This is a genomic window from Streptomyces sp. NPDC056600, from assembly GCF_042792855.1.
Classification (GTDB): domain Bacteria; phylum Actinomycetota; class Actinomycetes; order Streptomycetales; family Streptomycetaceae; genus Streptomyces.
On sequence record NZ_JBHTVQ010000051.1, the window covers coordinates 1 to 51,418 of the forward strand.

Below are 51,418 nucleotides of genomic sequence, written 5' to 3' on the forward strand. Positions count from 1 at the left end.
CGGTTTCACTGCTGGAGCAGTGAAACCGGGGCTCACCCCGCCCAACCGCCAACGGTCAGCCCGTCACCTGGAGGGCGATCAGGACGATCAGGCCCGCTGCAACCGGGGCGATCAGCTCGTACGCCCAGCGCACGGTGACCTCTCCCTGGGCGGTGGAGACCTTCACCTGGCGCTCCCAGCGCTCGCGGAGGTCGCCCACGATCTGGTCGGTCCCCCGCCGCGGCGGCTCGTCGACGACCCCGCCGGGGCCCGCCGCGCCCGGGGACCCGAGCCCGGCCGGCGCGGCGCCCCGTCCACGGTCGCGGCCTCCCGGCCGCTCCGCCGTCTGCGCCTTGCGGAGCGCCTTGCGCCGGTCCCGCAGGGACACCGGCAGCGCCCAGAGCTCGAACTTCCGCCCGTCCTCGGTGAACACCTCGTGCGAGAGCCCGGACCGGAACCCGGCGATCTGCCCCCACGGCAGCGTGATCATCCGCAGCGGGTTGCGCACCGCCAGCCGCTCCTCGTTGGCCAGCACCGCGGGGCGGAAGGTGAAGGCGACGACCACCGGCACCACCAGCAGCAGTACGCCCACCGCCGTCCAGACGGCCCGCGTGGAGCCGTGCAGGAAGGCGTCGACGGACAGTCCGCCGACGACGAGCAGCGTCAGCACTCCGCCGGCCAGGGCCATCGGGGACCGGTAGACCGTGTCAGGACTGGTGGGGGCCGTGGGGCTCGTGTTCATGCTTTCGATTGTGCCTGACCACGACCGCTCTCCTCCGCCCCGCGACCGATCCGGAACCGGATGGAGACCTTGAGGACTGGGCAGCAGCTACACGCGTAGATATGCTCGCCTGGTGACCATGTCGACAACACCCTCCCCGACCCACGCACTGACCGACGTCGCCGCGTCCGACGCGTCGCTGCGCCGCTTCCTGCACGGGCTCCCCGGCGTGGACCCGGTCGGCCTGGAGGCCCGGGCCGCGGCCCTGGGCACCCGGTCCATCAAGACGACGGCCAAGGCGTACGCCCTCGACCTGGCGATCTCCATGGTCGACCTGACCACGCTGGAGGGCGCCGACACCCCCGGCAAGGTCCGCGCGCTCGGCGCCAAGGCCGTCCTGCCCGACCCGACCGACCGCACGGCGCCCTCCACCGCCGCGGTCTGCGTCTACCCGGACCTGGTCGAGGTCGCCAAGGCGGCCGTCGCCGGGTCCTCGGTGAAGGTCGCCTCCGTCGCCACTGCCTTCCCCGCGGGCCGCGCGCCCCTGGAGGTCAAGCTGGCCGACGTCCGGGCCGCCGTGGCCGCGGGCGCCGACGAGGTCGACATGGTCATCGACCGCGGCGCCTTCCTGTCCGGGCACTACCTCAAGGTGTACGAGGAGATCACCGCCGTGAAGGAGGCCTGCGGCGGTGCCGCCCGCCTCAAGGTGATCTTCGAGACCGGCGAGCTGTCCACGTACGACAACATCCGCCGCGCCAGCTGGCTCGCGATGCTCGCGGGGGCCGACTTCATCAAGACCTCCACCGGCAAGGTGGCGGTCAACGCGACCCCCTCGAACACCCTGCTGATGCTGCAGGCCGTGCGCGAGTTCCGGGACCGCACCGGGATCCAGATCGGCGTGAAGCCGGCCGGCGGCATCCGCACCGCCAAGGACGCGGTGAAGTTCCTGGTCATCGTCAACGAGACGGCGGGCCCGGACTGGCTGGACAACCACTGGTTCCGCTTCGGCGCCTCCTCCCTCCTCAACGACCTGCTGATGCAGCGGCAGAAGCTGGCCACCGGCCGCTACTCCGGCCCCGACTACGTGACGGTGGACTGATCCCCATGACTTTCGAGTACGCACCGGCGCCCGAGTCCCGCTCGGTGGTGGACATCGCCCCGTCCTACGGGCTGTTCGTCGACGGCGAGTTCACCGAGGCCGCGGACGGCCGCGTCTTCAAGACGGTGTCCCCCTCCACCGAGGAGGTCCTCTCCGAGGTGGCCCGGGCCGGCGAGGCCGACGTGGACCGCGCGGTCGCCGCCGCCCGCCGCGCCTTCGAGGGCTGGTCCGCGCTGCCCGGCAGCGAGCGCGCCAAGTACCTGTTCCGCATCGCGCGGATCGTCCAGGAGCGCTCCCGCGAGCTGGCCGTCCTGGAGACCCTGGACAACGGCAAGCCGATCAAGGAGACCCGCGACGCCGACCTCCCGCTGGTCGCCGCGCACTTCTTCTACTACGCGGGCTGGGCCGACAAGCTGGAGCACGCCGGCTACGGTCCGGCGCCCAAGCCGCTGGGCGTGGCCGCGCAGGTCATCCCGTGGAACTTCCCGCTGCTGATGCTGGCGTGGAAGATCGCCCCCGCGCTCGCCACCGGCAACACGGTGGTCCTCAAGCCGGCCGAGACGACCCCGCTGTCCGCCCTGTTCTTCGCGGACATCTGCCGCCAGGCCGGGCTCCCCAAGGGTGTCGTGAACATCCTCCCCGGCTACGGCGACACCGGTGCCGCGCTGGTCGCCCACCCGGACGTGAACAAGGTGGCCTTCACCGGCTCCACCGCCGTCGGCAAGGCCATCGCCCGCACGGTGGCCGGCACCCGCAAGAAGCTCACCCTGGAGCTCGGCGGCAAGGGCGCCAACATCGTCTTCGACGACGCGCCCGTCGACCAGGCCGTCGAGGGCATCGTCAACGGCATCTTCTTCAACCAGGGCCAGGTCTGCTGCGCCGGCAGCCGCCTGCTGGTCCAGGAGTCGGTGCACGACGAGGTGCTCGACGCCCTCAAGCAGCGCATCTCCACCCTGCGTCTGGGCGACCCGCTGGACAAGAACACCGACATCGGCGCGATCAACTCCGCCGAGCAGCTGGCCCGGATCTCCTCCCTCGCCGACCAGGGCGAGGCGGAGGGCGCCGAGCGCTGGACCGCCCCGTGCGAGATCCCGTCCGCGGGCTACTGGTTCGCGCCGACCGTCTTCAGCGGCGTGACCCAGGCGCACACCGTCGCCCGCGACGAGATCTTCGGCCCGGTCCTGTCGGTGCTCACCTTCCGCACCCCGGACGAGGCGGTCGCCAAGGCCAACAACACCGCCTACGGCCTCTCCGCGGGCATCTGGACCGACAAGGGCTCCCGCATCCTCGCCGTGGCGAACAAGCTGCGCGCGGGCGTCGTCTGGTCCAACACGTTCAACAAGTTCGACCCCACCTCGCCGTTCGGCGGCTACAAGGAGTCGGGTTACGGCCGCGAGGGCGGTCGCCACGGGCTGGAGGCCTACCTCGATGTCTGAGCGTCTGATGTCACAGCGTCTGAGCGTTTTCAAGACCTACAAGCTGTACGTGGGAGGCAAGTTCCCGCGTTCCGAGAGCGGCCGGGTGTACGAGGTGACGGGCTCCAAGGACGAGAACTGGCTCGCGAACGCCCCGCTGTCGTCCCGCAAGGACGCCCGTGACGCGGTGGTCGCGGCGCGCAAGGCGTTCGGCGGCTGGGCGGGCGCCACGGCGTACAACCGCGGGCAGGTCCTCTACCGCGTCGCGGAGATGCTGGAGGGCCGCCGCAGCCAGTTCACCCGTGAGGTGGCCGAGGCGGAGGGCCTGTCCAAGGCCAAGGCGGCCGCGCTGGTCGACCTGTCCGTCGACCGCCTCGTCTGGTACGCGGGCTGGACCGACAAGATCGCCCAGATCGCCGGCGGCGCCAACCCGGTCGCGGGCCCCTTCTTCAACCTCTCCACCCCGGAGCCCACCGGCGTGGTCGCGGTGCTGGCCCCGCAGGAGTCCTCGCTCCTGGGCCTGGTCTCCGTGGTCGCGCCCGTGATCGCCACCGGCAACACGGCGGTCGTGGTGGCGAGCGAGCGGTCCCCGCTGCCCGCCCTCTCCTTCGGCGAGGTGCTGGCCACCTCCGACGTCCCCGGCGGCGTGGTCAACGTCCTCTCCGGCCGCACGGCGGAGATCGCCCCGACGCTGGCCTCCCACATGGACGTCAACGCCCTCGACCTGACCGGCGCGAACGCGGAGCTCGCGACCGAGCTGGAGGTCGCGGCCGCGGACAACCTCAAGCGGGTGCTGCGTCCGCGCACCGGCGAGGACTTCACGGCGACCCCGGGCACCGACCGCCTGACGGCCTTCCTGGAGACCAAGACCGTCTGGCACACGACCGGTTCGCTGGGCGCCTCCGGATCGTCCTACTGACCGGTCCCGGAAAGGCACCACCACCGGGCCACCGACCGCGGCGAGCCCCCCGCAGGAGGGGAGGGGGCACAGCCGCAGACCGGCTGCGGGTAACTCCCCCACATCCCGCATCCGGCACAGCCCCTCCCGCCCCGGCCGTCCCCGGTCCTTGACCGACCGGGCCGCTCAGGCCGCCGGGGCGGGAGCGAGGCCTCCGAGCATCCCGGTGACCTGACCCACCGCGGGCAGCGCGTTGATCGTCTCCGCCTGCGTGAGCGGGGAGGTCAGCGTCTTCGTCGTGACCGGCTGGAAGTCCGCGACCTGGGTGCCCACCCCGTTGTCCGTCGGGTCCACCCCGGTCCCGGCCAGCGGGTTCGGCTTCAGCGCCCCGACCGGACCGACCGTGTACCCGACGGTGTTCTTCAGCGTCTCCATCCCGGTCTTCAGGTCGATCACGCTGAGCGCCACCTTGGGCTCCACCTGATCGGCGCTCGGCACCGCCGGCACCGGCGCCGCGGAGGCCGCCACCGCCCCTCCACCCAGCGCCAGCCCGGCCCCCGCCAGGACCACCGCCGCGCGTGCGGCGCTCGCGCGTCCGGTGTGCTTCGACTGCTTCGCCTGCTTCGGCGCGGCGTGACGTCCCATGGTGCGCTGGCCCTGTTCTCTTCGGTGACCGGGGAATCACGAAGCGTAGTGGAGCGTGCGCGGCGGGCCAAAGTGGCTTGCCCGCTGTTCCCGTCCTGTTCGAAGCCAACCCCGCACCACATCCCGCCGCGCGCGGGGGTTCACATCACACCTGTTCGCCGGGCCACGGGGCCGCGCGTACGGCCCCGGCCGGGCGGTCCTCCGGGCGCCCGTCACAGCAGGGCGAGTTGGTGACTGACGGCGGCGGAGACCCGCTGTTCGTCGTCCGTGGCGAGGAGGTCGAGCAGGGCGCCGCGCAGGACGGCCAGGGCCAGGGTGCGGCGGGCGGCGCCGGCCTCGCCGTCGCGTTCGGACGGCGGCTGGAAGCCGGCCAGGACCTGGAGCCAGTCCTCCACCGTCGCGCGGGCGAAACCGGCCCAGGCCCCGTCGGGCTGGACCAGGGAGCGGGTGTATGCCTCGGCCCACAGGCGCAGCAGCGGCCGGTGCTCCTTGTCGGCGAGCCACGTCCAGACCCGTGCGACGGCCGGGCCGAGTCCTTCGGGCCGGTCGGTCCGCCGGGCCCGGTCCAGCAGCGCCAGTTCGTCGGCGCGGGCACGGGCGAGCAGCGCGCGCAGCAGGCCGTCCTTGCTCTCGAAGAGGAAGAGCAGGACCCGCGGGCTGGAGCCGACGGCCTCGGCCAGCGGGCGCAACGACAGGTCGGCCAGACCGTGGTCGAGGGCGTACCGGTAGGCCGCTTCCAGCAGCTCGTTCTGCCGGGCGGAGGGGGTTGGCGCTTCCTGGGACATGCGACTAGCCTAACTGAAACGATCGTTTCAGTGACGCCCTCATGGGCCGGGAGAGCACGTGCCACAGCAAGTCCAGCAGCAGGTCCGCATTCGTCGCGCCGACCGTCCCGGCGACCTGGGATGGGTGGTGATGGCCCACGGCGAGACGTACGACCGGCAGTTCGGATGGAACACCGACTTCGAGGCGCTGGTCGCCCGGATCGTGGCCGACTACGCGGCCGGGCACGACCCGGCGCGTGAGGCGGGGTGGATCGCCGAGGTCGACGGGCGGCGCGTGGGATGCGTCTTCCTCGTCGCCGGCGACCGGCCCCAGGAGGCCAGGCTGCGCATCCTGCTCGTCACCCCGGAGGGCAGGGGCCTTCGCCTCGGGACCCGCCTGGTCGAGGAGTGCCTCGCCTTCGCCCGTGCGGCGGGCTACGAGCAGGTAACGCTGTGGACCAACGACGTGCTCACGGCGGCACGCCGGATCTACCGGGGCTTCGGCTTCACGCTCGCCGACGAGGAACGCCACCACAGTTACGGCCACGATCTGGTCGGCCAGAACTGGACACTCGACCTCACCGCGGACCCGTCCGCCTGACGGTCGCGGACGGCGCCCGGCGGCGCCTGCGGGGCATGTCCGACGGGGCGTCCAATGGGACGTCCGCGCCGAAGTCACGCCGCCGACTCGTTCGAGGGGCGTTCGATGCCGCAGACTGGTGTCTCGTGACCACCCAGTACTCCTCGTCGACACGTGTTGTTCTGCTCTGCGGCCCCTCGGGGTCCGGGAAGTCGTTGCTCGCTGCCGCCACCGGGCTGCCGGTGCTGCGGCTGGACGACTTCTACAAGGAGGCGGACGACCCCTCGCTGCCGCTGCTGGCCGGGAGCGAGGACATCGACTGGGACCACCCGCTGTCCTGGGACGCGGACACCGCGGTGGCCGCGATCGAGTCGCTGTGCCGGACGGGGCGGACCGAGGTGCCGGTGTACGACATCTCGCTGAGCGCCCGCACCGGGCGGACGGAGCTGGACATCGCCGGCGCGCCCGTGTTCGTGGCCGAGGGGATCTTCGCCGCAGAGATCGTCTCCCGCTGCCGTGAGCTGGGGCTGCTGGGCGACGCCCTGTGCCTGACCCGGGGGTCGGTGACCACGTTCCGGCGGCGCTTCCTGCGGGACCTGCGCGAGGGCCGCAAGTCGGTGCCGTTCCTGCTGCGGCGGGGCTGGCGGCTGATGCGGTCGGAGCGGACCATCGTGGCGCGGCAGACCTCGCTCGGGGCATACCCCTGCGACCGGCCGGAGGCCGAGACGAGGGTCGCGGCCGTGGTGGGCGCGGCGACGGCGCGGTCCGGCGGGAGCCGGGCGACCACGGGCTGACCGGGCCTCGCCCGACCCCGCGTGACACGAGCCCGGCCGCGGCGAACAGCGGGGCCGCACCGCGTCGGGCGGCTCGGCCGAGCCGGGCGACCCGGACCACCCGCACGGGGCCGGGCGGCACCACTGCCTGCCGTGACACGAACACCTCGCACGGGGCTCGGCGGCACTCCCGCCCGCGGCAACACGGACTGTCCCCGCGCCACCGCCGCCGGCGGGCCCTCCGCGCCCCCCGCGGCACCGGTCGGCACCGGTCGGCACCGGTCGGCACGGAAGCGACGCTGCGGCGAAGCGCGAGGGTGATCGCGGGGCCGCGGGGCCGCGGGGCCGCGGGGTCGCAACCCGCACCGCGCGCGACCCGCACCACCCCCGCGCGAACGGCACCACACGAAACGCCCCCCGCACGCAAGAGGGCGGGACCGGAAAGCCCCCGCTTCCGGTCCCGCCCTTCCCCCGTGCCCCCCGCTTTCCCCCGTGGGGCCCCCGTTTCCCCCGTGGGGTCCCCATGGCTCCCCCGGTCCGGCCGGCTCCCCCCGGAACCGCCCGGACCCGTTCCCCCCGTGTTTCCCCTGTTCCCCCGTGCCCCCCCAAGGGCTCCGATCCCCCGTGAGCCCTCGCTACCTTCAGGCGACCAGTTCGCCGAAGGCTTCCTCCTCGTCACGGCCGAGTCCGAGGACCTGGTCCTCCCGCAGCCGCCGCAGCGACCGCCAGATGCTGGACTTGACCGTGCCGACGCTGATGTCGAGGATGTCCGCGATCTCCGGATCGGTGCGGCCCTCGTAGTACCGCAGGACCAGCATGGTCCGCTGCGGCTCGGGGAGCCGGGAGAGCGCCTGCCACAGGACGGTGCGCAGCTCGGTGCCGCGCATGGAGTCCAGGTCGCCGGCCGTCTCCGGCAGCTCCTCGGTCGGGTATTCGTTGAGTTTGCGGCGGCGCCAGGCGCTGATGTGCAGGTTGGTCATGGTGCGCCGCAGGTAGCCGCCCACCGCCGCCTTGTCGCTGATCCGGTCCCACGCCCGGTAGGTGGAGAACAGCGCGCTCTGGAGCAGGTCCTCCGCCTCGAAGCGGTCGCCGGTCAGGTGGTAGGCCGTGGCGTACAGCGAGGCCCGCCGTTCCCGCACGTAGGCGGTGAACTCGGCCTCCGACAGGCCGCCCTCGGTGGCGCGCGGGCCGCCCTGGTCCCCCCGCACCGGGTCGGCGGCCGTGCGCTGCGCCGGCACGGAAGGCGTCACGGCAGGCGTCACGGCGGGCGTGACGGGCGCGGACGCGGGTCCCGGCGCCGGCTGGGCCGGAACGCCGTACCGGCTGCCGGTTCCCCGCACGCAGCCCCGCGCCCCCACGACGCCGGACCGCTCCCCCCGGATCACCACGTCGTGCAGACGCGTGGTCACTGCACCAGTGCCATTGCTGAGCAGAGTGCTCATCCCGCGCCTCCCCGTCATGTTCCTGTCCGTGAGGAAGATGTTGCCGGGGACACTTCATGACGGTGTCCGCCGACTGTCACAGACCTGTCACAGGCCCCCCGCACGAAGATCGCGTTCCCGGGCGTCCCGGCCGTGAGCTGGGGCGAACAGGTGTTCCGGTAACCGGAATTCCCTCCGTGAGGACCATGGGCCAGAATGAGCCCGTGCCTTCCCTGTTGCTGATCGAGGACGACGACGCCATCCGTACGGCCCTGGAGCTCTCCCTGACCCGCCAGGGGCACCGCGTGGCGACCGCTGCGAGCGGTGAGGACGGTCTTCAGCTGCTGCGCGAGCAGCGGCCGGATCTGATCGTGCTCGACGTCATGCTGCCCGGAATCGACGGTTTCGAGGTCTGCCGGCGGATCCGGCGGACCGACCAGCTGCCGATCATCCTGCTGACCGCGCGCAGCGACGACATCGACGTGGTGGTCGGGCTGGAGTCCGGCGCCGACGACTACGTGGTCAAGCCCGTGCAGGGCCGGGTGCTGGACGCCCGGATCCGCGCGGTGCTGCGCCGCGGGGAGCGGGAGTCGAGCGACTCGGCGGCGTTCGGCTCGCTGGTCATCGACCGTTCCGCGATGACGGTGACCAAGAACGGGGAGGAGTTGCAGCTCACCCCGACCGAGCTGCGGCTGCTCCTGGAGCTCAGCCGCCGCCCCGGGCAGGCGCTGTCGCGTCAGCAGCTGCTGCGGCTGGTGTGGGAGCACGACTACCTGGGCGACTCGCGCCTGGTGGACGCCTGCGTGCAGCGGCTGCGCGCCAAGGTGGAGGACGTGCCGTCCTCCCCGACGCTGATCCGCACGGTGCGGGGCGTCGGTTACCGCCTGGACCAGCCGCAGTGACCGAGCGCCATCCCCCGGGCACCCCTGCCGCGGCGCAGCCGTCCGCCGATGCCGGGCAGGGCGGCGGCGGAGGCCGGGAGGCGAAGGCCCCGAGAGCCCGCTCCCTGCGCTTCACCAGCCTGCGGCTGCGCCTGGTGCTGGTCTTCGGCCTGGTCGCGCTGACCGCGGCGGTGACGGCGTCCGGCATCGCGTACTGGCTGAACCGCGAGGCGGTGCTGACCCGCGCCCAGGACGCGGTGCTGCGCGACTTCGCGCAGGAGATGCAGCGCCACGCGGCGGCCCTCCCGGCCGAGCCGACCCGCGAGGAACTGCGGCACGCGGCCGAGGAGATGTCCCGCAGCAGCCAGCACTTCAGCGTGTTGCTGATATCCACCACGCCCGACGGGGAGAGGGTCACCGCCCCGTCGAACGTGTGGGAGCAGTTCACCCTGGAGGACGTGCCGCGTTCGCTGAGCGACGCGGTGGGCCGCAAGCAGAAGCTGACGTCCGTCAACTCCTCCCCGTACCACCTGTACTGGCAGCGGACGGTGGACGAGAACGACACCCCGTGCCTGGTGGCCGGGGCGAAGATCGCCGACGGCCCGACCGGTTACATGCTGAAGTCGCTGGAGCCGGAGGCCAAGGACCTCAACTCGCTGGCCTGGTCCCTGGGCATCGCCACCGCGCTGGCCCTGGTCGGCTCCGCGCTGCTGGCGCAGGCGGCCGCCACCACCGTGCTGCGGCCGGTGCACCGGCTGGGCATCGCCGCCCGCCGGCTGGGCGAGGGCAAGCTGGACACCCGCCTGCAGGTCTCCGGCACAGACGAACTGGCCGAGTTGTCACGGACGTTCAACCGCACCGCCGCCGCGCTGGAGCACCGGGTGGCTGAGATGAGCGCCCGGGACGAGGCGTCGCGCCGGTTCGTGGCCGACATGTCGCACGAGCTGCGCACCCCGCTCACCGCGATCACCGCGGTGACGGAGGTGCTGGAGGAGGAGCTCGACGCGGAGACCGGCGGCATCGACCCGATGGTCGAGCCGGCCGTGCGGCTGGTGGTCAGCGAGACCCGGCGGCTCGGCGACCTGGTGGAGAACCTGATGGAGGTCACCCGCTTCGACGCGGGCACCGCCCGTCTGGTCCTCGACGACGTGGACATCGCCGACCAGATCACCGCCTGCGTCGACGCCCGCGCCTGGCTGGACGCGGTCGAGCTGGACGCGGAGCGCGGCGTCACGGCGCGGCTGGACCCGCGGCGGCTGGACGTCATACTCGCCAACCTGATCGGCAACGCCCTCAAGCACGGCGGCTCCCCGGTGCGGGTCTCGGTGCGGGTGAAGGACGCCCCGGCGGAGCCGCTGGCGCCGCCGATGCCGCACGCGCCGCTCGCGGCGCACGCGGCGCACGATCCCGGTGAGCGGGCGGAGCAGGTCGCGGACGCGGACGCCGGCGACGAGGGGGCCGAGGCCCTCTCCGAGGCGGCGGGCAAGGTGCTGGTGATCGAGGTCCGCGACCACGGTCCGGGCATCCCCGAGGAGGTGCTGCCGCACGTCTTCGACCGGTTCTACAAGGCGAGCGCCTCCCGGCCGCGTTCCGAGGGCTCGGGTCTGGGGCTCTCCATCGCGCTGGAGAACGCGCACATCCACGGCGGCGACATATCCGCCGCCAACTCCCCCGACGGCGGAGCGGTGTTCACGCTGCGCCTTCCGCTGGACGCGTCCTCGGCGACCGAGGACGCCGCGGCGGAGCAGCAGCCGGGCGCGAGCAAGAGGCAAAGGAGCGGGCGGTGAGGGCGAGGGGCGCGAGGGCGCTGCTGCTGGGCGTGATACCGGCGGTGGTGCTGGCGGGCTGCGGGATCCGGGCGACGGAGGTGCCGGTGTACTTCACCCCGGCCCCGTCACGGATGCCGTGCCCCAGCCTGACGTCCTCGCCGCAGCCGCGGGACGCGACCCGGGTGCCGGTCCGGGTGTATCTGCTGTGCGACGGCCAGCTGACGCTGGTGCAGCGCACGGTCGAGCTGCCGGCGGACACCGACGAGGCGCGACGGCGTTCCGTGGTGGCGCGGGGTCTGCTCGACGAGCTGGCCCGGCACCCCTCGCCGGGGGAACTGGAGGACGGCTACCGGACGCTGGTGCCGTTCGGCACCGGGGTGAAGGGCGCGCGGCCGGGCGACCCGGCGGACTCCTTCCGGCTGAGCGTGCCGCCGGAGCGGATGCGCAGCGGGGCGATGGCGCAGATCGTCTGCACCTTCGCCGAGTCGACCGCCACCCAGGGCGGCTCGGGCAAGGTCACCCTCGGCGGCCCGGAGGGCGACCTGTCGCGCTACGAGTGCCCGCCGGAGGTACGCAACAACCCGACCGCCACTCCGGTCCCCTCCGCCACCGCCGCCCCGGCGCAGTGACGGCCGCGGGGGCGCGCACGGCCACGAGGGAACCGGGGGTGCGACCGGGGTGCGCGGGTTCCCGGAACCGCGGGGCACGGGGCGGCGTCTAGAGCCACGTGCAGCGTCAACGCTCGGGCGACGGAAACATCGCCACCGGATTTCGCACGGCAGGTGTCCTTCTCCTCGCCGCACACCTCGCCGTCGTCGGGTGGCTGACGCTCAGACCGCTGGACGTCCCCTGGATCACCCCGGCCAACGTCCGGCCGATGGCGGGGATACGTGCGGACCTGGCGCTCGGCTGGTGGCCGGCCGCCCGGCGCATCGTCGAGGACCTGGCGCTGCTGGCGCCGCTGGGGGTGCTGCTGCCCCTGGCCGGCGGCCGGCTGCGGGCGGCCACGCTGCTCTCGCTGGTCCGCACGGTGGCGGCCGGGGTCCTCATCTCGCTGGGCATCGAACTGCTGCAGACCGGTGTTCCCGGTCAGGTGGTCGACGTCGACTCGCTGATCCTGAACACCGTCGGGATCACGGTGACCCACCTGAGCGTGGTGCCGGCCGGCCGGGCGGCGCTGCGGCGACGGCTCGGCCGGCGCGCGCGGCATGCCCCCGAGGGTGTCGACCAGGAGGCGGCTCAGGGTCTGCCCCCGAGGATTCCCAGGGTCCCGATCGCCCCGTAGAGCGACGCGTTGCCCCTTTTGCCGACGTAGCTTTGATGGCGTAGGGGGCGGCCGCGGGGGTCGCCTCCCGGCAGAGACGACCCTCTGACGACGCTCTACGAAGGAGCAGCCATGAGCAGCCTCGTTCGCCCCACCCACGGCCGCATGATCGCCGGAGTCTGCGCCGCGCTGGCCAAGCGCTTCGGCGTCTCCGCGACCACCATGCGGGTGATCTTCCTGGTCTCCTGCCTGCTGCCGGGGCCGCAGTTCCTGGTGTACGTCGCGCTGTGGATCCTGCTGCCGGACGAGAAGCGGGCGGCCCGCCGTTCCGCCGTCGTCTGACGCCGCGGGAGGGCCCGCACGGGCAGGCCGAAGGGGCGCGACCGGGAAGCCGGTCGCGCCCCTTCGGGCATGCGGGGGGGCGGCAGGACTCAGCCGAGGGGCAGGCCGTTGAGGTTGCTGCCGGAGCCCATGTTCATCTCGCCGAGGCCGAGGCCGCCGAGCAGCGGCGTCACCTTGCCGAGCGGGGAGGCCGCCTCCTCGCCCCCGTTGGCGCGGGCGCCGGCGTCACGGTCCTGCGCCGCGCCGGACACCTTGTCGGCGCTGCCCATGGCGGCGTCCATGCCCATGCCGCCGAGCTCGTCGCCGATGCCGCCGAGCTGGTCGCCGGCGCCCTGCAGACCCTGGACCAGAGGGCCCTGGAGGGCGTCCCCGACGCCGTCCGCGGGCATCGCGCCAGTCAGGCCGCTCAGCGCGGGGCCGGCGTCCGGGAGGGCCGGGGCAGCCGTGGCGGCACCCGCGCCGACCGCCGCGAAGGCGGCGCCGAGGGCGGCGACGCCGAGGGTCTTGGCAGCAGACTGCTTCATAGTGAATGCGTCCTTGAAGTGCGATGACGGGGGACTGAGCGGTCCACGACCGTAAACACGGATCGGCGCGGTCCGCAAACACCGAAATGCGCACGTTCCACGGCGCAAGGGCCGGGCGGATTCTCCTCCCGGCCCTTGCGCGTCCGACGTCACCGCAGCTCAGGGGCGGTTCAGCGGAACAGCCACTCCGCCTTCAGCGTGGCGTAGCCCGGCTTGATCACGTCATCGATCATCGCCACCCTTTCATCGAAAGGAATGAATGCTGATTTCATCGCATTGACGGTGAACCACTGCATGTCGTCGAGCGAGTAATCGAAAGTGCCGACAAGGTGCTCGAATTCGCGGCTCATGGTGGTGCCGGACATCAGGCGGTTGTCGGTGTTGACGGTGACCCGGAAGTGCAGCCGCCGCAGCAGGCCGATCGGATGGTTCGCGTAGGAGTCGACCGCACCGGTCTGCAGGTTGGAGGTCGGGCAGAGCTCCAGCGGGATCCGCTTGTCGCGGACGTAGGCGGCGAGCCGGCCGAGTTCCACCGAGCCGTCCTCGGCGACCTCGATGTCGTCGATGATCCGCACGCCGTGGCCGAGCCGGTCGGCGCCGCACCACTGGAGGGCCTGCCAGATCGAGGGCAGCCCGAAGGCCTCGCCGGCGTGGATGGTGAAGTGGTTGTTCTCCCGCTTCAGGAACTCGAAGGCGTCCAGGTGGCGGGTGGGCGGGTATCCGGCCTCGGCGCCCGCGATGTCGAAGCCGACCACGCCGGAGTCCCGGTAGCGGTTGGCGAGTTCGGCGATCTCCAGCGAACGGGCGGCGTGCCGCATGGCGGTGAGCAGGGCGCCGACACGGATGCGGTGGCCGTTCTCCCGCGCGCGCCGCTCCCCTTCCCGGAAACCGGCGTTGACGGCCTCGACGACCTGCTCCAGCGTCAGCCCGCCCTCCAGGTGCTGCTCGGGGGCGTACCGCACCTCGGCGTACACCACGCCGTCGGCGGCGAGGTCCTCGGCGCACTCGGCGGCCACCCGGCGCAGGGCGTTCTCGCTCTGCATCACGCCGACGGTGTGGGCGAAGGTCTCCAGGTACCGCTCCAGGGAACCTGAGTCCGCGGCCTCGCGGAACCAGGAGCCGAGCTTGTCGGTGTCGTTGTACGGCAGCGACTCGTACCCGTTCTCGCGGGCGAGTTCGACGACCGTGCCGGGGCGCAGGCCGCCGTCGAGGTGGTCGTGCAGCACGACCTTCGGGGCCCGGCGGATCTGCTCCGCGGTCGGGGCGTGGATGGTCTGGCTCTTCATCGCTGAACCATAACGCGCAATTCCCTACGCGCGTAGATCCCGCGCGCGAGGGTGGCGTGGGCGCGGTGTTCTGCCAGTGTGGGCGCATGGCACACCAAGGCACCCGCGGCCCGGACCTACCGGACCGCCCTGACGGACCGGATCGGCTCGGCAGGCCGTTCGCCGCGCGGCCCCTGCGGCGGCCGGACGGGCCCCGCGCGGTCGCCGGGGTGGTGCTGCTGCTGCCCCCCGGCAAGGAGGAGTCGGACCGCGCCCCGTCGTCCGCGGCCACGTACGTCGCGATGCGCGCCCTGGGCCGGCGGCTGGCCCGGGCCGGGGAGCGGCACGGCCTCGTGGTGCACCTGGTGCGCTACCGGCTGGGCGGCTGGAACGGCGAGGACGCGGCGCTCGCCGGGGACGCCGGGCTCGCCGCCGACGAGGCGGTGCGGCGGTACGGCGACGTGCCGGTGTGCCTGGTCGGGGTGGACATGGGCGGCCGGGCGGCGCTGCGGGCCGCGGGGCACCCGGCGGTCAGGTCGGTGGTCGCGCTGGCCCCCTGGCTGCCGCCGGACGGCGGGCACGGGGCGGCGGCCGGACCCGAGCCGGTCAAGCAGCTGGCGTCCCGTCAGGTGCTGGTCGTGCACGGCACGGACGACGCCCGGTGCGCGCCGGAGCGGTCGTTCCGGCTGGCCGAGCGGATCAAGAAGACGAACCGGGAGGTGTGCCGGTTCGAGGTGCACACCGACGGGCACGCGCTGCGGGCCTACCGGTGGGAGGTCCACACGCTGGCCGCCGACTTCGCGCTCGGCACGCTCGTGGGGGCGCCGATGCCGCGGGCCGTGCGGGACGCCCTCGCCGCGCCCCCGCCGCTGGGCCTGCGCATGCCCCTCGCCTCCGGCTTCGGCCGGCTGCGCGAGGGCTGACGCCCGGGCCTCCTCCGCAGGTCACGTCAGGGGCGAGGGCCGACGTCCGGGAGGCCCGGCAGGTGACGTCGGGAGGGAGGCCGACGCCCGGGAGGCCCCGCACAGGTCACGTCGGCAGGAGGTGGCCGCGGCGGGAGAGCAGGAACTTCTTGAAGGCGGCGACCGGCGGGGTGTCGGGGTGGCCGTCGAGCCAGGCGACGCCGATCTCGCGCACCGCCCGCGGCGCGGTGACGGCGAGTTCCGCGACCCCGGGCCGCGGGAAGGCCGGCGGCGGCAGCAGCGCCACGCCCAGCCCGGCCGCGACCAGGCCGCGCAGGGTCTCCGCCTCCTCCCCCTCGAAGGCGACCCGCGGCCGGAACCCGGCCTGCGCGCACAGGTCGTCGGTGATCCGCCGCAGCCCGTACCCGGTCTCCAGCGTCACGAAGGTCTCCTCCGCCGCCTCCGACAGCCGGATCCTCCTGCGGGAGGCCAGCCGGTGGTCGGCGGGCACCACCAGCCGCAGCTTCTGCTCGTCGAGGCGACGGGCCACCAGGTCGGGGGCGTCCGGCACCGGCGAGGTCAGGCACAGGTCCAACTCACCGCGCCGCAGGCCCTCCAGCATCGCCTCGCCGTAGTTCTGCACGAGGCTGAAGCGGATGCCCGGGTGGTCGGCGCGGAAGGCGTGGATGAGCCCCGGCACCGTCTCCGCGCCCATGGTGTGCAGGAACCCGAAGGCGACCTTGCCGACCGCCGCGTCGGCGTCCGCGCGGACCTCCTCGGCGGCCCGCTCCAGGTCGGCCAGCGCCCGCTCCACGGAGGCGAGAAAGGTGCGCCCCGCGGGGGTGAGGGCCACCGTGCGGCCACGCCGGGCGAAGAGGTCGACCCCGAGGTCCTCCTCCAGCCGGGCGACGGCCCGCGAGAGCGTCGACTGCGGCACCCTCATCTCCTGCGCGGCCCGCGTGACGTGCTCGTTGCGGGCCACGCCCGCGAAGTACGCGAGACGCGGGACGAGGTTCGTGACGATGTCTTCCACGTCACCGGTCCGTGACAGCCACTCCTGTGACCTCTGCTGATGCACCACGGGAACGATTATGGCCAGTCCGTGCATTGGACGGATGAGCGAGGTGGTTCGTACGGTCGAACCATGCCTGCTGCCAGTACCGAGGCGTCCACCCGCGTGGGCGCCGCGACCTCCGTCCCCGCCCCGCCCGTCACCCCCGCCGCCTCCCCGGACACCCGGGTCGACGTCGGCACCCCCGCCTACCGGCGGATGAGCCTGGCGCTCTTCCTCGCCGGGGTCGCGACCTTCGCCCTCCTCTACTCCACGCAGGCACTCCTCCCCCTGATCTCCGCCGACTACGGCTCCACCGTGAGCGACGTGTCGTGGACGGTGGCCGCCGCGACCGGCGGCCTCGCCCTGTTCGTCATCCCGATGAGCGCGCTCTCCGAGCGGTTCGGGCGCCGCGCCACGATGACCGGAGCGGTCGCCGTGGCGGTCGGCATCGGACTGCTGGTCCCCTTCGCACCCTCCCTCGGGGTGCTGGTGGCGCTGCGCGCGGTGCAGGGCGCGGCCCTGGCCGGGCTGCCCGCCTCGGCGACCGCCTACCTCGCCGAGGAGGTGCGGCCGCGGGCGCTGATCACCGCGGTCGGGCTGTACGTGGCCGGCAACAGCGTCGGCGGCATGAGCGGCCGGGTGCTGAGCGGCTGGGTCGCCCAGGAATGGGGCTGGCGGGTGGCGCTGGCGGTGCTGGGCGTCCTGGCGGTGGGCTGCGCGGTGGCGTTCCGCCTGCTGCTGCCGGAGCCGAAGCACTTCACCCGCGGCTCGCTGCGGCCCGGCGTGGTCGCCCGCACCGTGCGCGACCACCTGGCGAACCCGCTGCTGCGGCGCCTGTACGCGATCGGCGCCCTGTTCATGACGGTGTTCGGCGGCGTGTACACGGTGATCGGCTACCGGCTGACCGAGGAGCCGTTCTCCCTGCCGCAGGGCGTGGTCGGCTCGATCTTCCTGGTCTACCTGGTCGGCACGGTGTCCGCGTCCGTCTCCGGACGGCTGGTCGGGCGGCTCGGCCGCCGGGGCACGCTGTACCTGTCCGGCGCGCTGACGGCGGCGGGCCTGCTGGTCTCGCTCGCCGACCGGCTGCCCCTGATCCTGCTGGGTCTGGTGCTGGTGACCGGCGGGTTCTTCGCCGGGCACTCGGCGGCCTCCTCCGCGGTCAGCGGGACCGCGCAGCACGGGCGGGCCCAGGCGGCGGCGCTGTACCAGTCCGCTTACTACATCGGCTCCAGCGTGGGCTCGACGCTGGGCGCGGTGGCCTTCCACGCGGCGGGCTGGGGCGGCACGGTGGCCGTGGGGCTGCTGGCCGTGGCCGGCGTCTCGGCGATCACCCTGCTGGGCACCCTGGCGGCCCGCCGCCCGGTCCCGGCGGCCTGACCCCGCCGGGCCTCGCCGGGCCTCGCCACACCTCGCCGCCGCTTCCCACCTGCGACTTCTCCCGTCCCGCAGTACGTTGTCAGTGGGCTGCGGTAGCTTCCGGAAGTGCTGGCGTTACAGGCGAAGAAGCCGAGGGGCGGGTTGTCATGACCGACGTATCCACAGCGACCGGAGCGGTGGACTCCGAGGCGATGGAGCGGTACCGCACCGAGCTCACCGGCTACTGCTACCGCATGCTCGGCTCCTCCTTCGAGGCCGAGGACGCGGTGCAGGACACGATGATCCGCGCCTGGCGCAGCCGCGACAAGTTCGAGGGGCGCTCCAGCCTCCGCTCCTGGCTCTACCGGATCGCCACCAACGTCTGCCTGGACCTGCTGTCGGCCGGCAACAAGCGGGCCAGGCCGGTGGACCTGTCCGCCGCCACGCCGCTCGCGCAGGCCGCGCTGTCGCCGCGCCCCGACCACACCTGGCTGGAGCCCGTCCCGGACGCCCGGGTGATCCCGGACGTCTCCGACCCGGCCGAGCGGGCCGTCGCCAAGGAGTCGGTGCGGCTCGCGTTCATGGCGGCGCTGCAGGACCTGCCGCCCAAGCAGCGCGTGGTGCTGATCCTGCGCGAGGTGCTGGCCTGGCGGGCGAGCGAGGTCGCGGAGCTGCTGGACACCACGGTGGCCTCGGTCAACAGCGCCCTCCAGCGCGCCCGGGCCACCCTGTCCGAGCGCGGCGGGGAACGGCCGGGCGAGGTCTCCGATCCGCTGGACGAGGAGCAGCAGAAGCTCCTGGAGCGCTACGTCGCCGCCTTCGAGGGCTACGACATGGCCGCGCTGACGGCGCTGCTCCACGAGGACGCCATCATGACCATGCCGCCGTTCGACCTGTGGCTGCTCGGTCCTTCGGACATGACCGGTTTCATGACCACGGCCGGCGCGGGCTGCGCCGGCTCGAAGCTGTTCCCGGTGGAGGTCAACGGCCTGCCCGGCTTCGCCCACTACAAGCCGGATCCGGAGCGCGGCGGGTACTCCCCGTGGGCGGTGCAGGTGCTGGAGCTGTCAGAGGGGCGGATCGCCGCGATGCACTGCTTCCTCGACACGCAGCGCTTCTTCCCCCTCTTCGGTCTCGCCGGGCGCCTCGACGCCGACGGTCAGCCCGACGAGGCCGAGCAGGGCGAGTAGCCCCGGGTCGGGGCCGCGCAGCAAGATGCGGCCCTGGGCCCGCCGGGCGGTGAGCATCAGCCGCGCCAGCAGGTCGACGGTGCCGAGCGAGGGCCGCCGAACCGCGCGGACGTCGCACACCACCACGGCCGCGCCGCCGGCCAGCCCGTCGCGCGCGGCGTCGCACAGCCGGGCGACGCCGTCCTTTCCGACGGGCTCGCCCGGCACGCGCAGCACGACGCTCTCCGGATCCCTCATGCACGGGTAGACCGCGTGCGGCGGCCGGACTCATCGGCGAGGCGCGGGCCCGCCCGCGCCGGGGGAACCGTTGCTCCGTCTGCGGCGGGGCCGATGGGTCCGCGGCCCGGACGGTGTGAGAGTGGGGCCGAGGGAGTGAGGTGATGTCGTGACGGACGACGTACCCGACCGGGCGGCGGCCTCCGGCCTGGACGAGCAGCTGCTGGAGAGGATGCTCGCCGACGTCCACGCGATCGTCCCGTACCAGCTGCCCGGGCTGGTGGACCGCTGCGCCCGGGCGTTGGGACTGAGCGGCGCGACCATCTACATGGTCGATCTGCAGCAGCGGATCCTGGTGCCGCTCGACGAACAGGACGACCGGATGCCGGTCGACGACAGCACGGCCGGCTGGGCCTACCGCACGGTCTCGGTGCGGCTCGAGGAGGAGCTGGGCGAGCTGGTCGTCTGGGTGCCCCTGGTGGACGGCGCGGAACGCCTGGGCGTGCTGGGCGTGCGGTCGGCGTCGATGGACGCCGTGCGGCTGCGCCGGTGCCGGCTGCTGGCCCACACGCTTTCCATGGTGGTCACCACCAAGCGGACCTACAGCGACTGGTTCGTGGCCCGCACCCGCACCCGTCCCATGCACGCGCACACCGAGATGCTGCGCGCCTTCCTGCCGCCCCGCAGCATCGGCACCACCTCGGTGATCTCCACCGGCGTGCTGGAGCCGGCCTACGACCTGGGCGGCGACGCCTTCGACCACTCGCTGACCCGCAACACCCTGCACGCGGGCATCTTCGACTCCATGGGCCACAACCTGGCCTCCGGGCTGACCACCGCGGTGGCGCTGGCGTGCTGCCGCAACGCGCGCCGCTCCCGCGCCGACCTGTCCGAGATGCTCGACTCCGTCGACCGGGCCCTCGCCCAGTGGCTGCCCGACCAGTTCTGCACCGGCGTCGTGTGCCAGCTGGACGCCGACACCGGGGTGCTGCGCTGGAGCAACTGCGGACACCCCGCGCCGCTGCTGATCCGGGGCCAGCGGGTGCTCGAGAGGGCGCTGGACCGCCCCTCGGAGCCGCCCATGGGCCTGCACGGCCTGCTGGGGCCCGGCGCCGCGCGCGCGGTGCACGAGACGACGCTGGAGCCCGGCGACCGGGTCCTGCTGTACACGGACGGCGTCACCGAGGCCCGCAGGGGCGGCGACGAGTTCGGCCTCGAGCGGTTCGCCGACTTCATCATCCGCTCCGCGGCCGCCGGGGAGCGCCCCGCCGAGATCCTCCGGCTGCTGATCCACGACATCCTGGACCACCACAACGACCGGCTGACCGACGACGCCACCATCCTGCTGATCGAGTGGCAGCCCCGGCCCGCCTCGTCCGGCTGAGGCGCCGGACGGGGCGGATGGCGGCCGGGGGACGGCAGCGGAGCGGCAGGGTCAGCCGATGCGCTCCAGGACCACCGGCGGGGCGGTGAAGTCCGTGCCCGCGGCGGCGACGTCGAAGGCGCCGTCCAGGGACTCCAGGGCGTAGCCGAAGCGCTCCGGGGTGTCGGTGTGCAGCGTCATCAGCGGGGCGCCCGCGGTGACGGTGTCGCCCGGCTTCGCGTGCAGCTCGACGCCGGCCGCGGCCTGGACCGGGTCGTCCTTGCGGGCGCGGCCCGCGCCCAGGCGCCAGGCGGCGACGCCGACGGCGTAGGCGTCCAGGCGGGTCAGCACGCCGGAGGACGGGGCGGTGACGACGTGCTGCTCGCGGGAGGTGGGCAGCGCGGCGTCCGGGTCGCCGCCCTGGGCGCGGATCATGCGGCGCCAGGCGTCCATCGCGGAGCCGTCGGCGAGCGCCTTGGCCGGGTCGGCGTCGGGGAGGCCGGCCGCGGCGAGCATCTCGCGGGCCAGCGCGAGGGTCAGCTCGACGACGTCGGAGGGACCGCCGCCGGCCAGCACCTCGACGGACTCGCGGACCTCGAGCGCGTTGCCGGCGGTGAGGCCGAGCGGGGTGGACATGTCGGTGAGCAGCGCGACCGTGTTGACGCCGTGGTCGCGGCCCAGGCCGACCATGGTGGTGGCCAGCTCGCGGGCGTCGTCCAGGGTCTTCATGAAGGCGCCGGAACCGACCTTGACGTCCAGCACCAGCGCGCCGGTGCCCTCGGCGATCTTCTTGGACATGATCGAGGAGGCGATCAGCGGGATGGCCTCCACGGTGCCGGTGACGTCGCGCAGCGCGTAGAGCTTGCGGTCGGCCGGGGCGAGGCCCTCGCCGGCGGCGCAGATCACGGCGCCGACGTCGTCGAGGACGGCGAGCATCTCCTCGTTCGAGAGCGAGGCGCGCCAGCCGGGGATCGACTCCAGCTTGTCGAGGGTGCCGCCGGTGTGACCGAGGCCGCGGCCGGAGAGCTGCGGGACGGCGGCGCCGCAGGCGGCGACCAGCGGCGCGAGCGGGAGGGTGATCTTGTCGCCGACGCCGCCGGTGGAGTGCTTGTCGGCGGTGGGGCGGGAGAGGGAGGAGAAGTCCATCCGCTCGCCGGAGGCGATCATGGCGGCGGTCCAGCGGGCGATCTCGCGGCGGTTCATGCCGTTGAGCAGGATCGCCATGTTGAGGGCGGCCATCTGGTAGTCGGCGACCTCGCCGCGGGTGTACGCGTCGACGACCCAGTCGATCTGCTCGTCGGTCAGCTCCGCGCGGTCGCGCTTGGCTCGGATGACGGTGATGGCGTCCATGGGACGGCCCCTTCTTCGCTTCGTTGCGGTGATCTTGCCGGCGGGCCGGCCGCTCGTCCCCGGGGGCACGGAAGTAGATCCGCGCCCCCGGGAGAGGAGAGGTCAGGCCCCGGGGCCCTGGTGGAGGTGGCCGGGGCCGAAGGCCTGCGGGAGCATGGCGGACAGCGGCAGGACGCCCTCGGGGGTCTCCAGCAGGAGCTCGGCGCCGCCGAACTCGAAGAGGAGCTGCCGGCACCGTCCGCACGGGACGAGCACGGCGCCCTCGCCGTCGACGCAGGTGAAGTGGGTCAGCCGCCCGCCTCCGGTGCGCTGCAGCTCCGACACCAGCCCGCACTCCGCGCACAGGCCGATGCCGTAGGAGGCGTTCTCCACGTTGCAGCCGGAGACGACCCGGCCGTCGTCCACGCGGGCGGCGACGCCGACCGGGTAGCCCGAGTACGGGGCGTAGGCGCGGGTCATCGCCTCGTGCGCCACCGCCCGCAGGGCGTCCCAGTCGAACGCGCCGCCCGCCGCGGCCGTCGTCCCCGTCATCCGCCCTGGCCCTTGCGGTACGACAGGCCGTCCGCCTTCGGCATCCTCAGGTGCTGCGCCGACAGCGAGAGCACCAGCAGGGTGACGATGTACGGGCTGGCGGTCACCAGCTGGGACGGCACCTCGGAGGTGTTCGCGTACCAGAGGTAGGTCGCCGCGGCGATCACCGCGGTGACCAGGGCCGGCAGGTAGCGCCTGCGCCACGCCAGGTAGAGCGCGCCGGCCAGCAGCAGGAACGCCACCAGGAGCAGCAGGGCGTGCACGTTGCTGGTGCCGCCGCGCAGGTTGAGGCTGTCGGTGTAGCCGAACAGGCCCGCGCCGAGGGCCAGGCCGCCCGGCATCCAGTTGCCGAAGATCATCGCGGCCAGACCGATGTAACCGCGGCCGGCGGTCTGCCCGTCGAGGTAGACGTTGGACGCCACGATCGACAGGAAGGCGCCGCCGAGGCCGGCGAAGCCGCCGGAGATGATCACGGCGATGTACTTGTACTTGTAGACGTTCACGCCCAGCGACTCGGCGGCCACCGGGTTCTCGCCGCAGGAGCGCAGCCGCAGACCGAAGGCGGTGCGCCACAGCACGAACCAGCTCAGCGGGACCAGCGCCACCGCGACCACGGTCAGCGGCGAGAGGTTGGTGATCGCGCCGCCGAGCAGGCCCGCGACGTCGGAGACGACGAACCAGTGCTTCTGGTTGAGCGTGAGGAGCCAGTCGGACAGCCCCGGCACGTCGAAGGTGCCCAGTGACTCGATCGGCGGGGACTGCTTGGAGGAGCCCTGCGGCACGCCCTCGAAGGTGTACTTCGACAGGTACCGGGCCAGCCCCAGCGCCAGGATGTTCAGCGCCACACCGGAGACGATGTGGTTGACGTTGAAGGTGACGGTGGCGATGGCGTGCAGGACGCCGCCGATGCAGCCGCCCAGGATGCCGAAGGCCACGCCGACCCACGGGCCCCACTGGTAGCCGGCCCAGGCGCCGAACCAGGTGCCGAGGATCATCATGCCCTCGAGCCCGATGTTGACCACACCGGCCCGCTCGGCCCACAGGCCGCCGAGTCCGGCCAGGCCGATCGGGACGGCCAGGCGCAGCGCGGTGGACATCTGGCCGGTGGACGTGATGCCGTTCGCGCCGGTGATCATGCGGACGACGGAGACCAGGACGAGCGCCCCGGCGATCAGCAGCAGCACCACGGGCAGCGACATCCGGCGGCGGCCGGGCTTCGCGGCCTGCGCGGGCCGGGACTTGGCGACGGTCGCGGTACTCATCGGGCCGCCACCTCCTTCTCGGTCTTGTCACCCTTGACGGACGTGCCGGCGGCGGACGCCGCGGCAGCGGCGAGCTCCTCGCCGACGCGCTTCTGCTGGCGGCGCAGACCCCAGACGCGGACCACCTCGTAGGAGATGACGACCGCGAACACGATCAGGCCCTGCATGATCGTGGCGATCTCCTTCTCGTAGTCGTAGAAGTCGAGCTCCTGGGACGCCTTGTCGAGGAAGGCCCACAGCAGCGCCGCGAACGCGATGCCGCCGGGGTGGTTGCGGCCCAGCAGGGCGATGCCGATCGCGGTGAAGCCGAGACCGGCCGGGAAGCTGAGGCCGTAGGTGTGCGCGTCGCCGAGCAGCAGCGGCAGGCCGGAGAGGCCGGCCACGCCGCCGGAGATCAGCATGGCGGTGAGTGTCATCCTCTTGGCGTCGACGCCGGAGGCCGCGGCGGCCTCCGGGGACGCGCCCGAGGCCCGCAGGTCGAAGCCGAACCGGGTGCGGTTGAGGACCAGCCAGTACAGGACGCCCAGGAGCACGGCGAGGAAGATCAGGCCGTACAACTCGCCGGTGTCGGCGCCCAGGCCGATGCCCGGGATCCAGCCGGAGGGGTGCATCTCGCCGGTCGTCATGTTGTTGCCGGACTGCACGCCCCAGGTGTCCTTCTGGGTCAGGTACAGGATCAGCGCGGTGGCGATCGAGTTCAGCATGATCGTCGCGACGACCTCGCTGACGCCGCGGGTCACCTTCAGCAGGCCCGCGATGCCGGCCCAGAAGGCGCCGGTGCACACCGCGGTCAGCAGCAGCAGCGGGACCTGGAGGACCGCCGGCAGCGCCACGTGGGCGCCGACCACGGCGGTCGTCATGGCGGCGAGGCGGTACTGGCCGTCGACGCCGATGTTGAACAGGTTCATCCGGAAGCCGAGGGCGACGGCCAGGGCGGCGATGTAGTACAGCGACGCCTGGTTGACGATCAGCACCTGGACGTCGGAGAAGCCGATCTGCTCGGCCATGATGACGTACGGCTCGATGGGGTTGCGGCCGGAGACCAGCAGCACCACCGAGGTCAGCAGGATCGCCGCGACCAGGGCCATGACCGGCCCCGCCACGGCCAGGAGCACCCGCTCCTTGTCGAACTTCTTCATCGTGCCTCGTCCTTGGGGGCGGCGGGGGCGGCGGGAGCGGCGGAGTCCGCGGGCTCCGTGTGTTCCAGGTGGCCCGAGGCCGCGCCGGTCATCGCGGAGCCCAGCTCCTCCGGCGTGACGGAGGCGGGGTCGGCGTCGGCGACCAGACGGCCGTTGTAGATCACGCGCAGGGTGTCGGACAGGCCGATCAGCTCGTCCAGGTCGGCCGAGATCAGCAGCACCGCGAGGCCCTCGCGGCGCGCCTCGCGGATGACGTCCCAGATCGCGGCCTGCGCGCCGACGTCCACACCGCGGGTGGGGTGGGCGGCGATCAGGAAGCGCGGGGCGTGGCTCATCTCGCGGCCGACGATCAGCTTCTGCTGGTTGCCGCCGGAGAGCGAGCCGGCGGTGACGTCGATGCCGGGGGTGCGCACGTCGTACTGCTCGACGATGCGGCGGGTGTCGGCCTGCGCGCCCTTGAGGTTCAGCCGGAAGCCGTTGGCGTTGGGCTTCTCGGTGACGTGGCCCAGGATGCGGTTCTCCCACAGCGGGGAGTCCAGCAGCAGACCGTGGCGGTGGCGGTCCTCGGGGATGTAGCCGATGCCGGACTCGCGGCGGCGGCGGGTGGCCCAGGAGGTGATCTCCTCGCCGTCCAGGGTGATCGTGCCGGAGTCGGCGTGCGCGAGGCCGATCAGGGCCTCGATCAGCTCGGTCTGGCCGTTGCCCTCGACGCCGGCGATGCCCAGGACCTCGCCCGCGTGGATGGTGAAGCCGATGTCGTCCAGGACGGCGCGGCCGCCCTCGGCCTCCAGGCGGAGGCTGTCGACGGTCAGGACCGGGCGGTCCGTCACGGTGGACTCGGCGGTCTCCGGGGTGGGCAGCTCGCTGCCGACCATCATCTCGGCGAGCTTGCGCGGCGTCGTGAGCTTCGGGTCGGCGGTGCCGACCGTGGTGCCGCGGCGGATCACCGTGATGTCGTCGGCGACCGAGAGGACCTCGCCCAGCTTGTGCGAGATGAAGATGACCGACAGGCCCTCGGAGGTGAGCTCGCGCAGGTTGTCGAAGAGCGCGTCGACCTCCTGCGGGACCAGCACGGCGGTCGGCTCGTCGAGGATGAGGATGCGCGCGCCGCGGTAGAGGACCTTGAGGATCTCCACGCGCTGACGGTCCGCGACGCCGAGGTCCTCCACCAGCGCGTCGGGGCGGACGCCCAGGCCGTAGCGCTCGGAGATCTCCACGATGCGGCGGCGGGCCGCGCCGCCGATGCCGTGCAGCTTCTCGCTGCCCAGCACCACGTTCTCGAGCACGGTGAGGTTGTCGGCCAGCATGAAGTGCTGGTGCACCATGCCGATGCCGCGGGCTATGGCGTCGGCGGGCGAGGAGAAGCTCACCTGCTCGCCGCCGACCGTGATGGTCCCCTCGTCCGGCTTCTGCATGCCGTAGAGGATCTTCATCAGCGTCGACTTGCCGGCCCCGTTCTCGCCGACGAGGGCGTGGACGGTGCCCTCCTGGACGCGGAGCCGGATGTCGTGGTTGGCGACGACGCCGGGGAACCGCTTGGTGATGCCCGCCAGCTCGACCGCGGTGGCCCGCTCGGTCTGCGGAGGGCTGCTGGACGCGTCGATGGCGCACACTCCTCTAAGAAAACCTGGGGGAGAAGGGCGTCCGCCGCGAGCTGCGCCCGGCGCCCCTGCCGTTCCGGGTGGCCACGGCCCGGAGCCGGGGGCCGGTGAGCCGCCCGCCTGTCCGTTCCGCGGCCGTAACGCTGCCATTGCAGCGCTCTTTTGGCCATGCCTCCCGATACCCGTACTGCAGAGGAGGCTTACCGCGTTTGGTGTCGCGCGCCAGAGTAACGCGCGTAGATGTTTCGGAGAAACGATCCGGCGGGTGCGATGGAGCACCCTGCCGGCGTCATCCGGACCGGCGACCGGGCCGAGGCCCGGCGCGGGGTGACAGCGCTGCGCCCCTCACCGGGGGCGAGGGGCGCAGCGCACGGCATCCCTGGGGTCAGGAGGTCTTGACGGTGACCTTGCCGTCGATGATGTCCTGCTTGGCCTTGTTCACGGCCTCCACGACCTCGGTCATGGCCTGGTACTTCGGGTTGGTGTCGGAGAAGCCGACGCCCTCGGTCTTAAGGTCACCGCGGATGGTGCCGCTCAGCGGCTTGCCGTCGTGGACGGACTTGGCGAGCTCGTAGACCGCGCCGCCGACGTTCTTGGTGGCGGAGCCGAGGATGTAGTCCTTGTACTCCTTCAGCGCGTCCTGCGCGTACTGGTCGGAGTCGACGCCGATGGCCCACACCTTGTTCTTGGCGGCCTCGGAGATCACGCCCTGACCGGAGAGGCCGGCGGCGTGGTAGACCACGTCGGCGCCCTGCTCGATCTGGCCGTTGGCGGCCTCACGGCCCTTGTCGGGGCTGGAGAAGCCGCCCTCCTGCGGGGTGGAGGTCAGGATCTTCTTGATGACCTTGACCTTCGGGTCGGCGGCCTTGGCGCCCTGCTCGAAGCCCGCGCCGAACTTGTGGATCAGCGGGATGTCCACGCCGCCGATGAAGCCGACGGTGTGGCTCTTGGAGGCCTTGGCGGCGGCGACGCCGGCCAGGTAGGAGGCCTGCTCCTCGCTGAAGACCATGGAGGCGACGTTCTTGGCCTCGACGGACGCGTCGTCGATGATGCCGAAGGTCGTGTCGGGGTACTTGGCCGCGACCTCCTTGATCGCCGGGCCGTAGACGAAGCCCACGCCGATGATCGGGTTGTAGCCCTGCTTGGCCATCGACTCGAGGCGCTGGACCTTGTCCGCGTCACCCTCGCCGTCGGCCGGCTCGAAGGTCTTGCCGCCGATGCCGAAGTCCTTGTCGGCCTTCAGGAAGCCGGAGTGCGCGGCGTCGTTGAAGGACTGGTCGCCCTCGCCGCCGATGTCGTAGGCCAGGCCGATGCCCTTGCCGGAGTACTTGCCCGACTCCTTGTCACCGCCCGTGGAGGCGGACTTGCTGCTCTCGCCGCAACCGGCGGCGGCCAGCGCCACGACAGCGACGGTCACCGCTGCGCGGGTGATCCTGTTCCTACGAGAAATGAGACGCACTGCAAGCACCCCTTCGAACTCACGGCACCGTCTCCGGCCCGCTCCGCCTTGCCGGCCCGCTCCCATGGCGAAACCGCTGCGACAGTAACGCGCGTAGAACCCCAGGGGAACTTCACTTACGCGGCTGTTATCGAACCGTGCCGAGGTCGGCCCAAATCGGTCACCCGAGGGTTACGGGGCAGTAACAGGAATGGCAGGTTCCCGGAGGTAACGGACGAGGGCGGACGGGCGGGGCTCAGCGGCCGGCGTCCAGGAGGGCCGCCGCGGTGAACAGCTCCACGCCGACCGTGATCGCGTACTCGTCGACGTCGAAGTCGCCCTGGTGCAGGTCGCGGACCAGGCGGTCGCCGGGGGTGCGCACGCCCAGGCGGGCCATCGCGCCGGGGACCTCCTCCAGGTACCAGGAGAAGTCCTCGCCGCCCAGGCTCTGCTCGGTGCCCTCCACCGACTCCGCGCCGCGGCGCGAGGTCATGGCGTCCCACAGCAGGTCGGTGACGTCCGGGTCGTTCACCACCGGCGGGACACCCCGCACGTAGGTGATCTCCGACTTGGCGCGGTGCAGGGCGGCGATCTCGTCGACCGCGGCGTGCACCAGGTCGGCCGCCTCGCGCCAGGAGGCCAGGTCCAGGCAGCGCACCGTGCCCGACAGCTCGGCGCGCTGCGGGATGACGTTGGGGGCGTGGCCGGACTCGATGCGGCCCCAGGTGACCGACAGCCCGCTGCGGGCGTCCACCCGGCGGGCGACCACGGCCGGCACGTCCACCGCGATGCGCGCGGCGGCCGTCACCAGGTCGGTGGTCAGGTGCGGGCGGGCGGTGTGGCCGCCGGGGCCGTCCAGGGCGACCTCCAGCCGGTCGCAGGCCGAGGTGATCGCGCCCGTGCGCAGACCGATCCGGCCGGCCTCCACCTTCGGGTCGCAGTGCACCGCGACGATCCGGCCGACGCCCTCCAGCACGCCGTCGGCGATCGCGCCGAGCGCGCCGCCGGGCATGACCTCCTCGGCCGGCTGGAACAGCAGCCGCACCGGGCGCGGCAGACGCCCCTGGCGGTGCAGCTCGGCGAGCACCAGGCCGGCGCCGAGCACGATCGTCGTGTGCACGTCGTGGCCGCAGGCGTGGGCGCGGTCGGGCACGGTGGACCGGTAGGCGCAGTCCGTCTTCATGTCCGGGATGGGCAGCGCGTCGATGTCGGCGCGCAGCGCGAGCATGCCGCGCAGGCCCGCCTCGACGGGGGCGGACGTGCCCTCGTAGGCGGCGGTGGCGCCCTCCACGCCGATGTCGCAGACGAGTCCGGTGCCGCTCGCGAGCACCCGCGGCCGCAGGCCGGCCCGCTCCAGGCGGGCCTTGATCGCCTTGGTGGTGCGGAACTCCTGGTTGCCGAGCTCCGGGTGCATGTGGATGTCACGGCGGAAGGCGATCAGTTCGGCGCGCAGGTCGTCGGGAAGCGTGCCCGGCAGCGCGGCTCCGGGCAGCGCCGCCTCGGCGACGGTCACGGCGGTCTGCGCCACCCGGGCGCCCTCGGCCGCGGCGACGGCGGCGTCACCGGCGGCTGCGACGGCCTCCTCGGCGGTGTCCGCCGGGTCGGCCTCGGACTCTCTGGACTTCAACTGGTTCACCCTCTGCAGGGTAGGGCTGCTGGGCGGCTTCGCGCCCGTCGATCGGCAAAAGATCAGCCCGCCGGGGGACGAAAACAGGGCCGCCCGACGGTTGCGCGACTCCTCCTGTGGGTATGCTCGACCGTTTTTCCGGCGTATCCCGAGAAGCCGCTCCGTCCGGACGTCCCGGCGCGGTGGGCCTTGCTCCACGGTTACCACGCATGGCCGAAATCACGCCGTCGTGGTCCGCCCATCGGGACGCATCCGTCGCCCCGTCAGGCGTGCGGGGCGCGGTTCGGGGGACACGCGGGGGCATGGCCACTGTCACCCCACCGCAGCCCGCCGCCACGGCGGACACCCCGCTGAAGCGGGCGCTCACCACCCCGCTGCTCTACTTCTTCATCCTCGGCGACGTCCTCGGCGCAGGCGTGTACGTGCTGGTCGGCGAGATCGCCGCCGACTCCGGCGGCGCGGTGTGGGCCCCTCTGCTGCTGGCGCTGGGCCTCGCCCTGCTGACCGCGGCCTCCTATGCGGAACTGGCAACCAAGTACCCCCGTGCGGGTGGCGCGTCGCACTACGCCAACCGGGCGTACGGGCCGTTCGTCGGGTTCGTCACCGGGTTCTGCATGCTGGCCGCCGGCATCGTCTCGGTCGGCGCGCTGGCCCGCGGCTTCGCCGGCGACTACCTCGCCGAGTTCGTGCCGCTGCCGGTGGTGCCGGTGGTCATCGGTTTCCTCTTCCTCCTCGCGCTGGTCAACGCGCGTGGCATCAAGGAGTCCACCGCGGGCAACGTGGTCGCCACGGTGATCGAGGTGGGCGGTCTGCTGCTGGTCGTCGGGCTCGGCGCGTGGCTGGTGCTGCGCGGCGACGGCGACCCCTCCCGGCTCACCCGGCTGGGCACCGCCGAGCACGGCGCCTGGGGCGCGCTGCTGAGCGGCGCGGTCCTATCGTACTACTCCTTCGTCGGTTTCGAGACCTCCGCCAACGTCGCCGAGGAGACGGCGAACCCGCGGCGCTCCTTCCCCCGGGCGCTGTTCGGCGCGCTGCTCACCGCGGGCGTGGTGTACGTCGCGGTCGGCGTGGTCGCCTCGGCCGCGGTGCCGACGGAGCGGCTGGCCGGGTCCAGCGGGCCGCTGCTTGAGGTCGTCGAGGCGGCGGGCGGCGTCCCCGGGTGGCTGTTCGGCGCGATCGCGCTGGTCGCGGTGGCGAACGGGGCGCTGCTGACCGGGATCATGTCCTCCCGCCTCGCCTACGGCATGGCCCGTGACGGGCTGCTGCCGTCGGTGCTGGCGCGGGTCCTGCCCGAGCGGCGGACGCCGTGGGCCGCGATCGCCGCGACGACGGCGCTGTCGATCCTGCTCGCCGTCACCGGCAGTGTGGAGTCGCTGGCCTCCACGCTGGTGCTGCTGCTCCTGATCGTCTTCCTGGTCGTCAACACGGCGGTGCTGGTGCTGCGGCGGCGGGACCCCGAGGGTGAGTCGTCCGACGGGCATTTCCGGGCGCCGTCCGTGGTCCCGGTGCTGGGCGTCGCCTCGTGTGTGCTGCTCGCGACGCAGGTGGAGGCGGAGGTGTGGGCGCGGGGCGCGATCGTCCTCGGCGTGGGCCTCGCCCTCGCGGGCGTCGCCACGGTACGCCGCCGCCGCGAGGCCACCGCCTGACCGGACCTGCCCAGAGCGAAGCCCGGCCTCTCCCCCACCGCACGGTCCCTCCGCACGGGGCCCGTCCCGGGGGGCCGGCACGGCCCAGCCGCCCACAGGCGGGGGTCAGGCCGCTGCGGCGGGTGGGGTGATGGTGGTGAGGAAGCGGTGGGCGGTGGGGGTGGTGCGGGGGGTGAGCCAGGTGGGGTCTATGGGGCAGGGGGTCACACGCGCCCCCGTGCCGGCCAGCGTGGACGGCAGGGTGTGCAGCACGGTGGAGGGAAAGCTCAGCACCGTGCGGGCGATCGGCCCGCGCCGGGCGATCAGCTCCAGCGGCAGGTCCGGCCGCACCACCGACAACCCGCTCTCCACCGCGATCCGGTGGAGCTTCTCCGCGCTCTCGCGCCGGTGCGCGAAGTACCGCCGCACCCCGTGCTCCCGCGCGAGCCGCCCCACCGCCGCCATGTACGCCTCGACGTCCACCACCCCCGTCTCGACCAGGGACGTCCCCACCAGGTCGGCCCCCTCGGTGACCGTGGGCGGCCCGAAGGCGGCCCGGGTCCAGGCGAAGTCGTTGACGGTGACCACCGCGTCCGCGGGGACCTCCGCCAGCGGCATGGCGGTGAAGATCTCCACCCGCCGCCGCTCCCGGGGCGTCAGCCGCCGCCGCGCGTAGCGGGAGACGGGCGCGAGCGCGAGGTCGCGCGGCGAGGGTCGCGCCCCGCGCCGGTGCCACCGCACCAGCGGCTCGCGCCGCACCAGCTGCGCGGTGAACTCCAGCGTGGCGGTGCCGTCGTCGACGACCACCAGGTCCCGGGCCGGCGCGATGCCCAGCAGCAGCTGCACGTAGCGGGAGAACGGGTCGCCGACGACGATCCGCTCCGCCCGCCGCAGCGGGCCGGTGAGCCCTCCGACGGTCTTGAAGGGGGCCAGCGCGCCGCCCCGGGCCTCCTCCCAGCGGACGTCGTGGCCCTCGCCGCGGGCCAGCTCGGACATCCGCCGCAGCTGGCCCCGGCTCATCGGGTCGGTGGGCGACAGGACGACCAGCCCGACGCCGCGCTCGCGGGCGTGCGCCGCCCATTCCATGACGTTGAGCAGCTGAACGGGACTCTCGACGAAGGCGAGCGTGCGCGGGCTCTCGGTGCTCACGGTGCTCATGGGCTGACCAGCCGTCCTGTCGGTGGGGGTGGGGGTGGGAGGGCGCCGCGCTCAGACGGCGGGCGCCCGGACCTCGGCCTCGGCGACCACGCCGGCGACGCGGCGCAGCTTCTTCATCGGGCCGAGCTCGGACTCGTAGACCTTCTTGACGCCGTCGCCGAGGGACGCCTCGATGGTGCGGATGTCGCGCACCAGGCGGGCCAGGCCCTGCGGCTCCACGGAGGCGGCCTGGTCGGAGCCCCACATGGCGCGGTCGAGGGTGATGTGGCGCTCGACGAAGACGGCGCCGAGGGCGACCGCGGCGAGCGTGGTCTGCAGGCCGGTCTCGTGGCCGGAGTAGCCGATCGGGACGTTGGGGAACTCCTGCTGGAGCGTGTTGATCACCCGCAGGTTGAGCTCCTCCGCCTTGGCCGGGTAGGTCGAGGTGGCGTGGCAGAGCACGATGTTCTCGGAGCCGAGGACCTCGACGGCGTGCCGGATCTGCTTGGGCGTCGACATGCCGGTGGAGAGGATCACCGCGCGGCCGGTGGCGCGCAGGGCGCGCAGCAGCTCGTCGTCGGTGAGGGAGGCGGAGGCCACCTTGTGGGCGGGGAGGTCGAACTTCTCCAGGAAGGCGACCGCCTCGGTGTCCCACGGGGAGGCGAACCAGTCGATGCCGCGCTCCTTGCAGTGCTCGTCGATGGCGCGGTACTCGTCCTCGCCGAACTCGACGCGGTGGCGGTAGTCGATGTAGGTCATCCGGCCCCAGGGGGTGTCGCGCTCGATGTCCCACTGGTCGCGCGGGGTGCAGATCTCGGGGGTGCGCTTCTGGAACTTCACGGCGTCGCAGCCTGCGTCGGCGGCGGCGTCGATCAGCTGGATGGCGTTGTCGAGGTCGCCGTTGTGGTTGATGCCGATCTCACCGGTGACGTAGACCGGCTGCCCGGTGCCGACCAGCCGCGAACCGAAGGCGCGCAGGCGGGAGTTGATGGCGCCGACGGACGTGAGGGTGGTGGTGCTGTTCATGCGGGGGACTTCCTTACCTGGTGCGTGCGAGGTCGTGGATCGGGTGGTCGGAACGGCCGCGGCCGGCCGGGCCGGCCGGGTCGGCGACGTCGTCGAGGAGCGGCGCCAACGCGCGGGCGCGGGCGAGGTCGTGCGGGTCGTCGATCTCCAGCACCCGGGCGGGGTCCGTGCGGACCAGCTCGGTGCGGCCGAAGAAGCGGTGCAGGTGGGCGCGGAAACCCGCCGCGTCCATGGCGTAGGCGGCGCCGGTCTCCAGGAGGTCCTGGGGACGGTCCTGGCGGCGCGGCCGGTACGCCTTGTCGTGGTTCACGCCGTGCCCGCCGGGTCCGGTGGCCCGCGCGGTGGCGTCGTCGCGCCACAGGAAGCCGTGGAAGGGGGCGACGGTGACCGCGGTGTCGGCGCCGTCCTCGGCCACCGCCGCGGCGACGCCGTCGACGTCCTCGGCGGTGAGGAACGGGCTGGTGCACTGGACGAGGAGGACCACGTCGACGGGTGTGCCGGTGAGCGCCTCGTGGGCGTCCAGGGCGTGCAGGACGGCGGACTCGGAGGTGGCGGTGTCCCCGGCGATGGCCGCGGGGCGCAGCACCGCCTGTGCCCCCGCGGCGCGGGCCGCGTCGGCGATGGCCGGGTCGTCGGTGGAGACGGCCACGGCGGTGACCTGGCGGGCGGCGAGGCAGGCCCGCACCGCGCGGACCACCAGCGGGACGCCGGCGACCGGGGCGAGGTTCTTGCCGGGGACCCCCTTGGAGCCGCCCCGGGCGGGGATCACCGCGAGGACGTGGCGGCCGGGGGCCGGCGGGGTGGTCGGGGTGTTCACAGCTCTCCCAGGCGTCGGATCAGGGGGGCCACTCGCTGCACCCCGTGCCGGTAGGCGCCGCGCGCGGTCTCCCGCACCGCCCGGCGCAGCGGGCCGGGCGCGCGGTCGGCGACGGGTGCGCCGGACAGCGGGGCCCCGTCGGGGGCCAGGTGGTGGCGGGCGAGGATGCCGGGCAGGTAGCCCGGCGCGGTGCGGTGCGTGTAGTACGGGTCGAGCGGCGGCAGCCGGGGCGTCCCGAGCAGCTCGGCGAGGCGTTCGCGGGCGGCGTCGTAGGCGTGCTGGTAGCCGCCGTCGGCCGCCACTCCCTGGCGGGCCAGCCACTCCTCGTCCGGGACCGGCAGGTGCCCGGCGTCCAGTTCGTGGAAGGAGGCGAGGATGCCGGAGCCGGTGAAGTGGTGGTTGCCGAGCGCCTCGCGCACCCCGAGGTCGGTGAGGACCGCGGTGGGGATGCGGCGGTGCAGGGACTCCAGGGCCGCCGTCGAGGACACCGTCACCAGCAGGTCGGTGCGGTCCAGGACCTCACCCATGTGACCGTAGACGAGGCGGAAGTTGGACGGCCGGTCCAGGCGCTGCACCAGCTTCTGGTAGGGCAGTTCCTCGATGTGGGTGGTGTGCTCGCCGGGCCGGGAGCGGAGCTTGAGGAGGACCTCGCGCTCCGGGTGCCGCCGGGCGTGCCCGATGAGCCGCTCCAGCAGGTACACGCGGTCCTTGCGGGTCTCCGGCACGGAGGGCTGGGCCGCGAACACCACGGTGCGGGGCCGGTCCTGGCTCTCCCCCCGGTAGGGCTCGCCGCCGAGGAAGGGCAGCGCCACCTCGGTGACGGCGTCCGAATCGGCGCCCACTCCCTCGTACACGGCGCGGAAACGGTCCGCGTCCTGCGTCGAGTTGGCGAGCACCAGGTCGGCGCCGTGGCGCAGCAGCAGGCCGTCGGCGAGCTTCTCGTAGACGACGCCGACGTAGCCGGTGACGACCACGGGCCGTCGGCTCTCGGCGCGGGCGCCCCACACGTGGCGCAGTCCGTGCAGCATGGCCTGGACGCCGCCGCCCACCAGGGCGAGCACCACCACGTCGTACCGCTCCTCGGAGGCGGCGCGCAGGAACTCGACGGCGCTCACCTCGCGCAGGGAGTCGGCCTCGACGCCGACCTCGGCGAGCTGGCGCGGGGTGGGCGTGGCGCGGCCGCGCAGGAGGCGGCCGTCGAGGCGGACCTCCCGGCCGGCCGGCGCGAGCCGCCGTGCGGTGAGGGCGCCCCACTTCCACCGGGTGTCGGAGTCCGCGAGGACCGCGACCCGCAGCGGAGCGGCTGCTGACGTTTGCGTAGTGCGTGCTGACACACCAGGAACGCTAGAAAGGCATTCCGAGGCCCGGCCCAACCGCACGGCAACAAACGGTGAACAGAAAGCCGCCGCGAAACCAATCGGCCGGTGGGAGCATTTCGGAGAAGGACGGTTCACGTCCTTTCCGGCCCCTGTTCACCCTAAGTCCACCGAGGGATAAGAACGCGGGCCGGACGAGCGCCTAGCGTCGAAGGCGTGGTCAAGCTCTCCGTGATCGTTCCCTTCTTCAACGTGCGGCAGTACGCGCCCGACACCCTGAGGAGCCTCGAGGCAAATACCGGACCCGACGTCGAGATCCTGCTGGTCGACGACTGCTCGACCGACGACACCCCCGACCTGCTGGAACGGGCGGAACGCCGCCTGCCGGGCGCGCGACTGCTGCGGCACGAGCGCAACCGGGGCATCGCCGCCGCGCGCAACACCGGACTGGAGGCGGCGCGCGGCCGGTACGTGACCTTCCTGGACGGCGACGACTGGCTCGTCCCCGGCCACTACGGGCGGCTGGTCGCGGCCATGGACGACCTGGGCTGCGACTTCGTCCGCACCGACCACGTCCGCTCCACGGGGCGCGAACGCGTGGTCCAGCGGGTGCCGCACGGGCGCCGGGGCCGGGTCATGAGCCCTCGGTCGGCGATCCTCCCCGCGGACCGCTCGACGTCCGTGGACCACCCCTTCGTGTGGGCGGACGTCTACCACCGGCGGCTGGAGGACCGCGGCCTGCTCCGGTTCACCGAAGGCCTGCACACCTGCGAGGACCGCCTGTGGACGTGGCGGATGCACCGGGGGGCCGACTCGTTCGCCGTGCTGAACCTGTACGGCGTCTTCTACCGCCGCGGCGTGGCGTCCTCGCTCACCCGAATCGGCGACGAACGCCAATTGGATTTCCTGCGCGCATTCGATCTGGTGCTCGCGGAAACCGCCGAGGACCCGGACGGGGAAGAACTCCTGCCGAAGGTGGTGCGCACCTATTGCGCGATGATGCACCACCATCTCGCCGCCGACGCGGACGGCAGATATCAGCCGGAAGTGGGCCGGAAATTGCGCGCGCTGAGCGCGGCCGCGCTGCGCCGCATGCCGCAGGACGTGCTGGAGCACACCCTGGACTCGATGGACGCCGAACGCGCGACCCGGCTGCGCCGGCTGCGCCGCCGCCCGGCCGTGGGAGCCGCCGCGTGACCACGCAGATCTTCCTCGCCTCGACCCTCTACGGCGCCGCCACCCTGGCCGCCGCCCTGGACGCGGGCTGCTTCGGCCAGGACGCCGGACGCCGCGTCCTGCTGGTCTCCAACAACGCCGCCGTGCCGGAGACCACCCCGGCCCTCGACGAGGCCCCCGGCTTCGCCGCGCTGCGCGGGCGCTTCGACGAGGTCCGCTCCTGGAACGAGGCGATCGCCCCGTTCCACCCGTCCGGCTGGTCGCCCCGCGAGGAGGACACCGTCCTGTGGGAGCGCCACTTCCGTCTCGCCTGGGGCCTGGGCGACGACGACGTGGAGCTGGCCGTGGAGTCGGTCCAGGCCCAGCCGGCGCTGGGGGTGGCACAGATCTTCCACGGCGCCCCGCTGACCGTGTACGCGGACGGCCTGATGAGCTACGGCCCCACCCGGATCAAGCTGGACCCCCTGGTCGGCACCCGCGTCACCCGGGTCCTGCACCTGGACCTGGTGCCGGGCCTGCGGCCGCTGCTGCTCACCGAGTTCGGCGTGCCCGCCGAACTGGTCCCCACGGACGCGTTCGGCAAGGTCCTCGACGAACTGGCCGAGCGGGCGGACGACCTGCCCGCGCTCCCCGAGGGTCCGGCCCTGCTGCTCGGGCAGTACCTGTCGGCGCTGAACATCCTCACCCCCCAGGAGGAGGAGGACCTGCACCTGCGGCTGGTGCGCGGCGCGGTCGCCCTCGGCCACCGGTCCCTGGTCTTCAAGCCGCACCCCACCGCGCCCGCCGCCTGGCACCGCGCCGTGGTGGACGAGGCGGAGCGCCTGGGCGCCGAGCTGACCGTGCTGGACGCGCCGGTCCTCGCCGAGGTGCTGTTCCGGCGGATCCGGCCCGCGCTGGTGGCCGGCTGCTTCTCCACCGCGCTGCTCACCGCCTCCGCCCTGCACGGCATCCCGGTGGCCCGCGCCCGCACCGGCCTGCTGCTGGAGCGGCTGAGCCCGTACGAGAACAGCAACCGGATCCCGGTGACCGTGGTCGACGCCCTGCTGCCCGACCTCGACGACGCCGACGCGGTCCGCGAGCAGCGGGCGTCCATGACCGTCGACGAACTCGGCGAGCTGGTGCGGGCGGTGGGGTTCGCGATGCAGCCGAGGATCCACCCCGCGCTGCGCCCGGAGGCCGAGCGGTTCCTCAGGGGGCACCAGGACGCGCGGTGGCTGCGCTACTTCAAGCGCCGCCGCCTGACCGGCCTCGCCCTGCCGGGCGGGGTCCCGGACCGCCTGACCTTCCTGGCCCGCAGCCGCACCCTCCGCGGCGCCGTCCGCAGGGCCCGGTCCCTGCGGGCGCGCCGGCCGCGGGCGCTCTGAGCGGCACGGCACGTCCAGGACGGCGTGAGGGGCCGCCCCCGGTGGGCGGCCCCTCAGGCGTCGTGCGCCGGACCTCAGCGGTCCAGGAGGGCCTTGATCCGCGCGGCGTTCTCCCGGGTGACCTCCCACAGCTCGGCCTGACGGGCGTGGACGTCCGCGACGGTGGCGTCGTGGTCGTCGAGGATGCCCAGCGCCCGCTCGGTGAGGACCGCGCCGAGGTCACGGTCGTGGACCGACACGCCCCACTCGGGGCGGCCGATGTCCCGCAGGAAGTACGCCATCTTCGGGTGGGAGATCAGGCTGACGATCGGCGTGCCGAGGCCGAACGGGATCATCCCCGCGTGGCCGCGCATCCCGATCACCAGCCGGGTGTCCGCGTAGGTCTCCCGTATCCGGTCGTTGTCGTAGTCGTACATCGGGATCACCGGCAGCGAGATGCCGTGCTCGCGCCGCAGGTCGAAGGCGATCCGTTCGTCCTCCAGCGCGTGCGCCACGCAGCGCACCTCGGCGCGCTCGCCGATCGCGCGCACCGCCTTGGCCGTCTCGGCGAGGAAGTGGTCGTAGTCGTGGCCGAAGCGCAGGCCCGCGCGGTCGTAGGCGGCGTTCAGCAGAACGGTGTCCTGACGGCGCACCGGGTCGGTCCAGCCGGGGACGATGTGCCGGGCGACGGTGGTGGGGCAGGGCTGGAAGCGCACCTTGTCCCGCAGGGCTTCCGGCAGCATCGCGCGGACCTTCTCGATGGAGCCGTGGTTGCGCAGCCCGAAGAAGGCCGACCGCTCCACCAGCAGGCGCAGGCTCTCGGCGAACCGGCGGGCCCGGTAGGACTGTCCGTCGAAGGCGTTGAACCCGACCGCGTACACCACGATCGGCACGTCGATCGCGCGGAGCGCCTCGTCGGAGACGTTCCACTGCCAGCCGCTGGCCCCGTTGGGCATGGTGTCGGGGATGAACAGGCCGCCGCCGCCGATCACCAGGCCGCGGCGGGCGTTGACCCGCTCCAGGGCCGCCTTGTCGAAGAGTCGGTGGGCGTGGACGGGATGCCAGCGCCGGGAGGTGGTGTCGGCGCCGAATGCCTGCCGCACGCTCTCCGGGAGCAGCTTGTCGCCCGCGTTGCCCTGCCGCTCCATGTAGAAGGCGACGTGGGCGAGCTGGTCCTCCGGCGCGCCCTGCTGCTGCCCGGGCAGCGCGGCGCCGGGGCGGGTGCGCTCGGCCCAGATGCGGCTGGGCCGGTGCGTCGGGTCGACGGACAGGCCGGTGTTCGCGTGCCGCCGGGCCTCGTCGTCCCGGCCGTGCACCCAGGCGATCTGGGCAAGCCGGGCGCAGGCGACGGCGGCCCGGCCGGGGTCGGCGGCGGCCAGCAGCAGGTGGGTGCGGGCCTCCTCGTACCGGGAGACGCTCATCAGGGCGTGGCCGAGCACCTCGTGGCCCGCGGAGTCGTCAACGGTGAGCCGGACCCGGCCGAGGACGTCCACGGCCTCCTGGTACTCCCCCGCCGCGATGTGCGCGGACGCCACCCGGCGGGCGGTCTCCGGGTCCCCGGTGCGCTCCACGTGGGCGGTGCCGAGGTGGACGAGCAGGTCGTGGTGGACGCCGGCCCCGGCGGGCAGCGCGGCGAAGGCGGCCCGGAACTCGTCGTCCGTCATCGCGTACTCGTGCCAGCGCTCCTCCGCCCGCGTGTAGCCGGCCTCGCCGCCCTGCCAGGGCTTGTGGCGGCCGGTGAAGTGGAGGATCGCGACGTCGTCGGGGACCTCCAGGTCGCCGGAGAGCCGCCGCTTGACGAAGTTGTAGCGCGCGTCGAGGCGGGTGAACTCCCCGTCCAGGACGGCGTTGAGGACGCCCTGGTCGTGCTTGTCCAGCTCGTACGCGCCGGTGCGGCCGGTCTCGTCGATCCGGGCGCAGAACGCGTCCGACAGGTACTCGCGCTGGATGACCAGGAGCCCTGAGTTCAGCTTGTGCCGGCCGTGGAAGAACTGCGGGACCGCCGCGAGCCCCTCGCGCAGTCGCAGCAGCTCACCCAGGTCGCCGAGGACCACCATGTCGGTGTCCAGGGTGATCACCGTGTCGTAGTCCCGGATGCGGAACACGTCGAGGATGAAGTAGGCCTTGCGGACCAGGTAGTTGTGCTGGTCGCCCTTGGCGTAGGAGTCGTAGTGCTCCGCGTCCACCGGGCGCAGCACGATCCGCGGGTGCAGGGCGCGGATGCGGGCGACGGAGGAGGGCCGCAGGTCGTCGTAGAGGACGACGAAGTCCTCGCACACGCCCGGGTTGGTCAGGGCGAGGCTGCGCAGCAGGGTCAGGAAGCCGGGCAGGTAGTTCTCGTCGACGTAGGCGGCGAAGGCGATCCGCCGCCGGCCGGTGAGCGCGTGCGCGGCGGTGTCGGGCACGGCGCCGGCCCGCGGGGAGGTCTGCCGGGCCTCGGCGGTCAGGTCGGGGAGGGTGGCGGTCATCGCAGGGAGATCCTCGTGTCGGTCACGCGGCGGGCCCGGGCGAGGACCCAATCCTTCTCGCTGGTGTACTCGTGGACGGTGGTGATGGGCAGCTTCATCGCCGCGTCGACGCGGTAGGCGCCGCTCTCGTAGAAGTCGAAGCCGATCAGGTCGATCACCGGGTTGACGTCCAGGAAGTCCAGCAGCCACAGCATGTTGAAGCCGGTGGTGGGGATGGCCGGCCACTCCTCGGGGCCGGCCTTGCCGATGTTGCGCAGCGGCCAGCGCAGCGACTCGTCGCCCAGGTACTCCTGGGCTCCGGGCACCAGGCGGTTGCGCAGCGAGTACTTCCACTCGTGCGAGAGCCCGCCGAAGACCAGCCGGGTGGTCACCGGCTTGTCCCAGTTGAAGCCGTGCTTGTGGATGGTGGCGTGGATGTCGGTCCGGCTGCCGGTGTGGGCCGGGTCGATCCGGTAGGAGTTGAACCGGACCACCAGGTCGTAGTCGTCGATCTCCCGGCCCAGGCCGCTGGAGCCGGCCCGGCCGGAGTTGGCGACCAGGCACACCGAGCGGCCCGCGATCGTGTTGCGGAACTCGCCGAGGCTCAGCCAGGTGACGCCGCCCATGGCGGGGTCGGCGACCGGGCCGCGCCGTCGGGTGCGGTGCTGCTCGGACCACAGGGCGGCCAGCTCGGTGAGCGCGCCGGTCCCCCGCGGGTCGCCGCCGGTGCGGGCGTCCTCGACGCGCAGGTCGACGTAACCGGCCAGCAGCCGCTGCCGGTCGGGAACCGGGGCGCCGGAGCTGGCGTGCGCCAGCAGGGCGGCGACCAGCAGGTCCTCCGCCTCGTCCCGGGCGCCGCGGGCGCGCAGCTCCAGGCCCTCGGCCCACAGTTCGGTGGCGGAACGCCGGGCGGCGAGCGTCTGCGCGCCGGGGCGGGTGCGGCCCAGCAGGTCCAGCAGGTCGCGTTCGCGGTCGGCCGCGGTGCGCAGGCCGGTCACCTTGGCGGCGATGCCGGTGCCGTCGTTGCTGGTGAGCTCCAGGAAGCGGGTGTACGCCGCGACGGCGGCCGGCTCGTCGCCCCTCGCCTCCGTCACGCGGGCGCGCAGCCGCCAGCCGGCCCGGGAGTTCTCGCGCAGCCCCAGCACGGTGTCGGCGATCAGCTCGGCGAGGCGGCGCTCGTCGTCGTAGTCGCAGCGCAGCGCCTTGTCGGCGACGGCGATCAGCGCGTCCAGCACGTCGTTGGTGAGCCGGGTCCCGGCGGAGCCGCCCTTCACCACCCGTTTCAGCACCGCCGCCGCGCCGGAGGCGCCCTGCGGGGCCGCCTGGCCGGCCGGACGCATGCTCCACAGCGCGAGCAGCTTGCGCAGTTCCTCGGCGAGCTCACCGCGCCGACGGTCGACGCTGCCGACCAACTTGCCGCTGTGCACCGCGCAGGCGGCGAGGCAGTCCTCCAGCTGCCCCGCGCCTCTGGTGCCCGGACGTCTCTCCTCGACCGCCGTCATGCCACTCCTGCTTGCTGCCGCTCGCTGTCACCTGTCGGGTTCTGCGAGCACGCTAGGAAGGGAAAACGTCGGACGGGTGAATGCGCGCGGACGTCGGGGCGAATGGTGGGAACCGGGGCCGACGCGGGGGTGACGGCGGGGCCAACTCCCCCTGCGGGGCCCTGGGGGTCCGGGCGCTGTACCGCTGCGCGGCAGGGCGGTCACGTGCCACGGCACGAGGGAACCGCCGCGTGCGGCGGAGGCGCTCACGCGGCGTGGAGCGAGCCCTCACGTGCGACCTCACCGCCTGCGCCCGCCCTCCCCCAAGCTCTCGACTCCGCTCGAGCAGGGGGTGCCCCCATCGCCCCCTGGGCGGCCCAGCCGCCCGCAGCACGGGATGGGGCAGTTGAAGGTCCCGCTCCCCCGGCCGCGAGGCCGCGCGCGGGACGAGCCGAGCCGGGGTGCGGGCCCGTCGGGACCGCCCCCGGAAATCAGAACGCGTCGGAGGGGATGTACGTGCCCCAGACGTCGCGGAGGGCGTTGCAGACCTCGCCGACCGTCGCCCGCGCCCGCAGCGCGTCCTTCATCGGGTAGAGGACGTTGTCCTCGCCCTCCGCCGCCTTCTTCAGCGCGGCGAGGGCGGCGTCCACCGCCCCCTGGTCGCGCTCGGCCCGCAGCCGGGCCAGCCGCTCCGCCTGCTGGGCCTCGATCGCCGGGTCGACCCGCAGCGGCTCGTAGGGCTCCTCCTCGTCGAGCTGGAAGCGGTTGACGCCCACCACGACCCGCTCGCCCGCGTCGGTCTCCTGCGAGATCCGGTAGGCGCTGCGCTCGATCTCGGACTTCTGGAAGCCGCGCTCGATGGCGGAGACCGCGCCGCCCATCTCCTCGACCTTCTCCATCAGCCCGACGGCCAGCTCCTCCAGCTCGTCGGTCATCCGCTCGACGACGTAGGAGCCCGCGAACGGGTCGACGGTCGCCGTCACGTCGGTCTCGTAGGCGAGCACCTGCTGGGTGCGCAGCGCCAGGCGGGCCGACTTGTCGGTGGGCAGCGCGATGGCCTCGTCGAAGGAGTTGGTGTGCAGCGACTGCGTGCCGCCGAGCACCGCCGCCAGGCCCTGCACGGCGACGCGGACCAGGTTGACCTCGGGCTGCTGGGCGGTGAGCTGGACGCCGGCGGTCTGCGTGTGGAAGCGCAGCATCATCGACTTCGGGTTCTTCGCGCCGAACTCGTCCCGCATGATCCGGGCCCAGATGCGGCGGGCCGCGCGGAACTTGGCGACCTCCTCCAGGATGGTCGTGCGGGAGACGAAGAAGAACGACAGGCGGGGCGCGAAGTCGTCGACGTCCATGCCGGCGGCGACCGCGGTGCGGACGTACTCGATGCCGTCGGCCAGGGTGAAGGCGATCTCCTGCGCGGGCGAGGCGCCGGCCTCGGCCATGTGGTAGCCGGAGATCGAAATGGTGTTCCACTTCGGGATCTCGGCCTTGCAGTACTTGAAGATGTCCGCGATCAGCCGCAGCGAGGGCTTGGGCGGGAAGATGTACGTCCCGCGGGCGATGTACTCCTTGAGCACGTCGTTCTGGATCGTGCCGGTGAGCTTGTCCGCGCTCACGCCCTGCTCCTCGGCGACGAGTTGGTAGAGCAGGAGCAGCAGCGAGGCGGGGGCGTTGATCGTCATCGACGTGGACACCTTGTCCAGCGGGATGCCGCCGAAGAGGATCCGCATGTCGTCGATGGAGTCGATCGCCACGCCGACCTTGCCGACCTCGCCGGAGGCGATCGGGGCGTCCGAGTCGTGGCCCATCTGGGTGGGCAGGTCGAAGGCGACCGACAGGCCCATGGTGCCGTTGGCGATCAGCTGCTTGTAGCGCTGGTTGGACTCGACGGCGGTGCCGAAGCCCGCGTACTGCCGCATGGTCCACGGACGGCCCGTGTACATCGAGGGGTACACGCCGCGGGTGAAGGGATACGATCCGGGCTCGCCCAGTTTGGCGGCGGGATCCCAGCCCTCCAGGGCGCCCGGCCCGTAGACCGGCTCGATGGGCAGTCCGGACTCCGACTCGCGCGCCATGGAATGTGCCTCCGCGTCCTTGCTGGGGGGTTGACCACTGGGGTTACTCGCCGGTAAATGCGGCTCCTGCCACGGACTGTAGCGGCGGGCGCGCGGTCGGTGGAGGGGCACACGCTGGGACCTTGCTCACAACACGCCTGGGTGAGCCCTGGTTCGGCCGGCCGCCGCGGCGGGGAGCATGACGACAACGGGACAGCACGGCGCACACACGACGGGGGTCGGCGCGATGACACGCACAGCAGGAACGACGGAACGCGGCACGCGAAGGTGGCCTGTGGCCGCCGCGGCGGTGGCCGCGATGGCGGCCGCCGTGGCGGGCTGCTCCGTGGAGCCGGGCAGCGAACCGGCGTGGACCGGGGCCACCGGTGACGACGGGAACGCCGCGCCCCGGGCCTCCGCCGCCCCGGCGCCCGCCGACGCCGCGTCCGCGGCGCCCGCCACCCGGTCCCCGGCGCCGTCCCGTTCGCCCTCGCCCTCCGCGTCCTCGGGGGAGACCGCCTCGCCCGCTCCCGCCCCGGCGAAGGTGCTGTGGAAGCCGGGCGACGAGGGACGCGACGTCCGGGAGCTCCAGGCCCGGCTGCGGCAGATCGCCTGGCTGTTCCAGGGGCCGACGGGCGTGTACGACAAGGCCACCGAGAAGGCGGTGGAGGGCTTCCAGGACAAGCGCGGGCTGCCCCGCACCGGCCGGATGGACTCCGTCAGCTGGCAGCGCCTGCTGGACATGACCGCCGAACCGGGGCAGTGGGAGCTGTTCCTGATGGGCGGCCAGGAGCCCGGCCTGCCGGACGCGCGCTGCCTGAAGGGCCGGGTACTGTGCGTCGACAAGACGACCCGCACCCTGCGCTGGATGGTGGACGGGAAAACGGTCTCCCACATGGCGGTCCGCTTCGGCTCCGTCGCCACCCCCACCCGGGAGGGCGAGTTCACCGTCTACTGGAAGTCCCGGCACCACGTCTCGACGCTGTACGACTCGCCGATGCCGTACGCGATGTTCTTCAGCGGCGGCCAGGCGGTCCACTACTCGCCCGACTTCGCCGCCCGCGGCTACGCGGGCGCCTCGCACGGCTGCGTCAACGTGCGGGACGAGAAGCTGATCGCACAGCTGTTCGCGGTGGTCCGCGAGGGCGACAAGGTGGTCGTCCACCGTTAGCCGCGGACGCCGGTCACCGGGCGGAGCGGCGAGGTGAGGAGAGTGCGGAGAGAGGAGTGCGCGGGCGGGGCAGGGGGAACGTGCCCCGCCCGCGCGAGGTGCGAGAGCCAGATGTACGGGGGGAAACTCCTGGCTCCCGCGACGGCCGATGACCAGTCGGCCCACTTCCCTCAGCGCCACCCGGTCGGAAAGTGTCACCCCCGCCCCGCACGCCACGACGACGAGGGCCCCGCACGGTGTGTGCGGGGCCCTCGTCGTACGGCTCTGCCGGGTGGCAGCCGGGGTCAGATGCGACGCGTGATCAGCGCGCGCTTGACCTCCTGGATCGCCTTGGTGATCTCGATGCCACGCGGGCAGGCGTCCGTGCAGTTGAAGGTGGTGCGGCAGCGCCACACGCCGTCACGGTCGTTGAGGATCTCCAGGCGCTGCTCGCCCGCCTCGTCACGGCTGTCGAAGATGAAGCGGTGGGCGTTCACGATCGCGGCCGGACCGAAGTACTGGCCGTCGTTCCAGAACACCGGGCAGGACGACGTGCACGCGGCGCACAGGATGCACTTGGTGGTGTCGTCGAACCGCTCGCGGTCCTCGGCGGACTGCAGACGCTCGCGCGTCGGCTCGTTGGTGTCCTTCGTGATCAGGAAGGGCATCACGTCGCGGTAGGCCTGGAAGAACGGCTCCATGTCGACCACGAGGTCCTTGAGCACCGTCAGGCCCTTTATGGCCTCGATGGTGATCGGCTTCTCGGGGCTGATGTCCTTGATCAGCGTCTTGCACGCGAGGCGGTTCTTGCCGTTGATCCGCATCGCGTCGGAGCCGCAGATGCCGTGCGCGCAGGAACGGCGGAAGGTGAGCGTGCCGTCCAGGTCCCACTTGATCTTGTGGAGACCGTCGAGCACGCGCTCCTTCGGGTCCATCTCCAGCGTGAAGTCCTGCCACTCCGCCTCGGCCGAGACCTCGGGGTTGAAGCGGCGGACGCGGAAGGTGACCGTGATGTACGGGGAGTCGGCGAAACCGGGCTCGGCGCCGCCGTCGGTCTTCTCCAGGGTCGGGGTTGCCATCAGTACTTACGCTCCATCGGCTGGTAGCGGGTCGTAACGACCGGCTTGTAGTCGAGACGGATGCTCGTCGAGCCGTCCTCGGCCACCTCGCGGTACGCCATCGTGTGGCGCATGAAGTTGACGTCGTCGCGGTTCGGGTAGTCCTCGCGGTAGTGACCGCCGCGGGACTCCTTGCGGGCGAGCGCGGAGACGGCCATGACCTCGGCCAGCTCCAGCAGGTTGCCCAGCTCGACGGCCTCCAGCAGGTCGGTGTTGAACCGCTTGCCCTTGTCCTGGATCGAGACGTTCCTGAAGCGCTCGCGCAGCTCGCCGATCTTGTCCACGGCGGCCTTGATCGTCTGCTCGGTGCGGAACACCATGACGTTGGCGTCCATGGTGTCCTGCAGCTCGCGGCGGATGTCGGCCACCCGCTCGCTGCCCGTGGCGTTGCGCAGGCGCTCGACCTCGGAGATCACGAACTCGGCCGGGTTCTCCGGCAGCGGCGCGTAGTCGGCGCTGTGCGCGTACTCCGCGGCGGCGATGCCGGACCGCTTGCCGAAGACGTTGATGTCCAGCAGCGAGTTGGTGCCCAGGCGGTTGGCGCCGTGCACCGACACGCAGGCGACCTCGCCGGCCGCGTACAGACCGGGGACCACCGTGGTGTTGTCGGCGAGGACCTCGCCCCGCACGTTGGTGGGGATGCCGCCCATGGCGTAGTGCGCGGTGGGCTGGATCGGGATCGGGTCCGTGTAGGGCTCGATGCCGAGGTAGGTGCGCGCGAACTCGGTGATGTCCGGCAGCTTGGCGTCCAGCTGCTCCGGCGGCAGGTGGGTGAGGTCCAGGTAGACGTGGTCGCCCTCGGGACCGCAGCCGCGGCCCTCGCGGATCTCCGTGTAGATGGAGCGCGAGACGACGTCACGCGAGGCGAGGTCCTTCATCACCGGCGCGTACTTCTCCATGAAGCGCTCGCCGTGCTTGTTGCGGAGGATGCCGCCCTCGCCGCGGGCGCCCTCGGTGAGGAGGATGCCCATGCGCCAGATGCCGGTCGGGTGGAACTGGAAGAACTCCATGTCCTCCAGCGGGATGCCCCGGCGGTAGACGGCGGCTTGGCCGTCACCGGTGAGGGTGTGCGCGTTGGAGGTCACGCGGAAGAACTTGCCGGTGCCGCCGGAGGCGTAGATGACCGACTTGGCGTGGAAGACGTGGATCTCGCCGGTGGCCAGCTCGTAGGCGACGACGCCGGCCGAGACCTGCTTGCCGTCGACCTCGGTGAGCAGCTGGTCCAGGACGTAGAACTCGTTGAAGAACTCCACGCCCTCCTTGACGCAGTTCTGGTACAGCGTCTGGAGGATCATGTGGCCGGTGCGGTCCGCGGCGTAGCAGGACCGGCGGACCGGGGCCTCGCCGTGGTTGCGGGAGTGACCGCCGAAGCGGCGCTGGTCGATGCGGCCCTCGGGGGTCCGGTTGAACGGCAGGCCCATCTTCTCGAGGTCGAGGACCGAGTCGATGGCCTCCTTCGCCAGGATCTCCGCGGCGTCCTGGTCGACCAGGTAGTCACCGCCCTTGACCGTGTCGAAGGTGTGCCACTCCCAGTTGTCCTCCTCCACGTTCGCCAGCGCGGCGGCCATGCCGCCCTGCGCGGCGCCCGTGTGGGAGCGGGTGGGGTAGAGCTTCGTCAGCACGGCGGTGCGGCTGCGCTTCGTCGCCTCGATGGCGGCGCGCATGCCGGCGCCGCCGGCGCCGACGATGACGGTGTCGTACTTGTGGATCTTCATGGAAGTCTGCAGCCCCGGATCTAGCGGATGTTCGGGTCGAAGGTGAAGATCACCAGCGTGCCCAGCAGGATGGTGAACACCGTGGCGGTGTAGAGGAGGCCCTTGAGCCACATACGGGTGTTCGCGCGCTCCGCGTAGTCGTTGATGATCGTGCGCAGGCCGATGGTGCCGTGGAGCATGGCGAGCCACAGCATCAGCAGGTCCCAGACCTGCCAGAACGGCGATGCCCAGCGACCCGCCACGAAGGCGAAGCCGACCTTCTGCACGCCGCCGTCCAGGACCAGCTGCACCAGCAGGTGGCCGATGACCAGGACGACGAGGACGACGCCGGACAGGCGCATGAAGAGCCAGGCGTACAGCTCGAAGTTGCCCCGGGTGGCCCTGCCGGTCTTCTTGGTGCGCTTGCGCGGGGGCTCGATCACGGGGGCCGGGTTGTCGGCGGAGTACAGGGAGGCGCCCGCCTCCTCGACCGGGCCGATGCCCGAAGCGGTGTCAGTCTTGACGGTGTTGTTCGACATGCTTCGCGTCAGCTCCCGAAGAGTTCACGAGCGGCGTGACCGAGGACGGGGTACAGCGCGCCGATCATCAGCACGACCCAGACGCCGACGACGGCCCAGAGCATCTGCTTCTGGTAGCGGGTGCCCTTCGACCAGAAGTCGACGGCGATGACGCGCAGGCCGTTCAGCGCGTGGAAGAGGATCGCGGCGACGAGGCCGTACTCCAGCAGCGCGACGAGCGGCGTCTTGTAGGTGGCCACGACCTCGTCGTAGGCCTCCGGGGAGACACGCACGAGAGAGGTGTCGAGCACATGGACGAACAGGAAGAAGAAGATCAGCACGCCGGTGACTCGGTGAGCCACCCACGACCACATTCCTTCCCGTCCGCGGTAAAGCGTTCCAGCCGGCACGGAAGAACCCTCCGGGAGCGGGGATTGGGGCCTCGCCGGCTTTGTCTGTCGGACGGGCCCGGCCGGGTACGGTCCACCGGCCCCGGCCATCGTAGCGACGTGCTGTCGGAACCTTTAGCGCAGCCCTGCCGATGTGATCAAACCGGTAGTCCCAGCGGGGGTGCGAAGGGGGGGAATTCGGCACAACTCGGATCGAAATCATCCGGGCGATCGGAACGAATCAGTCGGGTGAGTCGTTCGCGTGCCAGTTGCCGCAGCTCCTCGGCGGCGACCACCCGCTCGTCCTCCGGGGCCAGGGCCAGCCTGCTGCGGACCGTGGTGAGCAGGTGGTTCAGGGCGTCCTCCGGGTCCACGCCGTCCAGCGAGAGCACGAAGCCGTGCCCGAACCGCTGCTCGTAGGCCACCCAGGCGGCGCGCACCGCCGTACGGGCGGCGCGCGGCATCGAGCGCACCACCCTCAGCTGCTGCTCGGACCACAGACCGCCGCCGCCCGGCGTGGCGGGCAGGGCCGCCGCCGCGAGCGGGTCGTCCGCCGCGAGGAAGGTCCGGGCGAGTTCGTCCGTCCGGAGCATCCGGCACTCCTCGCGGACGGCTTCCAGCAGATCGTCGGGCGAGAGGTCGTAGGCCGCCTCGTCGGAGGCGGCGAGCAGGGACGCGAGATCCGGGTACGGCCGGTGGGAGGCCATCCGGCCGGCCCAGCGGCGGTTGCGCAGGCAGCGGGCCAGAAGGTGCCGGGCGGTTGTCGCGGGTGCCCGGTTGAACCGCTCCAGGCCGTCGGGCGCGGCGCGGCCCTGTTCCGGGATGCGTGGCGAAGGCAGCGGGAGTCCTCGGCGGGTTCCGGGGCGCCTGGTCGGGGCGCCGGATGTGGTCGGCGGGAACGATGCGCGGACGATGTGGGAGTTGTGGACACACGGTAGCGGTGCGACCACGGAGGCGGTAGCCGAATACGCGTCTTTCACCCGCAGGAGAGACGAACGACCCACGGGTGGACGCCGCGCGTCGGCGGGCGATCCGGACGAATCGCTCTTACGTTGGCACGGTGAGCCAGCACAGTCGTCATTCCGCGAACAGTCCGCAGCACGGCAGTCACCGCCGCTCGGCCGACCGGGTGAGGCGGATGAGGCAGGCCCGCTGGGCGGCGGCGGCCGTGGTCGCCGCCGGCTCGGCCGTCCTGGCCTACAACCTCTGGCCGGCCGGCCACGACGGGTCGCCCGGCAGCCGCACCCCCGCCGGCACCCGGGCGGCGCCCGCCTCCCCCACGCCGGTGTCCGGGCCGCCGCGGGTCATCCCCGCCGTCACGGAGTACACCGCGGCGGACGGGCCCGGCTGGCGGCCGGCGAAGACCGCCCGGGTGGTGGTCAACGACGACGGCCTCGCCGACGAGGGGCGGCTGGTCGCCCGTGAGCTCGGGATGACCTACGCCGGGGAGAAGAGCGCCCGCGACCGCAAGCCCGGTGACCTGCGCCTGGAGGCCGGCGGCGGCCAGGGCGCGAACCCGGAGTCGTACCGGCTGACCGTCGACGGCGGCCGCGCGGTGGTCAGCGGGCCGACCGAGGCCGGCGTCTTCTACGGCACGCGCACGCTCAAGCAGGCGGTGGCCGGGAGCGGCGGCGTACCCGAGGGCGTGATCCGCGACGAGCCGGCCGAGCCCAAGCGGGGCCTGATGCTGGACATCGCGCGGAAGTTCTACGCGGCCGACTGGATCGAGGCCCGCGTCCGGGAGATCGCCGACCTCAAGTACAACGAGCTCGGTCTGCACTTCTCCGACGACCAGGGCTTCCGCGTCGAGTCGAGCAGCCACTCCGAGGTGGTGACGAACCCGCACCTCACCAAGGCCGAGGTCGACCGGATCGTCGCCCTGGCCCGCAGCCTGCACGTGCGGATCGTCCCGGAGATCGACTCGCCCGGGCACCTCGGCGCGGTGCTCGACGCCCACCCGGACCTCCAGCTGTACAAGGCGAACGGCCGGCCGGCCGCGGGCGCGATCGACATCTCCAAGCCGGCCGCCGGGAAGATCGTGGACGAGCTGATCCAGGAGTACGCCGAGGTCTTCCCCGGCACCGAGTGGCACCTGGGGTCCGACGAGTACGTGGCGCTCCTCGCGAGTGATCCGGAGGCCACCTACCCGGGCCTGGCCGCCGCGGCCCGCGAGAAGTACGGCCCCGACGGCACGGTCGAGGACCTGACCACCGGATGGCTCAACGACCGGGCCGCCACCGTGAAGAAGCTGAACCGCACCCCGCGCGCCTGGAACGACGGGTTCTTCGACGGGGGCGCGGTGGAGCCCTCGCAGGACATCCAGGTGGCGTACTGGACCGGCAAGGAGATCGGCGCGCGGGAGCCCGTCGAGTTCCTGGAGAACGGGCGCAAGCTCATCAACTACAACGACGAGTACCTCTACTACGTGCTCGGCGAGCCGCAGACCTTCGTCTACCCCACCGGGCAGCGGATCTACGAGGAGTGGACCCCGCTGGTCGTGCGCGGCTCGACCGCGGTGCCCCAGCGGTACGACGCCCAGATCCTCGGCGGCTCGTTCGCCGTCTGGGGCGACCGGCCCAACGCGCAGACCCAGGAGCAGGTCGCGGCGGGGCTGCGGATGCCGCTGCGGGCGACCTCGCAGAAACTGTGGGACCGGCGCGAACCTTCGCTGAGCTGGGCGGAGTTCCAGCAGCTGGCGGACAGCCTCGACTGAATTCCCTGGACGGCACGGCGCCGTCGGACGTATGTTCCCCCTCCGGTG

44 protein-coding genes and 2 pseudogenes are annotated in these 51,418 nt (G+C 72.8%); 19 read left to right on the forward strand and 27 right to left on the reverse strand.

From position 1 onward, the window contains the following. Nucleotides 1–55: 55 nt before the first annotated feature. Nucleotides 56–721, reverse strand: a complete 666-nt coding sequence (locus ACFRAV_RS23325; RefSeq protein ID WP_382558202.1) for a PH domain-containing protein — start codon at nucleotides 719–721, stop codon at nucleotides 56–58. Between the two features lie 118 nt (nucleotides 722–839). Here ACFRAV_RS23325 and deoC point away from each other — a divergent pair, with 118 nt between their 5' ends. The 3 genes from deoC to ACFRAV_RS23340 are packed head-to-tail and all read left to right on the forward strand — an operon-like array spanning nucleotide 840 to nucleotide 4,133. Then, nucleotides 840–1,799 (forward strand): deoxyribose-phosphate aldolase, encoded by a 960-nt coding sequence (gene deoC, locus ACFRAV_RS23330; protein ID WP_382558232.1) that lies wholly within the window; start codon nucleotides 840–842, stop codon nucleotides 1,797–1,799. Continuing rightward, on the forward strand, nucleotides 1,799–3,235 hold the full coding sequence (locus ACFRAV_RS23335) for an aldehyde dehydrogenase family protein (RefSeq protein ID WP_382558233.1): 1,437 nt from the start codon (nucleotides 1,799–1,801) through the stop codon (nucleotides 3,233–3,235). The genes deoC and ACFRAV_RS23335 overlap by 1 nt, the downstream gene beginning before the upstream one ends. Nucleotides 3,236–3,242: 7 nt before the next feature. Beyond that, nucleotides 3,243–4,133 carry an aldehyde dehydrogenase family protein gene (locus ACFRAV_RS23340; RefSeq protein WP_382558234.1) on the forward strand — a complete coding sequence of 297 codons (891 nt, stop codon included), beginning with the start codon at nucleotides 3,243–3,245 and terminating at the stop codon, nucleotides 4,131–4,133. 165 nt (nucleotides 4,134–4,298) lie between these two features. Here ACFRAV_RS23340 and ACFRAV_RS23345 read toward each other — a convergent pair whose 3' ends face one another. Both ACFRAV_RS23345 and ACFRAV_RS23350 read right to left on the reverse strand, forming a co-directional pair. After that, nucleotides 4,299–4,757, reverse strand: a complete 459-nt coding sequence (locus ACFRAV_RS23345) for a hypothetical protein (RefSeq protein ID WP_382558203.1) — start codon at nucleotides 4,755–4,757, stop codon at nucleotides 4,299–4,301. Nucleotides 4,758–4,969: 212 nt separating this feature from the next. Further along, a complete protein-coding gene (locus tag ACFRAV_RS23350) occupies nucleotides 4,970–5,542 on the reverse strand; it encodes a TetR family transcriptional regulator (protein WP_382558204.1) in 573 nt (190 codons plus the stop codon). Between the two features lie 58 nt (nucleotides 5,543–5,600). On the opposite strand from ACFRAV_RS23350, the gene ACFRAV_RS23355 reads away from it, so the two are divergent. Both ACFRAV_RS23355 and ACFRAV_RS23360 read left to right on the forward strand, forming a co-directional pair. Continuing rightward, the gene (locus tag ACFRAV_RS23355) at nucleotides 5,601–6,122 is read left to right on the forward strand and encodes a GNAT family N-acetyltransferase (protein ID WP_382558205.1); all 522 of its coding nucleotides are present in this window, start codon (nucleotides 5,601–5,603) and stop codon (nucleotides 6,120–6,122) included. A 125-nt stretch (nucleotides 6,123–6,247) separates the two neighbouring features. Then, complete coding sequence (locus tag ACFRAV_RS23360; protein WP_382558206.1) at nucleotides 6,248–6,895, forward strand: uridine kinase; 648 nt, start codon at nucleotides 6,248–6,250, stop codon at nucleotides 6,893–6,895. A gap of 620 nt (nucleotides 6,896–7,515) precedes the next feature. On the opposite strand, the gene ACFRAV_RS23365 is transcribed toward ACFRAV_RS23360, so the two are convergent. Further along, complete coding sequence (locus ACFRAV_RS23365; RefSeq protein WP_382558207.1) at nucleotides 7,516–8,316, reverse strand: SigE family RNA polymerase sigma factor; 801 nt, start codon at nucleotides 8,314–8,316, stop codon at nucleotides 7,516–7,518. Between the two features lie 203 nt (nucleotides 8,317–8,519). Here ACFRAV_RS23365 and afsQ1 point away from each other — a divergent pair, with 203 nt between their 5' ends. The 5 genes from afsQ1 to ACFRAV_RS23390 all read left to right on the forward strand — a co-directional run bounded on the left by afsQ1 (nucleotide 8,520) and on the right by ACFRAV_RS23390 (nucleotide 12,551). Beyond that, on the forward strand, nucleotides 8,520–9,197 hold the full coding sequence (gene afsQ1, locus ACFRAV_RS23370; RefSeq protein WP_159105658.1) for a two-component system response regulator AfsQ1: 678 nt from the start codon (nucleotides 8,520–8,522) through the stop codon (nucleotides 9,195–9,197). After that, nucleotides 9,194–10,963 carry an ATP-binding protein gene (locus tag ACFRAV_RS23375; protein WP_382558208.1) on the forward strand — a complete coding sequence of 590 codons (1,770 nt, stop codon included), beginning with the start codon at nucleotides 9,194–9,196 and terminating at the stop codon, nucleotides 10,961–10,963. The genes afsQ1 and ACFRAV_RS23375 overlap by 4 nt, the downstream gene beginning before the upstream one ends. Then, nucleotides 10,960–11,574: a hypothetical protein gene (locus tag ACFRAV_RS23380; RefSeq protein WP_382558209.1), complete on the forward strand. Its 615-nt coding sequence runs from the start codon at nucleotides 10,960–10,962 to the stop codon at nucleotides 11,572–11,574. Before ACFRAV_RS23375 ends, ACFRAV_RS23380 begins: the two co-directional genes overlap by 4 nt. A gap of 98 nt (nucleotides 11,575–11,672) precedes the next feature. Then, nucleotides 11,673–12,230: a VanZ family protein gene (locus ACFRAV_RS23385; protein ID WP_382558210.1), complete on the forward strand. Its 558-nt coding sequence runs from the start codon at nucleotides 11,673–11,675 to the stop codon at nucleotides 12,228–12,230. 111 nt (nucleotides 12,231–12,341) lie between these two features. After that, nucleotides 12,342–12,551, forward strand: a complete 210-nt coding sequence (locus tag ACFRAV_RS23390) for a PspC domain-containing protein (protein ID WP_351118380.1) — start codon at nucleotides 12,342–12,344, stop codon at nucleotides 12,549–12,551. An 89-nt stretch (nucleotides 12,552–12,640) separates the two neighbouring features. Here the strand turns inward: ACFRAV_RS23390 and ACFRAV_RS23395 are convergent, their stop codons facing one another. Then, nucleotides 12,641–13,075 (reverse strand): ATP-binding protein, encoded by a 435-nt coding sequence (locus tag ACFRAV_RS23395; RefSeq protein ID WP_382558211.1) that lies wholly within the window; start codon nucleotides 13,073–13,075, stop codon nucleotides 12,641–12,643. Between the two features lie 170 nt (nucleotides 13,076–13,245). Continuing rightward, on the reverse strand, nucleotides 13,246–14,361 hold the full coding sequence (locus ACFRAV_RS23400) for an adenosine deaminase (RefSeq protein ID WP_351118382.1): 1,116 nt from the start codon (nucleotides 14,359–14,361) through the stop codon (nucleotides 13,246–13,248). A gap of 86 nt (nucleotides 14,362–14,447) precedes the next feature. On the opposite strand from ACFRAV_RS23400, the gene ACFRAV_RS23405 reads away from it, so the two are divergent. After that, nucleotides 14,448–15,263: an alpha/beta hydrolase gene (locus ACFRAV_RS23405; protein WP_382558212.1), complete on the forward strand. Its 816-nt coding sequence runs from the start codon at nucleotides 14,448–14,450 to the stop codon at nucleotides 15,261–15,263. 106 nt (nucleotides 15,264–15,369) lie between these two features. Here ACFRAV_RS23405 and ACFRAV_RS23410 read toward each other — a convergent pair whose 3' ends face one another. Then, nucleotides 15,370–16,323: a LysR family transcriptional regulator gene (locus ACFRAV_RS23410; protein ID WP_382558213.1), complete on the reverse strand. Its 954-nt coding sequence runs from the start codon at nucleotides 16,321–16,323 to the stop codon at nucleotides 15,370–15,372. 63 nt (nucleotides 16,324–16,386) lie between these two features. On the opposite strand from ACFRAV_RS23410, the gene ACFRAV_RS23415 reads away from it, so the two are divergent. Both ACFRAV_RS23415 and ACFRAV_RS23420 read left to right on the forward strand, forming a co-directional pair. Then, nucleotides 16,387–17,673 carry an MFS transporter gene (locus tag ACFRAV_RS23415; protein WP_382558214.1) on the forward strand — a complete coding sequence of 429 codons (1,287 nt, stop codon included), beginning with the start codon at nucleotides 16,387–16,389 and terminating at the stop codon, nucleotides 17,671–17,673. Between the two features lie 146 nt (nucleotides 17,674–17,819). Next, nucleotides 17,820–18,842 carry a sigma-70 family RNA polymerase sigma factor gene (locus ACFRAV_RS23420; protein ID WP_382558215.1) on the forward strand — a complete coding sequence of 341 codons (1,023 nt, stop codon included), beginning with the start codon at nucleotides 17,820–17,822 and terminating at the stop codon, nucleotides 18,840–18,842. A 30-nt stretch (nucleotides 18,843–18,872) separates the two neighbouring features. Here ACFRAV_RS23420 and ACFRAV_RS23425 read toward each other — a convergent pair. Further along, nucleotides 18,873–19,079: pseudogene (locus ACFRAV_RS23425) on the reverse strand (hypothetical protein); the annotation flags it as partial. A gap of 211 nt (nucleotides 19,080–19,290) precedes the next feature. Here ACFRAV_RS23425 and ACFRAV_RS23430 point away from each other — a divergent pair. Next, nucleotides 19,291–20,442, forward strand: coding sequence for a PP2C family protein-serine/threonine phosphatase (locus tag ACFRAV_RS23430; protein WP_382558235.1), 1,152 nt, complete (start codon nucleotides 19,291–19,293; stop codon nucleotides 20,440–20,442). A 51-nt stretch (nucleotides 20,443–20,493) separates the two neighbouring features. Here ACFRAV_RS23430 and ACFRAV_RS23435 read toward each other — a convergent pair whose 3' ends face one another. The 7 genes from ACFRAV_RS23435 to ACFRAV_RS23465 form a co-directional block, all read right to left on the reverse strand. Beyond that, the gene (locus ACFRAV_RS23435; protein ID WP_382558216.1) at nucleotides 20,494–21,771 is read right to left on the reverse strand and encodes a thymidine phosphorylase; all 1,278 of its coding nucleotides are present in this window, start codon (nucleotides 21,769–21,771) and stop codon (nucleotides 20,494–20,496) included. Between the two features lie 102 nt (nucleotides 21,772–21,873). Continuing rightward, nucleotides 21,874–22,302 (reverse strand): cytidine deaminase, encoded by a 429-nt coding sequence (locus ACFRAV_RS23440; RefSeq protein ID WP_108954686.1) that lies wholly within the window; start codon nucleotides 22,300–22,302, stop codon nucleotides 21,874–21,876. Then, nucleotides 22,299–23,564: an ABC transporter permease gene (locus ACFRAV_RS23445; RefSeq protein ID WP_382558217.1), complete on the reverse strand. Its 1,266-nt coding sequence runs from the start codon at nucleotides 23,562–23,564 to the stop codon at nucleotides 22,299–22,301. The genes ACFRAV_RS23440 and ACFRAV_RS23445 overlap by 4 nt, the downstream gene beginning before the upstream one ends. Further along, nucleotides 23,561–24,703: an ABC transporter permease gene (locus ACFRAV_RS23450; RefSeq protein ID WP_382558218.1), complete on the reverse strand. Its 1,143-nt coding sequence runs from the start codon at nucleotides 24,701–24,703 to the stop codon at nucleotides 23,561–23,563. The genes ACFRAV_RS23445 and ACFRAV_RS23450 overlap by 4 nt, the downstream gene beginning before the upstream one ends. Then, the gene (locus ACFRAV_RS23455) at nucleotides 24,700–26,316 is read right to left on the reverse strand and encodes an ABC transporter ATP-binding protein (RefSeq protein WP_382558219.1); all 1,617 of its coding nucleotides are present in this window, start codon (nucleotides 26,314–26,316) and stop codon (nucleotides 24,700–24,702) included. Before ACFRAV_RS23455 ends, ACFRAV_RS23450 begins: the two co-directional genes overlap by 4 nt. Nucleotides 26,317–26,689: 373 nt before the next feature. Then, nucleotides 26,690–27,721: a BMP family protein gene (locus ACFRAV_RS23460; protein ID WP_382558220.1), complete on the reverse strand. Its 1,032-nt coding sequence runs from the start codon at nucleotides 27,719–27,721 to the stop codon at nucleotides 26,690–26,692. Between the two features lie 277 nt (nucleotides 27,722–27,998). Continuing rightward, nucleotides 27,999–29,255, reverse strand: a complete 1,257-nt coding sequence (locus ACFRAV_RS23465; RefSeq protein ID WP_382558236.1) for an amidohydrolase — start codon at nucleotides 29,253–29,255, stop codon at nucleotides 27,999–28,001. Nucleotides 29,256–29,671: 416 nt separating this feature from the next. On the opposite strand from ACFRAV_RS23465, the gene ACFRAV_RS23470 reads away from it, so the two are divergent. After that, nucleotides 29,672–31,015, forward strand: a complete 1,344-nt coding sequence (locus tag ACFRAV_RS23470; protein WP_382558221.1) for an APC family permease — start codon at nucleotides 29,672–29,674, stop codon at nucleotides 31,013–31,015. 105 nt (nucleotides 31,016–31,120) lie between these two features. Here the strand turns inward: ACFRAV_RS23470 and ACFRAV_RS23475 are convergent, their stop codons facing one another. The 4 genes and pseudogenes from ACFRAV_RS23475 to ACFRAV_RS23490 all read right to left on the reverse strand — a co-directional run bounded on the left by ACFRAV_RS23475 (nucleotide 31,121) and on the right by ACFRAV_RS23490 (nucleotide 35,308). Beyond that, nucleotides 31,121–32,152, reverse strand: a complete 1,032-nt coding sequence (locus ACFRAV_RS23475) for a hypothetical protein (RefSeq protein WP_382558222.1) — start codon at nucleotides 32,150–32,152, stop codon at nucleotides 31,121–31,123. Nucleotides 32,153–32,203: 51 nt separating this feature from the next. Further along, nucleotides 32,204–33,157, reverse strand: coding sequence for an N-acetylneuraminate synthase family protein (locus ACFRAV_RS23480; protein ID WP_382558223.1), 954 nt, complete (start codon nucleotides 33,155–33,157; stop codon nucleotides 32,204–32,206). 87 nt (nucleotides 33,158–33,244) lie between these two features. Beyond that, a pseudogene (locus ACFRAV_RS23485) lies at nucleotides 33,245–33,974 on the reverse strand (acylneuraminate cytidylyltransferase family protein); the annotation flags it as partial. After that, nucleotides 33,971–35,308: a DUF6716 putative glycosyltransferase gene (locus tag ACFRAV_RS23490; RefSeq protein ID WP_382558237.1), complete on the reverse strand. Its 1,338-nt coding sequence runs from the start codon at nucleotides 35,306–35,308 to the stop codon at nucleotides 33,971–33,973. The pseudogene ACFRAV_RS23485 and the gene ACFRAV_RS23490, both read right to left, overlap by 4 nt. A gap of 198 nt (nucleotides 35,309–35,506) precedes the next feature. Between ACFRAV_RS23490 and ACFRAV_RS23495 the strand changes: the two genes are divergently transcribed. Then, complete coding sequence (locus ACFRAV_RS23495; RefSeq protein WP_382558224.1) at nucleotides 35,507–36,487, forward strand: glycosyltransferase family 2 protein; 981 nt, start codon at nucleotides 35,507–35,509, stop codon at nucleotides 36,485–36,487. Next, nucleotides 36,484–37,830, forward strand: coding sequence for a polysialyltransferase family glycosyltransferase (locus ACFRAV_RS23500; protein WP_382558225.1), 1,347 nt, complete (start codon nucleotides 36,484–36,486; stop codon nucleotides 37,828–37,830). The genes ACFRAV_RS23495 and ACFRAV_RS23500 overlap by 4 nt, the downstream gene beginning before the upstream one ends. 74 nt (nucleotides 37,831–37,904) lie before the next feature. On the opposite strand, the gene ACFRAV_RS23505 is transcribed toward ACFRAV_RS23500, so the two are convergent. The 3 genes from ACFRAV_RS23505 to ACFRAV_RS23515 all read right to left on the reverse strand — a co-directional run bounded on the left by ACFRAV_RS23505 (nucleotide 37,905) and on the right by ACFRAV_RS23515 (nucleotide 43,809). Beyond that, the gene (locus ACFRAV_RS23505) at nucleotides 37,905–40,277 is read right to left on the reverse strand and encodes a glycosyltransferase (RefSeq protein WP_382558226.1); all 2,373 of its coding nucleotides are present in this window, start codon (nucleotides 40,275–40,277) and stop codon (nucleotides 37,905–37,907) included. Then, nucleotides 40,274–41,758, reverse strand: a complete 1,485-nt coding sequence (locus tag ACFRAV_RS23510) for a glycosyltransferase family 29 protein (protein WP_382558227.1) — start codon at nucleotides 41,756–41,758, stop codon at nucleotides 40,274–40,276. The genes ACFRAV_RS23505 and ACFRAV_RS23510 overlap by 4 nt, the downstream gene beginning before the upstream one ends. Before the next feature lie 470 nt (nucleotides 41,759–42,228). After that, complete coding sequence (locus ACFRAV_RS23515) at nucleotides 42,229–43,809, reverse strand: methylmalonyl-CoA mutase family protein (protein WP_351110446.1); 1,581 nt, start codon at nucleotides 43,807–43,809, stop codon at nucleotides 42,229–42,231. A gap of 226 nt (nucleotides 43,810–44,035) precedes the next feature. On the opposite strand from ACFRAV_RS23515, the gene ACFRAV_RS23520 reads away from it, so the two are divergent. Further along, entirely contained in the window at nucleotides 44,036–44,959 is a 924-nt protein-coding gene (locus ACFRAV_RS23520) for a L,D-transpeptidase family protein (RefSeq protein WP_382558228.1), read from the forward strand. A gap of 284 nt (nucleotides 44,960–45,243) precedes the next feature. Here the strand turns inward: ACFRAV_RS23520 and ACFRAV_RS23525 are convergent, their stop codons facing one another. The 5 genes from ACFRAV_RS23525 to ACFRAV_RS23545 form a co-directional block, all read right to left on the reverse strand. Beyond that, the gene (locus ACFRAV_RS23525; protein WP_382558229.1) at nucleotides 45,244–46,017 is read right to left on the reverse strand and encodes a succinate dehydrogenase iron-sulfur subunit; all 774 of its coding nucleotides are present in this window, start codon (nucleotides 46,015–46,017) and stop codon (nucleotides 45,244–45,246) included. Then, complete coding sequence (gene sdhA / locus ACFRAV_RS23530; RefSeq protein WP_382558230.1) at nucleotides 46,017–47,771, reverse strand: succinate dehydrogenase flavoprotein subunit; 1,755 nt, start codon at nucleotides 47,769–47,771, stop codon at nucleotides 46,017–46,019. Before sdhA ends, ACFRAV_RS23525 begins: the two co-directional genes overlap by 1 nt. 20 nt (nucleotides 47,772–47,791) lie before the next feature. Beyond that, nucleotides 47,792–48,289: a succinate dehydrogenase, hydrophobic membrane anchor protein gene (gene sdhD / locus ACFRAV_RS23535; RefSeq protein WP_382558231.1), complete on the reverse strand. Its 498-nt coding sequence runs from the start codon at nucleotides 48,287–48,289 to the stop codon at nucleotides 47,792–47,794. 8 nt (nucleotides 48,290–48,297) lie between these two features. Beyond that, on the reverse strand, nucleotides 48,298–48,678 hold the full coding sequence (sdhC, locus tag ACFRAV_RS23540) for a succinate dehydrogenase, cytochrome b556 subunit (protein ID WP_108954701.1): 381 nt from the start codon (nucleotides 48,676–48,678) through the stop codon (nucleotides 48,298–48,300). A gap of 137 nt (nucleotides 48,679–48,815) precedes the next feature. After that, nucleotides 48,816–49,496, reverse strand: a complete 681-nt coding sequence (locus tag ACFRAV_RS23545) for a 2-oxo-4-hydroxy-4-carboxy-5-ureidoimidazoline decarboxylase (RefSeq protein ID WP_382558238.1) — start codon at nucleotides 49,494–49,496, stop codon at nucleotides 48,816–48,818. A 299-nt stretch (nucleotides 49,497–49,795) separates the two neighbouring features. Here ACFRAV_RS23545 and ACFRAV_RS23550 point away from each other — a divergent pair, with 299 nt between their 5' ends. Continuing rightward, on the forward strand, nucleotides 49,796–51,370 hold the full coding sequence (locus ACFRAV_RS23550; RefSeq protein WP_382558239.1) for a family 20 glycosylhydrolase: 1,575 nt from the start codon (nucleotides 49,796–49,798) through the stop codon (nucleotides 51,368–51,370). Nucleotides 51,371–51,418 lie beyond the last annotated feature (48 nt).

Coding starts and splice junctions, on each gene's coding strand:
- ACFRAV_RS23420 (WP_382558215.1), top strand. CDS start 17,820: ATGACCGACGTATCCACAGCGACCGGAGCGGTGGACTCCGAGGCGATG.
- ACFRAV_RS23345 (WP_382558203.1), bottom strand. CDS start 4,757: ATGGGACGTCACGCCGCGCCGAAGCAGGCGAAGCAGTCGAAGCACACC.
- ACFRAV_RS23350 (WP_382558204.1), bottom strand. CDS start 5,542: ATGTCCCAGGAAGCGCCAACCCCCTCCGCCCGGCAGAACGAGCTGCTG.
- ACFRAV_RS23470 (WP_382558221.1), top strand. CDS start 29,672: ATGGCCACTGTCACCCCACCGCAGCCCGCCGCCACGGCGGACACCCCG.
- ACFRAV_RS23445 (WP_382558217.1), bottom strand. CDS start 23,564: ATGAGTACCGCGACCGTCGCCAAGTCCCGGCCCGCGCAGGCCGCGAAG.
- ACFRAV_RS23405 (WP_382558212.1), top strand. CDS start 14,448: ATGGCACACCAAGGCACCCGCGGCCCGGACCTACCGGACCGCCCTGAC.
- ACFRAV_RS23395 (WP_382558211.1), bottom strand. CDS start 13,075: ATGAAGCAGTCTGCTGCCAAGACCCTCGGCGTCGCCGCCCTCGGCGCC.
- ACFRAV_RS23440 (WP_108954686.1), bottom strand. CDS start 22,302: ATGACGGGGACGACGGCCGCGGCGGGCGGCGCGTTCGACTGGGACGCC.
- deoC (WP_382558232.1), top strand. CDS start 840: ATGTCGACAACACCCTCCCCGACCCACGCACTGACCGACGTCGCCGCG.
- ACFRAV_RS23475 (WP_382558222.1), bottom strand. CDS start 32,152: ATGAGCACCGTGAGCACCGAGAGCCCGCGCACGCTCGCCTTCGTCGAG.
- ACFRAV_RS23510 (WP_382558227.1), bottom strand. CDS start 41,758: ATGACGGCGGTCGAGGAGAGACGTCCGGGCACCAGAGGCGCGGGGCAG.
- ACFRAV_RS23505 (WP_382558226.1), bottom strand. CDS start 40,277: ATGACCGCCACCCTCCCCGACCTGACCGCCGAGGCCCGGCAGACCTCC.
- ACFRAV_RS23480 (WP_382558223.1), bottom strand. CDS start 33,157: ATGAACAGCACCACCACCCTCACGTCCGTCGGCGCCATCAACTCCCGC.
- ACFRAV_RS23340 (WP_382558234.1), top strand. CDS start 3,243: ATGTCACAGCGTCTGAGCGTTTTCAAGACCTACAAGCTGTACGTGGGA.
- ACFRAV_RS23450 (WP_382558218.1), bottom strand. CDS start 24,703: ATGAAGAAGTTCGACAAGGAGCGGGTGCTCCTGGCCGTGGCGGGGCCG.
- ACFRAV_RS23525 (WP_382558229.1), bottom strand. CDS start 46,017: ATGGCAACCCCGACCCTGGAGAAGACCGACGGCGGCGCCGAGCCCGGT.
- ACFRAV_RS23515 (WP_351110446.1), bottom strand. CDS start 43,809: ATGGCGCGCGAGTCGGAGTCCGGACTGCCCATCGAGCCGGTCTACGGG.
- ACFRAV_RS23325 (WP_382558202.1), bottom strand. CDS start 721: ATGAACACGAGCCCCACGGCCCCCACCAGTCCTGACACGGTCTACCGG.
- ACFRAV_RS23550 (WP_382558239.1), top strand. CDS start 49,796: ATGAGGCAGGCCCGCTGGGCGGCGGCGGCCGTGGTCGCCGCCGGCTCG.
- ACFRAV_RS23415 (WP_382558214.1), top strand. CDS start 16,387: ATGCCTGCTGCCAGTACCGAGGCGTCCACCCGCGTGGGCGCCGCGACC.
- ACFRAV_RS23390 (WP_351118380.1), top strand. CDS start 12,342: ATGAGCAGCCTCGTTCGCCCCACCCACGGCCGCATGATCGCCGGAGTC.
- ACFRAV_RS23430 (WP_382558235.1), top strand. CDS start 19,291: ATGCTCGCCGACGTCCACGCGATCGTCCCGTACCAGCTGCCCGGGCTG.
- sdhA (WP_382558230.1), bottom strand. CDS start 47,771: ATGAAGATCCACAAGTACGACACCGTCATCGTCGGCGCCGGCGGCGCC.
- ACFRAV_RS23435 (WP_382558216.1), bottom strand. CDS start 21,771: ATGGACGCCATCACCGTCATCCGAGCCAAGCGCGACCGCGCGGAGCTG.
- sdhD (WP_382558231.1), bottom strand. CDS start 48,289: ATGTCGAACAACACCGTCAAGACTGACACCGCTTCGGGCATCGGCCCG.
- ACFRAV_RS23365 (WP_382558207.1), bottom strand. CDS start 8,316: ATGAGCACTCTGCTCAGCAATGGCACTGGTGCAGTGACCACGCGTCTG.
- ACFRAV_RS23400 (WP_351118382.1), bottom strand. CDS start 14,361: ATGAAGAGCCAGACCATCCACGCCCCGACCGCGGAGCAGATCCGCCGG.
- ACFRAV_RS23520 (WP_382558228.1), top strand. CDS start 44,036: ATGACACGCACAGCAGGAACGACGGAACGCGGCACGCGAAGGTGGCCT.